The sequence below is a fragment of the Eoetvoesiella sp. genome (assembly GCF_035555955.1).
In the GTDB taxonomy this organism is placed as follows: Bacteria; Pseudomonadota; Gammaproteobacteria; order Burkholderiales; family Burkholderiaceae_B; genus Eoetvoesia.
Genome location: NZ_DATMGA010000014.1, coordinates 57672 through 114284, shown reverse-complemented (window position 1 = coordinate 114284; position 56613 = coordinate 57672). Strand labels below are relative to the sequence as shown.

The window sequence follows — 56613 nt, the reverse complement described above, 5'->3', positions numbered from 1 at the left end:
CGAACAGGACACCCTGACGCCTTCGGAAAGGCGCGCGCTGCAGAAACGGCTGACGGGCCTGGTCGCCATGCTGTGGCAGACGCGCATGCTGCGCCAGCAAAGGCTGACGGTCATCGACGAAATCGACAATGCGCTCACCTACTACACCAGCACCTTCCTGACAGCCATTCCCCGGCTCTACCAGGACTTGTCGAATCAGTTGCAAGGCCCGGCCCGCAACATTTTCGACGAGAGCGGCGAGCCGCTGCCGCCATTCCTGCGCATGGGCAACTGGATAGGCGGCGACCGGGACGGCAATCCCAACGTCAATGCGACGACACTGGAGCAAGCGCTGCTGCGCCAGTCCACACTGGTGCTGCGCCACTACCTGCACGAAGTCAAGCAACTGGGAACCGAGGTTTCCATCTCCCAGTCGCTGAGTCCGGTAAGCCCCGCGCTGCGGGAGCTTGCCCAGGAAAGCCAGGACCCCTCCCCCCACCGGCTGGACGAACCGTACCGCCGCGCCTTCATCCATATCTATGCCAGGCTGGCCGCCACGTCCATCGCGCTGACCGGCCATTCGCAGGCGCTTTGGCCGACCTACGAGGCCCCGCCCTACGCGGATCCCCAGGAGTTCGAGCACGACCTGCAAATCGTGCTCGACTCGCTCGGCAAGCACCACGGCTCGCTCATCGCGCCGCTGCGGCTCGACAGCCTGCGCCAGGCCGCCAGCGTATTCGGCTTCCACCTGGCCACGGTCGATCTGCGCCAGAGCTCGGACGTCCACGAACGCGTGTTGACCGAGCTGTTCAAGGCGGCCTGCGTCATGCGCAACAACAAGGTCGTCGACTACGCCGCCTTGTCCGAGGAAGAGCGCATCAGCCTGCTGCGCAGCGAAATCCGCCAGGCCAGGCCCCTGGTGTCGCCGTGGATATCCTATTCGGCCGAAACCGAAAAAGAACTGGCCATATTGCGCATGGCGGCGGCTTGCCGCAAGAAATATGGCGACATGGCCATCAAGCAGGCCATCGTTTCGCACACCGAAACGCTCAGCGACCTGCTCGAAGTGCTGGTGCTGCAGCAGGAAACCGGACTCATCGCGCCGGCCTGGAACCAGGCTTCCGACAACAGCGAAGGCGGACTGATGGTGGTGCCCTTGTTCGAAACCATACCCGACCTGGAGCGCAGCGCCGGCATCATGGCGCAATGGCTGGACCTGCCCGAAGTCAAGGCCCGTGTGCGCCACGCGCAAGACGGCGTGCAGGAAGTCATGCTGGGGTATTCCGACAGCAACAAGGACGGCGGCTATCTGACCTCGAACTGGTCCCTCTACCAGGCCGAGCGCCAACTGGTCCAGGTATTCCTGAAACGCAAGACGCGCCTGCGGCTGTTCCATGGCCGGGGCGGATCGGTGGGCCGCGGCGGCGGATCGAGCTTCGACGCCATCCTTGCCCAGCCGCCGGGCACCGTCAACGGCCAGATACGGCTGACCGAGCAAGGCGAAGTCATACAGGCCAAGTACAAGAACGCCGAAGTCGGGCGCTACCACCTGGAAATGTTCGTCGCGGCGACGCTCGAGGCCAGCCTGGCGCCCAAGCTGGCGGCGGCGCAAACCGAAGACGAGAACATGGCCCGGTTCGGTTCGGCGCTGGACTTCATGTCGGCCACGGCCCAGCAGGCCTATCGCGATCTGGTCTACGCCACGCCGGGCTTCAACGACTACTTCTTCGCCTCGACGCCCATACTTGAAATCGCCGGGCTGAACATCGGCTCACGGCCCTCGTCGCGCAAGGCCAGCCAGAAGATCGAAGACCTGCGCGCCATTCCATGGGGGTTCTCGTGGGCGCAGTGCCGCCTCTTGCTGACCGGCTGGTACGGTATGGGAACCGCCCTGTATCGCTACGTCGAACATGGCCACGAGAACGGGCCGGCGACAGCCGCGGCGCGCCTGGCCATGCTGAGGAAGATGGCGCGCGACTGGCCTTTCTTCAGGACGCTGCTGTCGAACATGGAACAGGTGCTGGCCAAGACCGACCTGGGCATCGCCCGGCAGTACGCCGGCCTGGTGGCGGACGCCGCCTTGCGCAACCATGTGTTCGGACGCATCGAGGCCGAATTCCTGCTGACCAGGGAAATGTTCACGCGGGTCGCCCAGCGCGAATTGCTGGCCGAAGACCCTCTGCTGGCCAATGCCCTGAGCGAACGTTTCGCCTACATCGACCCACTCAACCACCTGCAGGTCGAACTGCTGAAGCGCCATCGGCAGGAAGGAGAAAAGGCGCCGCGCCGCGACGACAAGGAAAGCCAGATCCAGCGGGCCATACACATGACGATCAACGGCATCGCCGCCGGACTGCGCAATTCGGGCTGAAGGCGGCAGTGGATCTTGCACCGGAAAGGCATGCGCCGGCAAGGGATCGGCAACCGATCTGCCGGCTGCGAGCTAGCTGCCGCCCCGGCCCCGCTGCTCGGCCCCGTACGGCGGCAACTCAGCTTCGAACCGCGATCAGCGGTCGCGGCTTGGCTGCGGCGCTCCGGCCTTGCCTGCTTCCCGCTGGGCCGAGTCGCTCAAACGGCGCGAGTCGTTTTGGCCATCGGGATCGCTTGAACGATGAGGATCGTTCTGGCGGCTTGGATCATCCGGCCGGCTAGGGTCGTTTTGGCGACTGGGGTCGCCAGGCTGTTGACCAGGCGCCTGGCGCGAAGGCTTCTGCCCCGGATCGTCCACCGGGCGATTGCCGGGATTCTGCACTTGCGGATTTTGATTTTGATCGGTGCTCATATAACACTCCTAGATTGAAATACCTTGGAAAACACTCAAGGCAGCTCAATCCTACAAATGCATCGTCGCCGCGCACAGATGGAAACTCTTCATTTTTGCTAGTGCTTTTACACCGGACTCAAAGCGGGCATTGCATTGGCCTCGCGCGCCCCTCCTGGGGCGTTTGTCAAAAGCATACAACGTGTAAATTTACTTTTTAAAAAGACCGGATCTTGGCGGGCAGGCTATTCTTAGCGAGCCTCAACATGTCATAAGCGCAATCCCTTACGGAGCCGTATATGAGTACCGAGCCCATCGCCCCAACCACAAATCGCCAGCATCTGCAGCAGATCATCAGCGGCCTGATCGAAGGCGTCATGCTGATCGAGCCCGACAAGTCCATCGCCTGGGCCAACCAGACGGCGCTTGACATGCACGGCGTACAAACGCTGGAGGAACTGGGTAAAACGGCCGACGGCTACGGCGAGAAATTCATGCTCAAGTATAGAAACAACCACCGGTTGTCCTGCGCGCAATATCCCATCGAGCGCGTACTTTCAGGAGATGAGTTCGCCGATGTAGTGGTGGAAGTCACGCGAGCGGACGATGCCGATTTTCGTCGAATACACCAGGTAAGCGGCCTGATATTGAACGACGAGGCAAAAAATCCGGAAGCGGCTGTGCTGGTCATGCACGACGTCACCGAACGCTACAACGCAGAAGAACGCTTCGAAAAAACGTTCAACGCCAATCCGGCCCCCGCCTTGATATGCTGTCTGGCCGATTTACGCTACGTCAGGGTCAACCAGGGGTTCCTGGACATGACAGGCTATCGCCGCGAGAAGGTCATAGGCAGATCCGTTTACGAAATCGATGTCCTGGCTTATGCCGACAAAAAGGATGAGGCTATCGCCAGCCTGAACGAAGGCAAGACCATTCCGCAAATGGAGGCCAAGCTCAAACTGCCGGGCGGAAAGGAAAAATCTGTCATCGTCGCCGGCCAGCCCATGGAAGAGGGAGACAGGGATTGCATGCTGTTCACCTTCATCGACCTGGATCCGAGAAAACAGGTGGAAAATGAATTGCGGGGAATGCAGGAACGTTTTTCAAAAGCCTTCCGGCTTGCTCCCGTTCCCATGTTCTTGAGTACGCTCGAAAAGTTTCACTTGCTGGAAGTGAATGACGCATTCCTGAACACCACCGGCTATTCGGCTGAAGAAACCTTGAACCATGACTCGGCCGACCTCTCGATATGGGCGGATGCCAGGGAATACCAAAAACTCGAAGCCTTGCTGATCAAGACCAACAGCGTCCGCAACCATGAAATCCAGTTGCAGACCAAGGAAGGCACGCTGCTGGACTGCCTGGCTTCAGCCGAGACCGTCAGCATCCAGGAAAAGCCGTGCGTGCTGTTCGTCATCCAGAACATCACCGAGCGCAGGCAGTCCGAAGTGGAACTTATCGCGGCAATCGAAACAGTCATGCAGGACACATCGTGGTTCAGCCGCACTGTCATCGAAAAGCTGGCGCAGATCCGGCGACCGCAAGGCAGGCAGGACAACGCGCTGGAGCTGGCCGACTTGACGCCGCGTGAGCATGATGTCCTGGGGCTGATGTGCCAGGGACAAAGCGACGAAGAAATCGGCGCGACACTCCATCTGGCGCGCAATACCGTGCGCAACCATGTGGCCACGATCTACAGCAAGATCGATGTGCACAGGCGCAGCGCAGCGATTGTATGGGCACGAGAGCGTGGCATTATCGGCTACGAGGAATTCTCTCACGGCAAGAAAAACCGTACGAAATAAAACGTCCAAAAATACTAGTGCTCCTAGTACTGGCTGGTCTTTCTGCAGGTGCGGTCCATGGATAAAGTGCAGATATCCGCAGCCGTTGGGGGCATCGGCATTCCGTCAAGCGCCTGTCACACGGCCTGTGGATTTCATCCGTACTCGATCAAGAAAGGAACGAACATGGACAACGACCGCATCAAGGGCGCAGGCAAGGAAGTCAAGGGCACGATCAAGGAAGCCGTGGGCAAGGTCACGGGGAATCGCGCAACGGAAACCGAAGGCAAAGTGGACAAGGCCGTGGGCAAAGTCCAGCGAAAGATCGGCGAAGCCAAAGACGACATACGCAACGCCCGCGACAAAACATAATCATTGCAACCATCCGGCGGGCGCCAAGGCCGCCGCCTCCATGCATACACGCTAAGTCGGTGCGTGAGACATGGATTGCCGGTCATCGGCCGGGCAGGTCTGCGCGCCCTCGCAGAGCCGGCGGTTCCTGGCCGCGCTCCGGGCGGGATCGATGATGAAGCAGCCCAGCAGGCCGAACACCACGAGCAGCGCGCCAGCGAACATATAGCTGTTTGCGTAGCCGGCGGCCACGTTCGCCTTGCCCGCCGCGCCGACCAGCCAGCCCGTCACCGTGGGCGCGATCAAGCCCGCCGTCGTGCCCACCGAACTGTTGATGGCCAGCAGGCCGGCGCGCTGCCGAAGCGGCGCGAACTCGCCGATAATGGCGGGCCCGATGCAGAACACGATATTGGGCAAGGCGCAGCCTATGGCCAGGAACACGATTTTTGCGACTGGCCCAAAGTCCAGCAGCATAGCGGCGAAAAGGCTGACACCGCCCAGCGCGATGAGGCCGCTCATGAGCACGGCACGGGACAAGCGCGAGGGCACGCCCTTCTTGACGAGCAGATGCTGCGACAACCACGAGCCGCCAAGCTGGAACGGAATATTGGCGCCCACGATCACGGCGATCAGCCATCCCATGTCCACCGTGACGTATCCCAGCCCTTGCTCGAGATAAGGCGGCAGCCAGGTCAGGCCCACGGTCAATATCCAGAACGCGGCGAACGTGGCAAGCACGGTGCCTATCAGCGACGGATCCAGCAGCAGGCGCGAATACGGAATACGCGGGCCGTCCTCGTCGAAGCCGGCAACCGCCGTGCCCGCCGGCCGGGAAGCCGGCTCGCCATGCCCGCCCTCTTTACCGATAAAGGCCCACAACACGCACCAGGCCAGGCCCAGCACGCCGCAGGCGATGAACGCCGCATGCCAGGAATAGCGGGCGATCAGATGGGCCAGCAGCGGCGCCGCAATGATCACCCCCACCGGCGCCCCCTGCGACAGCATGGCCGTCGGCAGCGTGCGCCGGTCGTCGGGAAACCACTTGTAGACGGCATGTACCGCGACGGGATAGGCGGGCCCTTCCGCCGCGCCAAGCAACATGCGCGACATGACGAGGATCGGCACCGTCGGCCAGAACACCACCGGAAACTGGGTCAACGCCCAGACGGCGGCCAGGCCCAGCAGGATGTATTTCGACTTGATGCGATTGGCCAGGAAGCCGAACGCAATGCCCGAAATTGAATACAGCAGGAAGAACGAGCTGGCGATGTAGCCGAACTCCTGCGGCGTAATGCCCACGTCCTTCATCAACGGCACCCCGACAATGCCCAGAACCGCCTTGTCGGCAAAGTTCACCACCATGAATACAAACAGCAGGGCCACTACTGCGTACTTTCTGAATTCGGATCTCACCTTGTCTACTCCAGGGTCTGTTTATTATTCACGACCGCTGCTTCCGTGGCGTCGCCATGCGCGCCGGCGGATACGGCCGGTGTTTTTATCTGTGCCAACACATCTTGACTGTGTCGGCACATTTTGAAGAACCTGAAAAAATACCTCCAATGACTTTTTACCGGCGGGACATAACCATCCACTTATGAGGGTTGCTGGAAGATTCCGGACATGACTGCGCGCAGCCAGCGGTTGCCGGGCTCGCGGGCATGGCGTTCGTGCCAGTGCTGCATGACCTGATAGCTGACCGCCTCGAACGGCAGGGGAAGCACCTTGATGTCCCAGCCTTTCTGCAGGAACAGCCCCAGGCGTTCCGGCACGATGACCAGATAGTCCGTGTTCTCGATATTGGCGGTGATGCCGGCGAAATTCGGCACGCGCACGGCCACGGTGCGCTGGACATTGTTCGTCTGGAGCATCCGGTCGATAAGCTCGTCGCTGGTTCCCGACGAACTCACCACCATATGCAGTTCTTCCTGGAACTGGCGCAGGCTGAGTGTCGGGCCGATGCGGGCATGCCCCGAACGCGCAATGCAGACAAAGCGCTCGTCCAGCAGCTTTTGCTGGTAGAAGCCGGCATCCAGCCTGGTCATGAAGCCCACGGCCAGATCCACCTCGCCGGATTCCAGCAATTTGGGCGTGTGTTCGGAAACCGTCGTGATTTCGATCCGGATGGATGGCGCATCGCGCTTGATGACTTCCAGCAAGGCGGGCAATGCCGTCACCTGGCCGATATCGCTCATGCAGACGCGGAACGTGCGCTCGGAAGTGGCCGGATCGAACCGCGCGCGGTAGTCCAGCGTGGTATGCAGCAGGGCCAATGTTTGCGTCACGTACGGCTTCAGGTCCTCGGCCAGGGAGGTGGGCGCCATGCCGCCGGAGGTGCGCACGAACAGCGGATCGTTGAAGTGCTCGCGCAGCCTGCGCAGGCTCATGCTGACCGCAGGCTGGCCTATGCCCAGCGATTCGGCGGCCTGCGAAATATTACCCGTCTTGTAGATGCCGTCGAAAACGGCCAGCAGCTTCAAGTCGATATTGTCCATATCCCACCAAGACGATAAAAATCAAAATAATTGATAACAATTATCATACATGATGTCTAGACTGATAGTTAAGCCCTTCCTATACTTGCTCCATCGTTCGCGCCTCGCCCAAGTCCCCTTCAGGTTCCGACACCATAGGAAGGCATGGGCCGGCGCGCATCATCATCCCAAAATCGCCGCTCAAAGACCGCGGCCCCGCATTCGGAGTCCCATCATGAAAATCTGTAGATTCGGCAACAATCAACTCGGTCTCGTCGAGGGCTCCCTCGTCCGCGACGTCAGCGCCGCCCTGGACGTCCTGCCGGCTCACCGCTATCCCCTGCCCGGCCACGATCCCCTCATCGCCGACCTGGACAAGGTTCGCGCCCGCATCGAGGCCATCAAGGATAAGGCCCCCACGCTGCCGCTGGATCAAGCCCATCTGCTCTCGCCGGTGGCCAATCCCGGCAAGATCATCGCCGCGCCGGTCAACTACGTAAAGCACCTGCAGGAAGTCCTGGACGACCGCAACCTGCATCACGACAACCAGATCAACCACATCCAGCGCGCCGGCCTGTTCCTCAAGGCCCCGAGCTCGCTGGTGGGCGAGCATGCCGGCGTGGCTCTGCGCAAGCTGGATCGGCGCAACGACCACGAAGTCGAACTGGCCGTGGTGATCGGCAAGCAGGGCAACAACATCCGCCGCGAAGACGCGCTGAACTACGTGGCCGGCTACTGCATAGGCCTGGACATCACCATCCGCGGCCCCGAAGAACGCAGCCTGCGCAAATCGCCAGACAGCTACACGGTGCTTGGCCCGTGGCTGGTCACGGCCGACGAACTGCCCGACGCCTCGAACCTGGAGCTTTCCCTGAAAGTCAACGACGAACAGCGCCAAAAATCCAATACCGCCGACCTGATCCTGGGCGTGCCCGAGCTCATTGAATTCGCATCGTCCTTCTATACTCTGCAGCCCGGCGACGTCATCATCACCGGTACGCCGGAAGGCGTGGGCCCGCTGGTTCCGGGCGACGTCATGCATGCCTCGATAGAACGCATCGGCTCGCTGGACGTCAAGGTTCGCGCCGCCGCCTGAATCCCGGCAACCAGTACGCGGAGAGCGCCATGAGTCACGCCACATCCCCCGAAACGCCAGAACTGGAAGCAGCCCGGCGCGAGTTTTACGAGCGCTTGGATCGCCACGATGTCGCGCCGCTGTGGGCCGCCATGGCCAGGCTGGTCACCGCCGAGCCGCGCCCGGAATATGTTCCGGCCTGCTGGAACTACCCCAGGATGCGCGCGCTGCTCATGGAGGCCGGCGGCCTCATCACGGCGCGCGAGGCCGAGCGCCGCGTCCTGGTTCTGGAAAATCCCAACCTGCGGGGCATTTCGCAGATCACGCAAAGCCTGTACGCCGGCCTGCAGCTCATCATGCCTGGCGAGATCGCTCCCAGCCACCGCCACGCGGCCGCGGCCCTGCGCCTCGTCATCGAAGGCCACGGCGCCTACACCGCCGTCGACGGAGAGCGCATCACCATGCACCCGGGCGATTTCATCATCACGCCATCGTGGACTTTCCACGACCACGGCAATCCCGGCGACGAGCCCGTGATCTGGCTGGACGGACTGGACGTGCCCATCGTGAACATGTTCACGACCAGCTTCTTCGAAAGCTACCCCCAGGAAACCCAGGCCATCGAGCGGCCGGAAGGCGATGCGCAGGCGCGCTACGGCGCCGCCCTGCTACCGCTGGAATACACGCCCTCCAGCCTTTCGTCGCCGCTGTTCGTCTACCCCTACAGCCGCAGCCGGGAAGTCCTGGATCGTCTGTATCGCAACGGCCCGCTCGACGCCCACCACGGCGTCAAGCTGCAATACACGAATCCCGCCACCGGGGGTTCGCCCATGCCCACCATTGCCGCCTACACGCAATTCCTGCCTTCGGGCTTCAAGAGCGAACCCTACCGGTCCACGGACGGCACCGTCTACTGCGTCGTGGAGGGCCACGGCAGCAGCCGCATCGGCGACCAGACCATTCCATGGGGGCCGCACGACGTCTTCGTCGTGCCGTCGTGGTGCCAGGTCCAGCACGAACCAGCCGAAGACTCGGTGCTGTTCAGCTTCTCCGACCGCCCCGCCCAAAAGGCGCTGGGTCTATGGCGGGAAAGCCGCGGCTAGCCGGCCACGCCGTATTCCACCCCGAAAAGAAACCGGCCGGATTTCGAGTTGCGCTTGAAGTCCGGCTCCAGTGACGGCCGGATGCATCCTCGCAACGGCAATCAGGAGACCCCGGAATGATCGACATAGATGTCAAGGACTTCCAGATTCTGGATGAAATCTATCGAACGAAAAGCGTGTCGATAGCCGTGGAAAAAATCGGCCTTGGGCAACCGTCGATCAGCATACGGCTGGGAAAATTGCGTGACCACTTCAACGACCCGCTATTCGTCCGCACCTCCAACGGCATGCAGCCCACTCCTCGTCTCGAAGCCATGATTCCCGCCATTCGGGATGCGCTGGCATTGTGCGCCGGCAACGCCGGAATGCCGCAACCCTTCGATCCTGCCACCGCCAACCATGTGTTCAGGATATGCATGACCGATGTCGGGCAAACCGTCATTCTGCCCAAGCTTCTCGCCTACTTGAGAAAGACGGCGCCCGGCGTGCGGATTGAAACGGTAAATCTGGACGAGAACGCCGCGCGCCTGCTGGAATCGGGAGACGTCGACATAGCGATGGGGTTCACCGTGGACATTCCCGCCCCGTTCTACCAGCAAAGGCTTTTCGAAGAAGGCTTCATCTGCATGGCCAGCCAGCACCATCCCCGACTGAACGACCAGATGCGTCTGGAAGACTTTCTGGACGAACGACACATAGAGGTAGTGCTGCCGCGCGGCACCGGCCACTGGATACTGAACAAGGCTTTAGAAGAACAAGGCATTACCCGCAATGTCGTCATCCGCGTTCCCTCGTTTCTTGGCGTCGCCGGCATCGTTGCGCACTCCGACCTCGTCGCCATTGTCCCGGCGCACCTGGGCAGCATCCTGGCCGGCGAAGGCCAGACAAAACTACTTACCGCGCCCATCAAGCTCCCCACCTACCCGGTCAAGCAATACTGGCACGAACGATACCACCGCGACCCGGCCAATCAATGGTTGCGCAATACCGTAGCGACCCTGTTCATCCAATGACTCCGACCTCCCGCATCCGCCAATCCTCCCAGGCTGCCGGGTCGCTTTCATTGTTTTATTGTTCAGCGCAATTCCCCATATTAACCGGGCTGCATTGTCACAATAAAACTCAAAATCTACCATTGCTCTCATGCAATACCCATCACCTTACATACGCCAGACAGACGCATTGCCCTTGCACATTCTTGTCGAGAGGCAAGGCCTGGTCACTGGCATTTCCTTACTTGTAAATCATTAAAGGACAGCAGCAACCATGAGCAACAACGAATACACCTTCTTGATCGTAGGCGGCGGCATAGGCGGTGTCGCCGCCGCGCTGTCACTGGCAAAGCAAGGGCATCGGATCCATCTGTTCGAGCAGGCCAGCGAATTCAAGGAAATCGGTGCCGGCATCCAGCTCGGCCCCAACGCCTTCTATCTGTTCGATCAACTGGGCCTGACCGAACGCATCAGCGCCCTCGCGGCCTTCCCGGAAGACCTGGTCGTCATGGACAGCATCTCGGGCGACGAGGTCACGGTCATTCCCGCCGCAACGCTCATCCGCAAGCGCTTCGGTCACCCCTATGGGCTGATCCATCGTGCCGATCTGCACGCCGTGCTGCTGGACGAATGCCAGCACTACCCGCAGATATCCATGCACTCCGGCTGCAAGATGACGGACTTCGAAGACCAGGGCGGCCGCGTCGTCGTGCACACGGAAGCGGGCGAGACCTATACCGGCGATGCCCTGATCGGCGCCGACGGCCTGTGGTCGACCGTGCGCGCGAAAATCGTGGGCGACGGCAAGCCCCGCGTTTCGGGGCACATCGCCTACCGCGCCGTCCTGCCCATCGAGGAAGTGCCCAAAGCCAACCAGCGCAATGCCATGACGCTATGGGCCGGCCCCAAAAACCACCTGGTGCACTACCCGCTGCGCGGCGGCAAGCTGTTCAATCTGGTCGCCGTCTTCCATAGCGACCGCTATGAGGAAGGCTGGGATTCGTACGGCGATACCGAAGAGCTCATGCTGCGGTTCCAGGGCGTCGTGCCCGAGGTCAAGCAGATGCTGGACAAGATCGAATCGTGGCGCATGTGGGTATTGTGCGACCGCGAACCTATCAAAGATTGGAGCAAGGGACGGGTTACCCTGCTGGGCGATGCGGCTCATCCCATGCTGCAATATCTTGCCCAAGGCGCCTGCATGGCCATGGAAGACGCCTTCTGCCTGGCCAGCAAAGTGCAGCACTCGGATGGGGACCTGGCTGCGGCATTCCTGGTCTACCAGGAAGCACGCTACCTGCGCACCGCTCGCGCACAGCTCACGGCGCGACTATACGGCAATGTCTATCACGCGGCCGGAGCCACCCGCGACCTGCGCAACGCCTTCCTGCGCAGCCGCACGGCGGAACAGTTCTGCGAAGGCAATGCCTGGCTTTACGACGAAAAGGAATTCGCGCAAAGCCTGAACTGACGCCAAAGCAGGAAGCGCTTCAATAGTAGACGCGGTCGCGGGCTCAGCTCCCGCTCTGCGCCTTCTGTTTACAAAAAAAAACGCCGACGTAAATCGGCGTGTTTTTTGTTGCCTTCGCTATCCGGGCGCCACAGGGTGACGCAAAGGGATAGCGTTTATCGGTTTTCCCGGGTCTTACACAAGAACGGAACCAGGAATCAGATCAATCGGCGAAACGACTGTTGCCGGATTCTCAGCCTCCGCCTTCACCCATCGATCCAATAATCGCCGGGCTCGCAAAGGGGCTTCGTCCAGTTTGATCGCCACATGGGGAACCGGGATCTTCAACATCTCGATTTGTCGTTGTTGCTGTTCCAGTACCCCCTTGTCCTCATCGAAAGTCGCCACGACCGCTTTGCGTATGGTTTCGGTAAGCTCATTGTCGTCGAGCCGGTAGTTCCGGGTATTGGCCCAGAAATAATGCGTCGACGTCTCCGTCTCCGGTGTCAACAGATGCAGCACATGGCTGATGGAGGCATTGGCCCGATCCACGCCTACCGGACACACGGCGGCAACGGTAATATTGATGCCCGACACAAAATTGATCGCCGTCTGCCAGCGGTCGATAAGTCCGCGGTAATCCAGAATCATGGCGAAGAAAGGTGGCGCCTCTATACCGGGCATTTCACGATGCGCACTCACAACGCAATCGCCTTCCGTCGTTACAGCAATAGGATAATTGGCGATGCTCTGCTCTTCGCCATTGCCTATGGTTTGGTGATGCACATAGGTTTCATGGCTGAGATCAAGCAAATTGTCGTTCATCAGCCTGAAATCCGCGCGAACATTATGGTAGCCTCGCGACGATACCCACTGCGGGTCGTCGTGCCAGTGCAGGTCGGGAATCAAGGCGGGATCCGCCAAATCAGCATTGCCAGGCCAGATCCAGACAAATCCATGTCGGGCAATCAGCGGGTATGTCTTGACGGCTGCCGCCGCCGGTATCTGCTTTTGCCCTGGGATATCCACGCATCGCCCGTCCCGCGCAAAGCTCATGCCATGATAGCCGCACTGAATGGCATCATCGATACGCTTGCCGCAAGACAAAGGCATCAAGCGATGGGGACAGACATCGTAAAGCGCCGTATAGTCGCCCGAGGAAGTCCGGAACATGACGACCGGCTCGTCGAGCAGGCGGCGTGCCACAAAAGGCTGTTCGAACTCATGCTCGAACGCTGCGATATACCAAACATTTTTAAGCCACATGTCTCCACTCCTTTTTACCACTGCCGCAACAACTGGTGTTGTCTTTAAATTATGAAGGCGCCGTCAGAAAATCGCCGTCAGCGTGTGTATTTTCAAGGCAGGAAATTCAATCTCACTTACGCAGCATACGTTTTACTTCCGGCCAACTCTGAGCGCCAAATTCCCTCAAATCATTGGTAAGATCCTCGGGACACCACTTGATAAGCGCCGAATGGAACGACGGCCGGCTCTTTACCGTTTCGAACCATTGCGTAACACGCGGCCTGGATTTTTCCCACATGTCCGACATGCTCATCATTGCAAGACGATTGACATAGGGAACCATCCCGATATCGGCCAAAGAAAACGTGTCGCCGGCCAACCATCTGCGCTCCGCGAGAGTTTCTTCCATTTTTTGCAAGTATCCGTCGTATATCCGAAACTTCACATCGATGCCGGGCGCGTCAAACCCTTTGTTCACCAATTCTTTCTTGCGATCATGCCATTCCGGCGTAACGGAAAGAGACGGTGTGCTGGCTAAAAACCGTTGCAAATCATCGGGAGGAAGGCGCCGCACAATATGGCGATGGCATGATGCAAATGTGATTTCACCGCAGATCGGATGTATCACCTCATCCACCGCTTTCGTCCATAACCGCATCTGAACTTTCTCGAACGCACTGACGGGCTTGAGCGGTATATCGGGAAAAACCTCGTCAAGATACTCGCATATCAAAGTCGATTCAGTAACTATCTTTCCATTGTGCTTAAGGGCGGGAACCAATGCCTTGGGATTGATTTTCAAATAATCCTTTGAAAACTGATCGCCCTTTAGAACATCGACATAATGCCCTTGCCATTCGAGGCCCTTCTCGTCCAATGCTAGACGCACCTTCGCGGCGCAAACCGAAGATCCATGATGATAAAGTTCAAGCATTCTCGTCCTTTCAGGTTCCGCAACCCATGCCGTTTCCCCGCACCACTTCAGTGCTAATAAAGTCAGCCCCCGAGAGCATGGCGTTGCTTGGTTGTCGCGACTACTCAAAATACTAGGCTGGCGCCAGGAAAGCCACAATATGGCCAATTCAATAGCAGTCATTGATGACTGCAATAATGGCCGGCCATGACCAACACCATCTTGCCCATCAAAAAACGCGCTATTGGCTGGAACAATGTTATGTATTGTCCGTATTGCATTGATACAGCCTTCCATCCACTTTAAATTGAATTGAAGGCAATGCAGTTCAACATAAGACCATGATGGAGACAAAATGAATAAAACACGCATTCTTGCCACATTGGGTGCCGTGCTGTTTTGCACGGCACCCTACGCGCAAAGCACCAAACCGACAGTGAAGATCGGCGTGATAGCGTCCATGTCGGGCATGTACGAAGTTGGCGGAAGACAGCTTCAGAACGGAATCAACACCTATCTGGCGCAGAACGGCGGAAAACTGGCCGGGCACGACACGAAAATCATCTATCGTGATACCGCCGGAGCAAACCCCGAAGTGGCCAAACGGGTAGCGCAGGAACTTATAACCCGGGACAAAGTGGATATCCTGACAGGGTTCGACTTTACCCCCGGAGCCATGGCGGTGGCTCCTCTTGCCACCCAGGCGAAGATCCCCATGGTGCTTATGAACGCGGCCACTTCAATCATTCCCACAAAATCGCCATACATCGTACGCACGTCGTTCACACCCGCGCAAACGGCCTATCCGTTGGGCGAATGGGCCGCCAAGCAGGGGATAAAAACGGTCTACATGGTTTTGGCCGACTTTGCGCCAGCCACAGAAGCAGCGACATGGTTCAAGAAATCGTTCGAGCATGCAGGCGGCAAAATAAGCGGTGAAGTAGCCGTTCCCCTGACTAATGTGGATTTCGCCCCATACCTGCAAAAAGCCAAGGACGAGAAGCCCGACGCGGTCTTCGCCTTCTTTCCTGTTGGCGAGCCGGTCATTCTTTTCTATAAAGCCTACAAAGAACGTGGCTTGGCCAAAGCAGGCATCAAACTGATTTCCCCGGAGGGCTGGGTGGATCAGGATGTTCTCGATGCTTCCGGTGATGCCGCACTGGGGGCGATATCCACGGGCTTTTATACGCTTTCGCACAACAGCCAGAAAAACAAAGACTTCCGCAACACTTATCAAACCGTATCCGGCGGAAAAATGGAGCCCAACTACCTGGCAGTGGGCGCTTATGACGGCATGGCCGTCATCGCGGCGGCAATAAAAAAGGTGGGCTTGCCGGCCGATCGTAGCCAACTCGTGGATGCCATGAAAGGACTGACCTTGGAAAGCCCCCGAGGGCCCATGACCATTGACCCGGAAACGCGGGATGTCATCAATACCGTCTATTTACGAAAGATCGAGAAAGTAGGCGACAAGGTCACCGCCGTCGAATTCGATAAATTCGACGCGGTCAAGGATCCAGCAAAAGCACATCCCTGAAGCGTTAACGCGCTCCTTCCTGCCACACAATAAAAAATGCACGCAAAGCGTGCATTTTTTAGCGGCGCCGATCTGGCTATACGGCGATAAGATGGATGCGCCGCGGGCCATTCGGGCCTTTGCGGCAATCGTCAGGATTCGCTCGAATCCTTGTCGTCTTCTTTTTCAGCGGCTTCACGGCGCGGCGCTTCTTTGTTCCGCCTTTCGGGAGCCACCCAATTCAGGGGCTCGACGACGAATGGCGTTTTCTTTTGAGTCGGTTTTTTCGACAAAGACATGCGTTCTCCTTAAAGCTTGCAGGCTGGCACCGCGCCCCCTGCTCATTCTTCTTTAGGGTAGCGCATTGTAGCCAAAAAGTCCAATTTTGGTGACATCTTCGCGCTAAATCGTGCATTACGTAACCAATTTTGATCTTTCAATGGTTGCATCCCGCTGATATCCGACCGCTTCCGGGTTGGCTGCCCGATCCAGGCCTTCACCAGGCCTGTCGCATGAGCGCGAAACACCCGGCGAGTTAAGATGCATAAGTTGCCAACTACTACTTTCACGACCATGGACGATCAAGTCGCGGCGGCGATGTCGCGCTGGCCGGATGTGCCCAGCGCCTACGGCTGGCTGTCGCTGAACCAGCAGGGACAATGGCGCCTGCACCCGCAAGGCGACGGCTGGGCCGTAACATGCGAAGGCGCGCCGCTGCCCGGCGCAAACACCAGCCTGCCGCCGGGCGAGGCCATTACCAGCTCGCGGATCCTCGCGTTCATCAATCGCAACTACACCCACGACGCGCAAGGCCGCTGGTATTTCCAGAACGGCCCGCAGCGCGTGTTCGTGCGGCTGGACGCCGCACCCCTCATCCTGAGCCTGGCCGGCCCCGGTCCCGTCCTGCAAACCCATACGGGGCTGGACGTGGAACAAATACACTCCTGGTGGGTCGATGACGAAGGCAGGCTGTACGCAGACACCGAGCATGGACCGGGCCTCGTCGCGGGGCGCGACTCCATGGCGGTTTTCGACGCGCTGCGCGCCACGGACGGCCGGGCGCTGCTGGAGCTTCTGGAGCAAGGCGAGCCCGACAGCCCGGTCATGATCACAGCCTACGGGACACAGGCCGCCCGCCCCGCCAAACCGGCGCCCCTGGCGTTTCGTCCCGCCCAGGACATCCCTCGGATTCTGGCCTTTTCACGCTTCCCCGTCGCTGGCGGCGAATAAAAGAATAAAACGTGCCAATTGCCTATAGAATAACGCCATGACCATGCCAGCCCCCTCCTTCTATTTCCCGGCACCACGAACGCAAAAATTCTGCAGCCAATGCGGCTCGTCACTGACCCAGCGCATTCCGGCCGACGACAGCCGCATACGCGATGTCTGCGACAACTGCGGCGCCATCCACTACCAGAATCCCCGCAACGTCGTGGGCGTGCTGCCGGTGCTGGGCGATAAAGTGCTGCTTTGCCGGCGGGCCATCCACCCGCGCTACGACAAATGGACGCTGCCCGCTGGCTTCATGGAGCTGGGCGAAACCACCGCCCAGGGCGCCGAGCGCGAAACCCAGGAAGAAGCCGGCGCGCAGATCGAGTTGGGGCCGTTGTATACCGTCATCGACGTGCCCTATGCCAATCAGGTGCACTTCTTCTTTCTGGCCAAGGTGCTCAGCACCGAGCTCAACCCCGGCCCCGAAAGCCTGGAAGCGGGATTTTTCTCGAAGTCGGAAATCCCCTGGGACGACCTGGCCTTCCGCACCGTCAGCACCACGCTCGAACACTATTTCAACGACCAGCCCAGCGGCCGGTTTCCCATGCGCCACTACGACATTCCCTGGCCCGTCGCGCACTAGGGCCTGATTGGAGCGACAGCGTGAAGACCCTGGCCTGGCTCGAAGGCGATGTTCCGCTTCCGCCTCCTGATCAGGCCTTCGACGACGGCCTGCTTGCCGCGGGCGGCGAGTTGACGCTGACGCGCCTGACCGAGGCTTATTCCAAAGGCATTTTCCCCTGGTACAACGAAGGCGATCCCGTGCTTTGGTGGAGCCCGCACCCGCGCATGGTGCTGCGCTGCGCCGACTTCAAGACCTCGCACTCCCTGCAAAAAAAACTGCGCCAGCTGGCCCGCCACGAACAGGAAGCCGGTGCCCGCATCCAGATCCGCCTGAACACCGCCTTTCCCCAGGTCATGCAGGCCTGCGCCGAACCCCGGCTGCATCAGAACGGCACCTGGATATCCCGGGAAATCCAGGAAGCCTATTTCCAGTGGCACAAGGCGGGGCGCGTCCACAGCATTGAAACCTGGATCGACGGCGAGCTGGCCGGAGGCCTGTATGGCGTGAGCCTGGGGCGATTCTTTTTCGGCGAATCCATGTTCAGCCGGGCCAGCGACGCCTCCAAGCTGGCGCTGGCCTATCTGGTGGCCTATCTGGCCAGGCACGGCGTCGCGCACATCGACTGCCAGCAGCAAACCCGGCATCTGGCCAGCCTGGGCGCGGCCCCCTTGCCCCGCGCCCAGTTCCTGGCCCTGCTGGAACAGGCGCTGCGCCACGCCGCGCCCCCATGGGGGCAGGGTCAGCTGCTGCAATCGGGCGAGCTTGCGCCGGCGAATGCAAAACCGTCATAATTGAAGCGCGATGCACAAGCGGGCAAGACCATGAGCCACCCAACCGACCTTAAATTCAAGACTCTGCAGTTTTATTCGACTGCGTCTTACCCGTGCAGCTACCTGGAAAACCACGAGGCCCGTTCGCAGGTCGCGGCCCCCTCGCATCTCATCGATACGCACACCTACTCGCAGCTTGTCGAACAGGGCTTCCGGCGCAGCGGGCTGTTTACCTACCGCCCCCATTGCGACACCTGCCAGGCCTGCAAACCCATCCGGGTCGAGGTCGACGCATTCGTCCCCACGCGCAGCCAGCGCAAGGCATGGAACCGGCATAAAAGCCTGACAGCGCAAAACCGTCCGCTCATCTTCAACCCCGAGCACTTCGAGCTGTACAGCCGCTACGTCACGGCGCGCCATCCGGGCGCCGGCATGGACGACGACTGCCAGAACCAGTACACGCAATTCCTGCTTTCCAGCCGCGTCAATTCCACCCTCATCGAATTCCGTACCCCCGAGGGGCAGTTGCAAATGGTGTCGCTCATCGACATCCTCGACTCGGGCCTGTCGGCGGTATATACCTTTTTCGACCCCGGCGTCGCGGGCAGCCTGGGCACCTACGGCATCCTGTGGCAAATAGACCGCTGCAAGGCCATGAACCTGCCCTGGCTGTACTTGGGGTACTGGATCCAGGAAAGCCGTAAAATGGCATATAAATCGCAATTCGAGCCGCATCAAATCCTGCTGAACGGCCAGTGGATCTCTTCTTAAAATAATGTCCCTGTTATTCCATTCCTATTCGCTGGCGCGTTCGGCGCTATTTTCCCTGGACGCCGAAACCGCTCACGAACTCACGCTATCGTCATTGCAAAAGGCCTACGACTGCCGCCTTACCCGCAAACTGCTGTCCGCCAGCCCGGCGCTGCCCACCACGCTGATGGGGCTGACGCTGCGCAACCCGGTGGGGCTTGCGGCCGGGCTGGACAAGAACGGCGCCCACGTCGACGCCCTGGGGCAACTGGGCTTCGGCTTCATCGAGGTGGGCACCGTAACACCCAAGCCCCAGACCGGCAATCCCAAGCCGCGCCTGTTCCGCCTGCCGCGGGCCAGCGCGCTGATCAACCGCATGGGATTCAACAATACTGGCCTGGATGCCTTCGTGCAGAACGTGCAGGCCAGCGAATGGCGCCAGCAAGGCGGCACGCTGGGGCTGAACATCGGCAAGAACGCCGCCACGCCCATCGAGCGCGCAGTGGACGATTACCTGTCCTGCCTGGACGGCGTGTACCCGCACGCCGACTACATCACCATCAATATTTCGTCGCCCAATACGCAAAACCTGCGTACCCTGCAGCGCAACCAAGAGCTCGCCAGCCTGCTGGGACCGCTGCAGGAACGACGCCGGGCCCTGGCCGACCAGCACGGCCGGCACGTGCCCATGGCGGTGAAGATCGCCCCCGACCTTACCCACGACCAGATCGACATCATCGCCAGCGCCCTGCATCATTTTGAAATCGACGGCGTCATCGCCACCAACACCACCCTGTCGCGCGAACGCGTCCAGGGCCTGCCCCATGCGGCGGAACCCGGCGGGCTTTCGGGGCCGCCGGTGCACGAACTGTCGCTGGCCGTCATCGAACGGCTGCGCCATCAACTGGGGGCCGACTACGCCATCATCGGCGTCGGCGGCATCTCGAACGGCCGGCAAGCCCAGGAAAAAATCGCCGCCGGCGCCAACGCCGTGCAGCTCTACACCGGGCTAATCTATCGCGGTCCCGTGCTCATCGGCGAATGCGTCCGGGCCATCGCCCAAAAACGCTGAGCTTTTCAGGCCTGCGCCGCCTCAACAGGCATAAAAAAATTCCCCGGGGAGCTTGTCCTTCGGGGAATTTTTTCGTCTTGACGGGCGACGGGCCCGTGCGGCATGTTTGCCCGCCTCGTAAAGATCGTGAGGCGGGCTCTGCGCCGCAGGCAAACCTTGCTTACGAAGCGCGGCGAGTGCGCGTGGCGGCCTTGTTCGACGCTTCGGCGACATCGGAAGCAGCCTTGAACGTGGCGTTCGTGGCGGCGGCGATGTTCGACTCGGCGGCTTCCTTGGCTTGCTTGGAAGCCTTGGCAACCGATTCGTAGGCGCTGGTGGCGGTGGCCAGCGACGACTTCAGCAGGGCCACGGCGCTTTCCGAACCGGTGGGCGCGTTCTTGGCGAACTGCTCGATGGCTTCCGAAACCTGCTGTTGACCGTTGGCGATCTGCTCTTCAGCCAGCTTGGACAGATCGGCTTGCACGCCCGACACGATGTCGTAGACATGCTTGCTGTAAGCCACGGCCTTTTCGGCATTGGGTTGGGTCAGGGCCGAAGCAAAGGCCAGGGCTTCCTGGGGATCCTTGACTTCGATGGCTTCCTGGGACTTCTGGGCAACTTCGTCAAGAGTGGCCTTGAGGACCTTCAGGTTCAGGTCGACCAGCTTTTCGAAGCCGCCGAAAAAAGTGCCTTGAACGGCGAGGAGCTTGTCCAGCGACGCTTTTTGGCTGGCAATAACTTGTTGGGGGATAGCGCTCATTTCATTTCCTTCATGTAGGGCAGGCTTGTGGCCGGCTGAAAAATCGAACCGAATCGGGCTCAAAGAATATCGACAGAAGGCTAAGCAAATTACAGCCATTGCGTGAAAACCTTCATTGCTGCATCGCAACAATTGAAATTGTACCCGAATCGATTTCGATGTCAACCTATTTTTATTGCAACGCAACAAAAATATTACCGAAAAGGAAATTTCAATCAAAACAAGAGGCTAGAAATCCTGAAATAGCAGGGAGATCGATTGCGGAAAGCAAAAATGCTGCGAGTTTCCATGGCGCCGGAGCGGACTCGGCTGGGCCGGTATTTCATGCCATGGGCGCCGCCACACCGGGGATGCATCGTGGCCCGGAGGAAAACGAATGGCGGATGAACAGCGCAACCGGTCAGGCCTTGCCCTCGTAGCCTAGGGTTTCGGAAATCTTCGCGGCAGTGTCCTGCAGCAGGGAAATCCATTCGTCACGCATGCGCTCGGCCGGCGCCGAAATGGACAGGCCCGCTTGCAATTTGCCGGTGTCGTCGTACACGCCAGCGGCTATGCAGCGCACGCCCAGCTCCAGTTCTTCGTTGTCGCGCGAATAGCCGTGGCGGCGCACGAGAGCCAGGTCGCGCTCGAGCTGATCGGCCTGTGTGATGCTGTTGCGCGTGGTGCCGGCCAGTCCGGTGCGCATGATGTAGGCCTTGACCTGGCGCGGGTCGCTGACCGACAGGAAGAGCTTGCCGGTGGAAGTCAGGTGCAAGGGCGCGCGGCCGCCGATGGCGCGCACCACCTGCATGCCCGACCGCTCGCTCCAGGAACGCTCCACATACACGATTTCGTCGCCCTGCTGGATGGCCAGGTTGATCGTCTGGCCCGTGATTTTGTGCAGCTCGCGCATATAGTCCTGCGCAGCCTCACGGACATTCAACCGCCCCTTCACCAGCGAACCCAGCTCCAGCAGGCGCATGCCCAATTGGTACAGGCCGCTGTCGACGCGCTCGACATAGCGCCCGACGACCAGGTCGTTGAGAATGCGGTGGGTGGTGGACGTATGCAGGCCGGTGGCCGCCGCCAGGTTCTTCAAGGCGACGGGTTCGCTTTGCCGGGCCAGCACGTCGAGCAGCAACATGGCGCGTTCGAGCACCTGGATGGTAATGGCGGAACCATTGAATGGCGTCGTGGCCGGCATTGCCGGCTGGAATGCGGTAGTTCGGGACATGGCAAAAAATGGCGCAATGCAACAATCCCATAATATGAAAAAACACTACCGCCGGCAAGTATTATTTTTGCGGCGGCGTCAGCCTGCCTCCCATTCTTTCGACCTCGCCGCGCAAATACGCCAAGGCCTGGGCCGCCGCTTCGGGCTCGCCCTTGACGCCCAGGTCGATATGGGGGGTGGGCACGTCGCCCATGCTGGGCAGACTGAAAGCCTTGACGCCGGGCCATTTGCGCTCGAGCTCTTCCATGGCGGGGGTAATGCGCGACTCGGGCAGGCTGAATACCAGGAACGAGTGCTCGACGCGGGTCGTGCGGTGATGCCACTGCTTGTAGCGGGTATCCAGCGTCCATTCCATCATGGGCCAGGCCATCACGGGAAAGCCAGGCATGAACGTATGGTTGCGGATGTAAAAACCCGGGATCTTGTTATAGGGGTTGGGCACGATCTCGGCCCCGACGGGGAAGACCCCCATGTTCAGTCGCTGCTGGTTTTCGGGCAACGACATGTCGGCACTGCCCTGCCCCCGGCGGGCGTTGTCCGCGCAGCGCTCGGCGATAAGACGTTCGGCCTCGGGGTGAAGCGCCAGGCCTACCCCCAGCGCCTGCGCCGCCGCCTGACGGGTGCGATCATCGGGCGTGGCGCCGATGCCGCCGCAGCTGAACACGATATCGTCGCTGGAGAAGCTGCGCGACAGGACCGAAGCGATTTCATCCTGGTCGTCGGAAACGAACTCGGCTCCGCCCAGTTGCATGCCGCGCTGGGAAAGCAGTTCGACCATCTTGGCGAAATGCTTGTCCTGGCGTCTTCCGGAAAGGATTTCGTCGCCGATGATGAGCAAGCGTACACGGGGAGGAACGAGTGAAGTCATGGAATCCTGTATTTCTAAGGGGTTTCGTGGCGCAACTGGCGTAGCGCCTCGAGGCTGAAGTGCGCAAAGACCAGCGCCGAAAATACCGGCAGGATCAGCCATGCCGGCGGGAACAGATTGATGAGCGAGAGAATCAGGCCCATGGCCCAGTACTTGCGGTTATGGCGGCGCCACAGGTATCGGCGTTCCTGGCCGGTGGCGTGCTCGACCAGCGCATCCACTCGCAGCATGCGCGAGAAGGCGAAAGCCCACCAGAAGACCGGCAGGACGACGGGCAAAGGAGGAATCAGCCACAAAGGCATGGTGACAAGCCAGCCCGCCACGAAAATGCAGGTCACCCACAGCGCGTTCCAGCCTCCCACCACCGTGGCGTGTTCGCCCCGGCGCGCCACCCCCTGGTATTCGCGGGCGTCGAGATGCCGCAAGACCAGGGGCATGACGAATATGGCCGCGATGACCAGCCCCAGGATGCCCGACAGCGGCAGCAATATGCCGGCGGCCAACAAGGGAATGAGGTACAGCTTGATGGAAAACAGGCCGATGCCCAGCATCCATTGATCGACGCTGTTGACGATGCCCCAATCCATGGCCTGGGTATTGAGCCAGTGCGTGAGCGGCGACCAGAAGGCCCACAGCAATATAATGGCTCCCATCAGCGCAATGAGAAAAGGCATGAACACCAGCAGCAGCATTTTGGGATGGCACTGCGAAACCAGGGCTCGCCTGAACGCCAGCCCCACGGCCGCCAGGCCTGTGACCGGAGCCGGCCCCGCCGGACGCACCGCAATGTCGAAATCGCTCATGGATCACGCCTGAAAATACACATGCAACTATGATAATCAAACCTCGCCTACTTTGCTTCGATGCCTACATTCAATCCCTTGCTTGATCTTCCGGCGCTGCGCTCGCGGCTTGCCGGGCACGAAGGCCTGCTGGTCGTCTGCTACTGCGCCGAATGGTGCGACACCTGCAGGCAATACCAACCCGGTTTCGAGGCGCTGGCCGGCCAGTTTCCCGGCCATACATTCATCTGGGTGGATATCGAAGAAAATCCCGAGCTCCTGGGCGACGACGACGTCGAGAACTTTCCGACGCTGCTCGTCCAAAGCGCAGGCGCGAACCTGTTCTACGGACCCATGCTGCCCTACCCCGGCCATCTGGAAAAACTGCTGACCCGCCTGGGCGAAGATTCGCCGGCGATAGTCGGCGGGCCGCCATTGCTGCGGCCTTTGCTGGAAGATATGTAGACTGCGCGGCGGCGGGTTCGGGGCAATGCCCCGGAGCCCGAACGGCCCGCAAGGCTTGTGCTGCCGCTGGCCGGTTCAGGCACCGAAGCCGGTAGCGAACCAGCCGCACCGCACACCGGGCAGCTTGCCGGCGCGGTCTGTCAGCGGCTGCCGCCCAGCAGAATGCCCACCGATTTGCGGCTGGCCTGCCCGGCCGGCTTGCGGCTGGACGGCTGAACCGCTGGCGTCGAGGACGAGGGCGACGGCACGTAGGGCTTCAGGAAGAACTCGTCGATGGGCTTTCGGCTGGAACCGTTGTCGCGGGAATACGCGTTGCCGCGCGCGCCGCGCTCGCGGCCATGGCCCACGTGGGAATGCACATTGGCGCGGGGCGGCAGCGACAGCGTGCCGCGCGGGATCTTGGCCTTGATGAGCTTTTCGATGTCGAGCAGGAAGCGCTCTTCTTCCAGCGTGAACAAGGCAATGGCTTCGCCGCTGGCGCCGGCCCGGCCGGTACGGCCGATGCGGTGCACATAGTCTTCGGCGTTGTAGGGAAGGTCGTAATTGATGACGCAAGGCACGCCGGCCACGTCCAGGCCCCGCGCCGCCACGTCGGTGGCGACCAGGACCTCGAGCTCGCCCGCCTTGAAGGCTTCCAGCGCCTTCATGCGGTCTTGCTGGCTTTTATCGCCATGGATCGACTCGGCCTTGACGCCGTCCTGCACCAACTGGCGGGCCAGGCGGCTGGTGCCGATCTTGGTGTTGGAAAAAACGATGACCTGGTTCAGCCCGCGCGACTTGACCAGTTGCACCACCGCCGCGCGCTTGTCGGCGCCGGACAACTGGTAGGCGATCTGGGTGACCGTGTCGGCCGTGGCATTGCGCGCCGCCACTTCGATTTCGACCGGAAGCTTGAGGCTGCTGCGTCCCAGCTTGCGGATCTCGTTGCTGAAGGTGGCGGAGAACAGCAGGGTCTGGCGGCTGGCCGGCAGCAGCCGCACGATGCGCTCGAGATCGGGCAGAAAGCCCATGTCGAGCATGCGGTCGGCTTCGTCCAGCACCAGCACGTCCACTTGGCCCAGATTGACGTTTTTCTGCTCGATATGGTCGAGCAAACGGCCTGGCGTGGCGATAAGCACCTCGCAGCCGCGGCGCAGGGCATCGCGTTGCGGGCTGATGTCGACCCCGCCGAACACCACGGCGGATCGCAGCGGCACGAACTGGCTGTACTGGATCACGCTGTCGGACACCTGGTCGGCCAACTCGCGCGTAGGAGTCAGGATAAGGGCGCGCACCGGATGGCGGGCGGGCGAAGCGCTGGTATTGGCATGCCGCATGAGGCGATGCAGGATGGGCAGCGTGAAAGCGGCGGTCTTGCCGGTTCCCGTTTGCGCGGCCCCCATGACATCACGCCCCTGGATGACGACAGGAATAGCCTGGGCCTGGATGGGTGTGGGGGTGGTATAGCCGGTGGCGGCAACGGCCTGCAAAAGACCAGGATGCAGGCCAAAGTCGGAAAAAGTGGCGGCGGGTGTGTCGGAAGTTGTGGTAGGTTCTGTCATTGAAAATGGATGGCGCCTGAGGCCAGGAAACCCCGGCCAGGCTTTGATAACCCTATTATTTTAGCGCAGCGGCACCCAAGTTTGATAATCGGCCATCCGGGCAAGCCCTTAGTGTCGTTAATTTTCCACGAATGCCGCGTCAGCGGCGCAGCGTGGGGGCATTCTTTTGCCGCCGGGCCGTCCCAAGGCAAAAGCGCCCCCATGGGGGGCAGCAAGCCGCGCTAGCGGCGCAGCGTGGGGGCCTTTCATCTCCCGCCCGCCTGTTCAGCCCAGGAGCCACGCCGCCGCGTTCAGTATCCAGTAGGCAATCATGCCGCCGACGATGACGAGAATGCTGTTGCGGGTACGCCAGAACATCATGACGGCCACTATGGCGGCCAGAACCGGAATGCCGACGAATGCGGCCAACCCGCCCTCCCAGGGCAACAATTCAGGCACCACGATGCCGGTCAGGGCCGCCGCCGGAGCGTAGCGCAGGGCGCGCCGCACGCCATCGGGCAAAGGCAGGTGGTCGCCGAACACGAAATAGCCGGCCCGCGTCAGAACGCTGACCAGCAGCAACAAGCCGGTGGCGGCCAGCACATACCAGTAGGAGTCCATGCCGCTACTCATCGCGCCGCCTTCTTCGAGTGAAAGTACTCGGCCGCCACGCCCGAGACGATGCCGCTCACGACCGCCGCGGCCAGCCCAAGGCGCAACGGCAGGGGCTGGCCCAGCCACGCCACGGCGCCGGCCACCAGCACGCACACGGCCATGGGCCGGGACGTCACCAGGGGCAGCGTGATGATCATGAGCGCCAGCGTGGCGGCGAAATCCAGCCCCCAGGTATCGGGCACGATCCCCCCCACGTAGATGCCCAGCAGTGACAGCGCCTGCCACGAGAACCAGCCGGGAACGATGACGCCCAGGTAATACCAGAGCTGCTCGGAAGTCCCCTTCTTGTGGGTATCGTCGCCATAGCGCGTCATGAACAGCACGAAGGAAATATCGCTGCACCAGAACCCCAGCGCCAGGCGCTTGCCCCAAGGATAGTGGCGGAAATACGGCTGCAGCGCGGCGCCGAAGATGACGAAGCGGATGTTCACCACCGCGCCGGCGGCGAAAATCAGCCACAAGGGCGCGCCGGCCACCATCAGGGGCAGGGCCGTAAGCTGGGCCGAGCCGGCATAGACCAGCAAGGTCATCAACGAGGCCATGCCCTCGGTCATGCCGGCCTTGACCATAGCGATGCCGGTCACGAAGGCCCAGATGCTCGTGGCAATGAGCGCCGGCGTCACCTCGCGCAGGCCGGTCATGAAGCTTTGCCTGGCTTTGGAGCCAGGCGCAGGCAGGAAGGAAGCGAACCGCGCCGGCAACGAAAACACCCCACGAATTGAGAAATGGAATCCAGCGCGTCCAATTACGGCCGGCAAAGGCATGCTGCACGGTGCCGCGGCGCAAAATCCGCCACGGCACGATCGGCTATTGCTATTGTATAGGCCCGCCGCTTGCTACAATGACGGCTTCTTTTTGGGAGAGCATTATGTCGATGTCCGATCGGGATGGTTTTATCTGGTATGACGGTGAACTGGTTCCCTGGCGCAATGCCACGACCCACGTTCTTACCCACTCCTTGCACTACGGCCTGGCCGTTTTCGAAGGGGTGCGCGCCTACAACACCGAACTGGGCACCGCCATATTCCGCCTCGAGGACCACACCAACCGGCTCTTCAATTCGGCGCACATCTACCAAATGCAAATCCCGTACGACCGCGAAACCATCATGCAGGCACAGTGCGAGGCCGTGCGCAAGAACGGCCTGGAATCCTGCTACATACGTCCCCTGGCCTTCTACGGCTCGGAAAAAATGGGGGTCTCCCCCAAGGGCGCCAAGGTGCACGTGGCCATCGCCGCCTGGTCGTGGGGCGCCTATTTGGGCGAAGAAGCCCTGAAACAGGGCATACGGGTAAAAATAGCCTCTTATGCGCGCCAGCACGTGAACGTCACCATGCCACGCGCCAAAGTGGCCAGCACCTATGCCAACTCCATCCTGGCCAACGCCGAGGCGCTCGACCACGGCTACGACGAAGCCATCCTGCTGGACACCGACGGCTTCGTTGCCGAAGGGTCGGGCGAAAACATCTTCATCGTCAAGGACGGCGTGCTGCATGAGCCCGAAATCGCCTCCGCGCTGACCGGCATCACGCGCAGTTCGCTGCACGCGATTGCCGCCGACCTGGGCATCAAGGTCATTACCCGGCGCCTTACCCGCGACGATCTGTACATCGCCGACGAAGCCTTCTTCACGGGCACCGCCGCCGAGGTCACGCCCATCCGCGAAATCGACCGGCGCGTCATCGGCCAGGGCAGCCGCGGCCCCGTTACCGAAAAACTGCAAAAAGCGTTTTTCGATGTGGTCAATGGCCGCAACGCCAAATACCATCACTGGCTGACCAAGGTCTGAGCCCCGGCTACAACATCTCTTTACCAGCAGGAACCGCCATGAGCCGTGCAGAACACACTCACTCCCCCCACGACGACGTCATCTTCGTCGAAGCCGCCGACCTGCCCGTCTATTGCCCGGGCCCCAAGGCGCCGCTCTGGTCCATGCACCCCAGGGTCTACATCGAGGTGGTCAAGACCGGCCGCGCGTCGTGCCCCTACTGCAGCGCCACCTACCAGCTCAAGGATGGCGAGCACGTGCATGGCCACTGAGCCGGGCTTCGGTTCGCCAGCAAGCATCAGACCCTGATCGCCGCCTCCGGCGGGCAAGCCACCCAATGCCCGCCCCTTTCCTTTCGCCGCCTTTTCCATAACATCGCCAACGGCCTGTGACCGCCCAGATAGACTCCTCCGCCTGCCCCCAGCCATTCTGGCTGCCCGGACGCCATATGCAGACCATCTACGGCGCATTGGCGGCACGCTATCACCGGATCTCATTCGTTCGCGAGCGCGTCAACACCCCCGACGGCGATTTCATCGATTTCGACTGGGCCGCGCCCGGACTGTTTTCCGACAAGACGGCGGGCAACACGCCGGCAAGCCCCGACCCCGGGCTTGCCCCCACGGCCGCGCGGCGCTGGATGCAGGACTCCGACTGGGCCGGCATTCCGGACACGCCGAACACCCCCGCCCTCATCCTGTTCCACGGGCTCGAGGGCAGCAGCAAAAGCCATTACGCGCAAGCCATCGCCCAGTATTTCCGGGCGCGCGGCTGGATCGTGGTGGTGGCGCATTTTCGCAGTTGCTCGGGCTTCATGAACCGGATGGCGCGGGCATACTATTCGGGCGACTCGGAAGACATCGGCTTCATGTTCAGTACGGCCATGGCACGCGTCCCGCACGCCAAATGGCACGCGGCGGGAGTCTCCATGGGCGGCAACGCCATGCTCAAGTACCTGGGCGAACGCCCCGAAATGGCCGGCAGGCTGGCTTCGTGCGCCGCCATATCGGTGCCGTTGGATCTGGCCGCCTCGGGAAGCAGCCTGTCCGACACCTTCGCGGGCCGCTATTTTTACACCCGCTACTTTCTTAAAAGCATGAAGCACAAGGTGTACGAAAAAGCCAGACGTTTTCCCGGCACGGTGGACATCTACAAGCTGGGCCATGTCCGCACCCTGCGCGACTTCGACGACATGTATACCGCACCCATGCACGGCTACAAGAACGCGCTGGACTACTGGACACGCGCCTCCAGCAAGCCCTGGCTCAAAGAGTTGATGATTCCCGCCCTGGTGCTCAACGCGCGCAACGACCCGTTCGTGCCCGAACCCTCGCTGCCCGGCACCGCCGACTGCTCCGATCATGTGCTGCTGCACCAGCCCGCCGAGGGGGGACACGCCGGCTTCGTGACCGGCTCGTTCCCGGGCTATCTGGGCTGGCTGCCCGCCCGCCTGGCCCGTTACTTCGAAACGCGGCTTTGACGGCCCCGAGCGGGCGCAGGCCTTGCTGCATTCCACCTTCCGGACTGCACGCCTGTTGCCTCGCGGCACGCTCCGGCAAAAAGCCGGAAGCCTTTACTTGAATCGTTCAAGCAGCTCGCGGTCGGACTTCAATTTTTGCTTGAGAGTGCGTATTTGCACGTCCAGCTCGGACTGCGTGTAGAAGTCCTTGCTCATCGACCTGGCCTGCGTCAGCAGTTCGACGGCGGTGGGCAGCGCGCCGACCTTGACGTAGTAGTCGGCCATGGCGCGGCGCGCCTCGACCTGCTGGCCCAGATTTTCGTAGCTTTGCGCCAGCAATTGATTGAAGCGGGGCTGGTCGGGCCATTGCGCGGCGCGCGCCTTGATGAACGGCACGGCCTCTTTGTCATGACCGGTCTTGTGCATGGCCTCGACCATGGCAAGCGCCACGCCCTGGTTTCCGGGCCAGCGCGCCCAGGCCTTGCGGGCTTCGTCGTAGGCCGAGTCCGCCTGGCCCCGGTCGATCTGCAGCAATACATCGAGACTGGAGATTTCAGGGGAATTGACGCCGTCCTTGCGGGCATTGTTCAAGGCCGATTGGGCCGTCGCCCAATCCTTCTCGGTCCAGGCGGCATAGGCCTGGCCGTACCAGGCCGCCGATCGGGCGACGGCCGAGCCGTCGCGGATCTCTTGCTTGAAGAAACCGGCCATGCTGCGCTGCAGGCCCGGATCGCGCGACTGCAGCGCGCGCAGCTTGGCGCGCACATACCAGTAGGAATCGCTGTCATGATGATGGACGGCGGGGATTTCGCGGATCCGGTTCTGGATATCCGACAAGCGCTGGATGGACAAAGGGTGGGTGCTGGCGAAAGAGCCTCCGCCCGCCCCTTCATTGAGCCGCGAGGCATTCATCAACTGGCTGAACATTTCGGCCATGCCGTTGGGGTCGAAGCCCGCCTTGCGCAGCATGTCGAACCCCACACGATCGGCTTCCTGCTCGGCCTGCCTGGAAAAGCCCAGTTGCCGGTCGACGGCGGCCGCCTGGCCGAAGGCCGCCACGCCCATGGCCAGGTCGCCGCTGCCGGCCAGCGCGGCCAGCAGGGCCGCCGCCACCGAGGCGATCATGATGTGACCTGTTTGCGACTGCTGCGTCATGCCGCGCGCAATATGGCGCTGCAGGATATGCCCAATTTCGTGCGCCACCACCGAAGCCAGTTCGGACTCGTCCTTGGAGGACACCACCAGGCCGCTATTGACGCCGATATAGCCGCCCGGCAGGGCGAAGGCGTTGATCTGGGGATCGCGCACGGCAAAGACGGTAATGGGCTGCGACGGCCCCGGCGCGGGCGCGGCCGCCGCCAGCTTGCGGCCCAGCGCGGTCAGGTATTGGTTGACGTCGGGATCGTTGATGTAGGTGGGGTCGCGCCGGCCCTGTTCCATGATGGCCTCGCCCAGCGTGTGCTCGAGCGACGGGGAAAGCTCGGCGCCCGACGCCGCCCCCATGCTGGGAATGCCCATGGGCTGGGCATGGGCCGCGCCCAGCCCGAACGCCATCGCCGCCAGCGTAGCGCGCAGCGCAGCCGCCGGCATCCATGCGATACGACGCCGCATGCCGGCCACGGCTATGCTCCCGCTGCCGCGGCCTGACCCTTGGCCTGGGCGTGCAAGGTTTTTTGGGGCAAGCGCCCCTTGCCCGACAGGCGCATCAGGGTAGCCAGCGCGAACAGCAAGCCGAACACTTCGATGAAGCCGGCCAGTACCCACATGGTAAGGCCGCCTATGGACTGGTCGGTGACCGCGGACATGCCGGGTATGGCCCGGCCGCACAAATCGAAGACGGGGTAGATGTCGTGCTCGGTGAACGTGATGATGGCTCCAACCACCATTTGCGGCACCATCGTGATGACCGGCGAGATGATCCGCGCCCCCGGCGCCATGACCGCGGGCGGACTGGGACGACGGTCGAGGATGAGGTTCCAGTACATGAAGCCGCTGATCACCACAGACCAGTTCATCAAACGGTACAGGCGCCAGTCGAGCATGGAATAGAACTGCACGCTGGGAACCAGCCACACCAGCACCAGGAACACGAACAGGAAAGGCACCAGGAACTTGTTGGTCAACACCCCGGTTGCCAAACGGCCGGCGGGGCTGGCGCAAAACCGGCGCAGCCAGCGCCTTGCCTCGACCGGCAGCCCGGCGCGCAGCACCTGCCCCGAGTAAGCGCCCATGATAAGCAACGGCCCAAGATGGTGCAGCACCAGATGCTGGATGCGATGAGCGAAGAACAGGCGCTCGGCATAATAGTCGACGCGGGTGTGCAGGGACAGGTATAAAAAGATAAACCCCGTCCAGAACAGCGCCTGGCGCGCAACGCCGACGCGATGCACCCGGGTGCCGCGCAGGAACAACGCGCCGGCCACGACGAACATCAACACCAAGGATGGAGAAAATTCCCAGGGTGTTAGCCAGCCGATCAAATCCATTGGTACGAATCCAGAAAAAGCAGATTAGGCAGATTGCAGCTAGTTTAAAACAATACCCCGAACACCGCCGCCCGCGCGCCGGGTGCTTGCCTCTCGAGGGGAAATTGCCCCGCCGCCCCGGCGGTTTGACGCCATGCAGGTCTTAAAGGACGAAGCCATCCAGCCAGCCCATGGCTATGTAGATATGCATGATCGCCAGCGAAATGCCGAAGATGACGACCGCCGACCCCACCAGCGTCACCAGGATGGCGACCAGGATCGGCCCCCAACGCGTCGCCGTGCGCCGCCCCGATCCAGGGTTGTAGCGGGCATCGAACTTCTCGTCCGGCTTGAGGGAGAAGATCAGCGACTCGATGAAGCCCTCGGTAAGAGGAATGAAAAGCAGCAGGAACGGCGGGTTGTCCCACCACACCGGAGAACGTGCCGCCAGGACGATGAGCACGCAGGACACCGCCGTGAACAGCCAGGCCCAGCGGCGCCGCAAATACCACCAATGGCCACCCACCACACCCAGCAATGCCGCCAGCACGGCCACGGCGAGCTTGCCCCGATGCGGGACAGGCCCGCCCTGCGTGGCCGCCTCGGCACCCAGGGCCGTCGCGCCCGCCGAAATATCCGTAGAGTTCATGAGGAATGCTTCTATGAAGAAATACCGCAATCGTGAAAAAACCGGGCCGCAGTGCGGCGGCGGAGCCGTTCGCGCTTGCCGCGAGGCGCGCGGTGCCGCGCCAAAAAACCTACAATTGCAAGCATTGTAGTTGAGCGGGCCAATCCATGGATAATCCAGAATTCGATATTGCCATAACCGGGGCCGGCCCCGTGGGGAGCGCCCTGGCCCTGTTGCTGGCGCGCCATGCCCCCGACCCGGGGCGAATAGCGCTTATCGGCAAGCATTTCCAGGACGATACCGAGGCCGGCGGCCTCCCCGTGCCCGACAACTCGCCCGACCCGCGTTCCCTGGCGATGAATCATGGCAGCCGCATGCTGCTGGAACAATTGAACGCCTGGCCGAACAAGGCGGCCAGCATCGAAACCGTGCACGTCTCGCAGCGCGGCCGCCTGGGCCGCACGCTGATCCGCCACGACGAGATGGGCGTACCGCGCCTGGGCAGCGTCGTCGCCTACCCCGATCTTGTCGCCGTGTTGCATGAAGCGCTCGCCGCCAGCGGCGTCACACTTATCGAAGCGCCGTATGTGCGCACCCTGGCCGCCAGGCAGGCTCACCTGAACGCCGCGGGGCGGGACATCGTCAGCGCGCTGGCGGTGCAGGCCGACGGCCACCAGCCCGACGGACTGCAGCGAGAATACAACCAGCATGCCGTCCTTGCCACGGTGCGCGCCAGCCAGCCCATGGCGCGCTGGGCCTACGAGCGCTTTACCGACCAGGGGCCCCTGGCCCTGCTGCCGCACCCCCAGGGCGGCGATCTGTACGGCGTGGTCTGGTGCTGCGCGCCGGATCATGCCGAAGCGCTGCGCCGCCTGGACGATGCCGCATTCAGCGCGGCGCTTACCGCCACGTTCGGCGATCGGCTGGGCGCCCTTTCCAGCCTGGGCCTGCGCCATATTTTTCCGCTTTCGCTGCATGCCGGGCCGCTGCTGGTCAACGCCTGCACCATCGCCATCGGCAATGCCGCGCAAACCCTGCACCCCGTTGCCGGACAGGGGCTGAACCTCGGGCTGCGCGACGCCGTCCAATTGTCGCAAGCCCTGGCGCCATGGCTATGCCGGCCCCGGCAGGACCCCCGGCCGGTACTGGAGGACTTCGCCCGGCGCCGGCGGCACGACCGCTGGCTGACCGCCGGGGTCACCGATTTCCTTCCGCGTGTCTTTTCCACCCGCAACCTCCTGGTCGAGCATGCCAGCGGAGCCAGCCTGCTGGCCCTGGACCTGCTGCCGGCGCTGCGCAAGCCCTTGGCCCGCCACCTTCTGCAAGGACTACGCACGTAGGTTTGCCCCCACGCTGCGCCGCTCGCGCGGCTCGCTGCCCCCCAAGGGGGCCCTTTCGCCTTGGGACGGCCCGGCGGCGAAAGAGAATACCGCGTGGCCGGCACAACTTGTCGGGGGCGGTTAAAATCGCCGGATGCGCATCGGTTCCTGGCAACTCCCCAATCCCGTCTTCGTCGCCCCCATGGCCGGGGTGACCGACCGCCCGTACCGGCAGTTATGCAAGCGCCTGGGCGCGGGCTACGCGGTTTCGGAAATGGCCGCCAGCAACCCCCAGCTATGGAATAGCGTCAAGACCTCGCGCCGGCTCGACCACTCCGGCGAAATCGACCCCATCGCCGTGCAGATCGCCGGAGCCGACCCGGACATGATGGCCGAGGCCGCGGTCTTCAACATCGAGAAGGGCGCCCGCATCATCGACATCAACATGGGCTGCCCGGTAAAAAAGGTGTGCAATGTCGCATCGGGCTCGGCGCTGCTGCGCGACGAGGACAAGATCGCAAGAATCCTGGCCCGCGTGGTGCAGGCCTGCCGCCCCTACGAGGTTCCCGTCACCCTCAAGACCCGCACGGGCTGGGATGCGCAATCGCGCAACGCCGTCCGCATCGCCACCCTGGCCGAAAGCCTGGGCATCGCCGCCCTGACCCTGCACGGCCGCACGCGCGCCGACCTGTACCAGGGCAAAGCCGAATACAATACGATCAAAGAGGTCAAGCAAGCCGTCGGCATACCCGTAATCGCCAATGGGGATATCGATAGTCCCGCAAAAGCTCAATACGTATTAAAGTACACGGGGGCCGACGCCGTCATGATCGGCCGGGCCGCGCAGGGCCGCCCCTGGATATTCCGCGAGATCGCCCATTTCCTCGAAACAGGCACATACCTGGCTCCGCCCACCTACGGCGAGCTGCGTGTGCACCTGCTCGAGCACCTGGAAGATCACTACCGTTTCTACGGCGAATTCACCGGCGTACGATCGGCGCGCAAGCATATTGGCTGGTACCTGGGCGGCCTGCCCGACAACAAAACGCTTATGGACTGCATCAACACGACAACCAGCACGGCGGACCAGACACGCGCCCTCGAGCAGTGGTTCGACCGCCACGCACCTTCGACGCCGGCCGGGCCGCAGGCTGCGCAAGCACTGGCTGCCTGAACATCCGTGCATTAAAGCTTAAAGCATTAGAAAAACCATCGAACACCCACTATGAGCAATACCAACCTTCTGGAACAGTCCGTACGCGACAACCTTGAGCGCTACTTCAACGACCTGGGCGACTCGCAGCCGCACGACATCCTTTCCATGGTCGTCCACTGCGTCGAGCGCCCCGTGCTGGAGGTCGCACTGGAAAAAGCCAAGGGCAACCAGTCCAAGGCCGCCGAAATGCTGGGCATCACCCGCAGCACCCTGCGCAAGAAGCTCCAGGCCCACAATATTCAACCCTGATTCCTTCCCTATCTTCCCACCACAACATGAAAACCCACACCGCTTTGCTTTCGGTTTCGGATAAAACCGGTATTGTCGAATTTGCCCAGGCGCTCGCCCAGCGCGGCGTACGCCTGCTGTCCACCGGAGGCACAGCCAAGCTGCTGGCCCAAGCCGGCCTGTCCGTCACCGAAGTCGCCGAGCACACCGGCTCGCCCGAAATCCTGGACGGCCGCGTCAAGACCCTGCACCCGCGCATCCACGGCGGCCTGCTGGCCCGCCGCGACAGCGCCGAACACCTGGCCACGCTGAAAGAACAAGCCATCGAACCCATCGACCTGCTGGTGGTCAACCTGTACCCCTTCCGCGAAACCGTCGCCAAGCCCGGCTGCACATTTGCCGATGCCGTCGAAAACATCGACATCGGCGGGCCGGCCATGCTGCGCGCCGCCGCCAAGAACCACGGCACGCCGGAAGGCGGCGTCACCTGCGTCATCGACCCGGCCGACTACCCGCGCGTGCTGGCCGATATGGACGGGCCCCTGGGCCAGCCCTCGTACGCCCTGCGCCTGGAACTGGCCACCAAGGTTTATGCGCACACGGCCGCCTACGACGGTGCCATTGCCGCCTACCTCAGCAGCCTGGCCACGGCCGAACCCCAGCAGGATGCTGTCCCGGAACGCTCGCCCTGGCCGCGCACCCTCACGGTGCAGGTGCAGCAGCACCAGGCTTTGCGCTACGGCGAAAACCCGCACCAGGCCGCCGCCTTCTATGTCGACCAGCCTCTGGGCGCCGGCCAACTGGGCAGCTACCGGCAACTGCAGGGCAAAGAGCTTTCCTACAACAACATCGCCGACGCCGATGCCGCCTGGGAATGCGCGCGCAGCTTCGACGTCTGCGCCTGCGTCATCGTCAAGCACGCCAACCCCTGCGGCGTGGCCGTGGGCGACACCCCGCTGCTGGCCTACCAGCAAGCCTTCAAGACCGACCCGACCTCGGCCTTCGGCGGCATCATCGCCTTCAACCGTCCGGTCGACGCCGCAACCGCCCAGGCCATCACATCGCAACAGTTCGTCGAGGTCTTGCTGGCTCCCGCCTATTCGCCCGAAGCCCTGGCCATTTTCACTGCCAAGAAAAACGTGCGCGTGCTCGAAATCCCTCCGGGCGAAGCCCACAACGCCTTCGACATCAAGCGCGTCGGCGGCGGGTGGCTGGTGCAGAATCCGGACGACCACCAGGTCGCGCCGGCCGACTTCAAGGTCGTCACCAAAAAAGCCCCCACCGAACAGCAAATGCGCGACCTCATGTTCGCCTGGAAGGTCGCCAAGTACGTCAAGTCCAATGCCATCATCTTCGTGGCCGACGGCATGACCGTCGGCGTGGGCGCGGGGCAAATGAGCCGCATCGACTCGGCGCGCATCGCCTCCATCAAGGCGGAGAACGCCGGGCTGAGCCTGGCCGGCTCGGCGGTGGCCTCCGACGCCTTCTTCCCCTTCCGCGACGGCCTGGACGTGGTTGCCGAAGCGGGCGCCGCCTGCGTCATCCAGCCGGGCGGCAGCATCCGCGACGACGAAGTCATAGCGGCCGCCAACGAGCGCGGCATCGCCATGGTCTTCACCGGCGCCCGGCACTTCAGGCACTAGGCGCCAATGCGTATCCTGGGAGTGGATCCGGGCTTGCGGCGCACTGGCTTCGGCGTCGTGGACGCCCAGGGCATGCGCCTGCAGTATGTCACCAGCGGCACCATCGTCGTGCCGTCCGACCTTCCCCTGGCCGAGCGCCTGAAAGTCATACTGGACAATATCCGCGAGGTCGTGGAAACGACTTCGCCCACGGTGTCCGCGCTGGAAAAAGTCTTCGTCAACGCCAACCCCAGCTCCACCCTGCTGCTGGGCCAGGCGCGCGGCGCCGCCATGTGCGCGCTGGCCGACAGCCGGCTGCAGGTTCACGAATACACAGCGCTGCAGATCAAGAAATCGGTGGTCGGCAACGGCCATGCGGCCAAAGAGCAGGTGCAGCGCATGGTGCAGCATTTGCTGAGCCTGGACGGCCTGCCCGCCGCCGACTCGGCCGACGCGCTGGCCTGCGCCATATGCCACGCGCACGTGGGCCCCATGGTCGACCGCCTGGCCCAACGCGGCCAATTGCCAGGCACCAAGAGCGTGCGCCTGCGCGGCGGACGCCTGACTCGTTAGGCCCTGTTAACACATATTAAGGACGTTCCGATGATAGGACGCATTACCGGCACCCTGCTGGAAAAAACGCCCCCGACCGTATGCATCGACGTCGGCGGCGTGGGCTATGAAATCGACGTGCCCATGAGCACGCTTTACAATCTGCCCGAAGCCGGCGCCAAGGCCACTCTGTTCACCCATCTTGCGGTGCGCGAAGACGCCCACATCCTGTACGGTTTTTCCACCGCCCAGGAACGCGCCACCTTCCGCGCCCTGATCAAGGTTACGGGCATCGGCGCGCGCACGGCGCTGGCCGTGCTGTCGGGCATGACGACCGAAGAGCTGGCCAGCGCGGTCACCCAGCAAGAAACCGGCCGCCTTACCCGCGTGCCCGGCATCGGCAAGAAGACGGCCGAACGGCTGCTGCTGGAACTGCGCGGCAAGCTCGGCGCCGACCTGGGCACGGCAAGCGGCGGCCCGCCCTCGGGCCGGGACGACATCCTGAACGCCCTGCTGTCGCTGGGCTATTCGCAAAGCGAGTCGCAGGCGGCTCTGAAAGGCCTGCCGGAAGGCGTCGAGGTGTCGGAAGGCATACGCCTGGCGCTGAAGTCCCTGTCGCGGGGTTGATGGTGTACGATTGCCCTAACGTTTCCTGCCGCAGCCGATAGCCATGGCCATACACTCCGACCCCCTGTCCAGCGTCGCCGCTGGCGCTTCCCGCCTTGTCGCCCCGCAAAGCATTTCGCCCAACGAGGACTCGGTGGAACGCGCCCTGCGTCCGCGCATGCTCGACGACTACGTCGGCCAGAACCGGGTGCGCGAGCAACTGGAAATCTTCATCGCCGCGGCGAAGATGCGCCAGGAATCGCTCGATCACGTTTTGCTGTTCGGCCCGCCGGGCCTGGGCAAGACCACGCTGGCCCATATCGTGGCGCACGAAATGGGCGTGCAATTGCGCCAGACCTCGGGCCCCGTCCTGGAGCGTCCGGGCGATCTGGCCGCCTTGCTGACCAATCTGGAAAAAAACGACGTCCTGTTCATCGATGAAATCCACCGCCTGTCGCCCGTGGTCGAGGAAATCCTCTACCCGGCGCTCGAGGACTTTCAAATCGACATCCTCATCGGTGAAGGCCCCGCCGCGCGCAGCGTCAAGATCGACCTGCAGCCGTTCACCCTGGTGGGCGCCACCACGCGCGCCGGCATGCTTACCAATCCGCTGCGCGACCGCTTCGGCATCGTGTCGCGGCTGGAGTTCTACAACACCGGCGACCTTACCCGCATCGTGACGCGCAGCGCGCATCTGCTCAATGTCGACATCACGCAGGACGGCGCCGCCGAAATCGCGCGCCGGGCTCGCGGCACGCCGCGCATCGCCAACCGCCTGCTGCGCCGCGTGCGCGACTATGCCGACGTCAAGAACAGCGGGGTCATCAACGTCGAGACCGCAAACGCCGCCCTGTCCATGCTGGAAGTCGACCCGCAGGGCCTGGACCTCATGGATCGCAAGCTGCTCGAAGCCATCGTCCACAAGTTCGACGGCGGCCCGGTTGGCGTGGACAGCCTGGCGGCCGCCATCGGCGAAGAGCGCGACACCATCGAAGACGTCATCGAGCCCTATCTCATCCAGCACGGCTATTTGCAGCGTACCCCGCGCGGACGCATGGCCACGCAAACCACCTGGCGCCACCTGGGCCTGTCCGCCCCCAAGGCCAGCGGCACAGGCGACCTTTTCGAATGACGCCCGATCCGCTTCGCCCCGTCCGGGGCTGTTCATTGCACGCTTTCGATCCGCAAAAACGCTAGCCCGCCAGCGCCATGCGCACGCAGCGCAGCAGATCCTCGCCGTAGGCTTCCAGCTTGCGCACGCCCACCCCGCTGATCATGCCCAGATCCTCGATGGATTGCGGGCAACGCTCGGCGACGTCGCGCAGCGTGGCGTCGTGGAAAATGACGTAGGCGGGAACGCCATGGCTTCGCGCCACCTCGGCCCGCCAGGCGCGCAAGGCTTCGAAACGCAGCTGGGCTTCGGGCGAGAGCACGACGTCGGCGGCCTTGCCGCGCGGCGAGCGGGACGCCGCGCGCGCCTTCTTTTCCGGCTCGCGGCGAAACATCAAGGTGGTTTCACCCCGCAGCACCGCGCGGCTGCCGTCGGTAAGGGCCAAAGTGCCATAGCCCTCGTGATCCACCGCCAACAGGCTTTGCGCCAGCAATTGCCGCAATACGCCCCGCCAGGCCTGCTCGGAAAGGTCGGCTCCGACGCCAAAGACGGTCAGGCTTTCGTGCCCGTACTGCTTGACGCGGTCGGTGAGCTTGCCGCGCAGGATGTCGATGAGATGGCCCGCGCCGTAGCGCTGCCCGCGTTCGCGCCACAAGCGATACACGGCGGAAAGAATCTTCTGCGCGGCCACCGTGCCGTCCCAGGCTTCGGGCGGCTCCAGGCAGGTGTCGCAATTGCCGCAAGGCTCGATGCTCTGGTCGAAATAGGCCAGCAGCCGCTGGCGCCGGCAGTTCACGGTTTCGCACAAGCCCAGCATGGCATCCAACTGCGTGCCCAGGCGCCGGCGGAACACGTCGTCGCCGGGGGACTCGTCGATCATGCGCCGCTGCTGCACGACATCCTGCAGCCCATAGGCCAGCCAGGCCGTCGCGGGTTCGCCGTCGCGGCCGGCTCGGCCGGTTTCCTGGTAATAGCCCTCGACCGATTTGGGCAGGTCGATATGCGCCACGAATCGCACGTCGGGCTTGTCGATGCCCATGCCGAAGGCAATCGTCGCCACCATGACCAGGCCGTCCTCACGTAGAAAGCGGGACTGGTTGGCCGCGCGCACGCTTGCGCTGAGCCCCGCGTGGTAAGGCAGAGCCTTGATGCCATGGCTGCACAGGAATGCCGCCGTGTCCTCGACCCGCGAACGCGACAGGCAATACACAATGCCGCAATCGCCCGTGTGTTCGGCCTGGACGAACTGCAACAATTGACGCTTGACGTCGTTTTTCTCGACGATGCGGTAGCAGATATTGGGACGGTCGAAGCTGGCCACGAAATGCCGGGCGTCCGTCAGGTTCAGGCGCTGCGCGATCTCGCGCCGCGTGACCGTGGTGGCCGTCGCGGTCAGCGCAATGCGCGGCACCTGCGGCCAGCGTTCGGAAAGTATGGAAAGCTCCAGGTATTCCGGGCGAAAATCGTGGCCCCACTGCGATACGCAGTGCGCCTCGTCGATGGCGAAGAGGGCGATATTGCCTTGCGAAAGCATGTCCAGGCAGCGGTCGGCAAGCAGGCGCTCGGGCGCCACGTACAGCAAATCCAGTTGGCCGGCCAGAAAGGCTTGCTCCACCTCGCGCGCCGTGCGCCAGTCCTGGGTGGAGTTGAGGAAGGCGGCGCGCACGCCAAGCTCGAGCAAGGCGTCGACCTGATCCTGCATCAGGGCGATGAGCGGCGAAACCACCACGCCGCAGCCTTTTCGGGCCAGAGCGGGTATCTGGTAGCACAAAGACTTGCCGCCGCCCGTGGGCATCAGCACCAGGGCATCCCCCCCGTGCACCAGATGTTCGATGATGGCATGCTGATCGCCGCGAAACGAATCGTAGCCAAAAACCTGCTGCAGAATATCAAGAGGGGAAGTCGAGGATGAGGGCATTCGGCAAACGTAAATAAACGGGCCACCACGGCAAAGCCCGCGCATACCCTGAAAACTCAAAGGGCCATTTTAGCCCCTTGGCTGCCCGTATCAAGCCGGCGCGCCCATAACGTTCGAAGCCGGCGCCAACCCAGCAAAAGGCGTCCGTACGCCCCTGGCTACGAACTCAACTAGAACACCGGGACGGCGAAGTTCACGCCCACGTCGTAGTCGCCGGTGATCAATTCGCGGTCGGCCTTCAGCGAGACCCGCAGATTGGGGCTGTACCAGAACTGCTGGGTCAGGCCGAACTGGCGCTTGAGGTAGCCCGTCGCCGAGGACACCTGCTCGAACGAGCCGTTCAAATCGCCCCAGCGTCCCAGCTTCAGGGTGGCCGACCAGCGATGGCGGTTGCGTCCCGCATCGAGCGACGCATCGCGATAGCTGGCCAGGTCGGAAAAGCCGTTGCTGCTTTCATCGTGAACCCAGCCCAGGCTCAGCGAGTCCAGCACGTCGGCCCGATAGCCGACACGATAGCGCCAGCCGTCGTTCAGGTCGCGCGACGCCTTGGCCACCGCCAGTTGCCAGGCGCCCCAGCCCCGCGTCGCATACTTGCCGCCGATGCCGCTTACGGCCAGGCCCTGCGTCCATTGGGTTTGCGTCTCCAGCGACAACCGTTGGCTCACGCCGTATTGCAGCACGCCCTCGCCGGCCCGGGGCCCGTATGTGAGCCCTCCCGGCTTGCCGGGGTCGCCCGAGTAATCCAGGGCGCCTATGCGGACGGAATATTGCCAACTGCCCTCCTTGGCGCTGCCCAGGCTGGACTGAGTGAGCGCGACGCCGCCCAGGCGGGCCTTGTCGTCCAGCACCGAGCCGTTTGACCAGTCGTTGCCCAGCACCAGGTTGGTGCCGTCGGAACGCGAGTAGCGCCAGTTGTCGGCGCCCAGCGTCCAGGTGTCCGTCTTGCCCGCCCCCATGATCGATACCTGCCTGGAGGCGCCAGACGCGCCCTGAGGCTGGATACCGGTCTTGCCGGCGCCGGCCCGCAGCAAGGACGACGACAAGTTGCGCGAGTAAGCGGGATCGATCTGCAGGATCGCCTCGGGCGGCGGCAACAAGGACTTGCCGGTTCCCGGGGCATCGACTTCGTCCGAAACCTCGACAGGCAAAAGCGCAGGCAGGGGCTCCGGCGGATCGAGACTGATCTGGGTGACGGCGTGCGGCTGGGCGGGCGCGAGCTCCTGCAAGGCGGAGCTGAAGGAAGCGTCCTGATCCGGCGCGGCATAGCGCTGCGCCTGCGCAACGCCGCCGGCCAGGACAGCGGCCACGCAAAAACACATGGAACGAAAAGGCAAAGACATAGACACGACTAACTTTTGAAGCAATCGGCCTTCGGCGCGGGCTGCGCCGGAAAGCCAAAGACCAATCCTAGGATTTTCTGGAAGAAGTATCAAGCAGGGCTTCGCCGCTTTGGTCCAGCGACTTCTTGAGCGCCGAATACTTTTCCAGCAACGACGATTTGTAGACCACGCCCAGCAGCACCGCTTCGTCGCCGCGGCTGACGACCGGCAGGCGCTCGCCCTGGAACTTGACGAACTGATCCTGGGCCTCGTCCAGGCCCATGTCCGGATGCAAGGGCTTTACGAAGTCCAGCCGCAGGACGTCGCCGGCCTTGGTTTCCTGCACGTCGCCCTGCACCAGCAGCATGCTTGTCAGATCCTGCTGGGCTATCACGCCCTGAAAGACATTGCCCTCGTTCACCACATAGAGGTACTTGACGGGGTACTCCAGGAACATCTGCGCCGCATCCTTGAGCGGCGCCGTGGTTGGTATGACGGTCTGGGCCGGCCGCACCAGTTCGGCCAACTGCGTATTGCGCAGGCGCCGGCGCAGGACGATATCCCGTTCGCGGGCCAGCGTCACGTTGTACATGGCCACTTCGGCAATGGTGCGCGACATGAAATAGGCCAGCACGCAGGCCAGCATCAGCGGGACGACGACCTGGTAGCTGAGCGTCATCTCGAAAATCATGAGTATGGCCATGAGCGGCGCGCCAGTCGCCGCTCCCAGGAAGGCCCCCATGCCCACCAGGGTGAACAGGTGGGGGGAAATCGCCAGCCCCGGCCAGACCAGCAGCACCGCCTGGCCGAACAAGGAGCCGAATGCCGCGCCCACGAAAATGGTGGGCGTGAACACGCCGCCCACCGCGCCGGAACCCACGGTGAACATGGTGGCGGCCACCTTGCACACCAGCACCAATGCAACGGCCTGCCAGGCCCAGGGATCGTGCAGCAGCGACACGATGACGCTGTAGCCATTGCCGGCCATCTTCGGCATGAACACCAGCAGGCCGCCCAGGAACAATCCGCCCAGGCCTAGCCGCAGCGACAGCGGCAGCTTCAAGCTGCGAAACCCCTTGCGGGCCAGGTCGAGCAGCCGGAGGAACTGCGGCGCCGCGGCGCCCGACACCAGGCCAAGCGCCACGAACGGCAGGATGTGATCGACGCTCAGCGCCGCGCCACTGTCGGCGACCGGATAGGTAAGATGGTAGTGCCCCGTCCAGCGCATGGTGATGTGCGATGCGGCGGCGGCGATAAGCAAGGGCCCGACGCTTTGTATGGCCATGGTGCCCAGCACGATCTCGGCGATGAACAGCGCACCGGCAATGGGTGAGCCGTACGCGGCGGCCACGCCGGCCGCCGCGCCGCAGGCAACCAGCAGGCGCAGGCGGGCCGTGTCGAAATACGCGAAGCGGCCGATGGCCGACGCGCATAGCGACGCCAGGTGCACCATGGCGCCCTCGCGCCCGATGGAGCCGCCCGAAGCCACCGACGACAGCGAGGACAACGACCGAAGCAGGCCTTGCCGTATGGAAAGACGGCCATCGCCGATGGCGACGGCCTCCATGTAGTCGGAATTGCTGCCCGCTTTTATTTTGGCGGCCCACTGCAAAAGCAGGCCGGCGACGACGCCGCCCAGCACCGGGAATACGATCCGGCCATACCAGGGCAAACTGCCGATGACCCCCGAAATGGAGCCCGACCCGCCGGTGCACAAGCGCTGCACCAGAAAAATACCTTGGTGGAACAGGACAGTGGCCAGCGCCCCCAGCACACCCACGACGGCGGCCCACAGCAGCATGGCGGGCGATGCCGACAGCCACTCCCAGCGCTTGAGTCGGTCGCGCGTTGCGCTCAGCACATCATTCATTCACGCTCCATATGCCGTGGATGACGGGAATCCGTAAAAATGGCAAGGCCGCATGGCCGGCCGGACGCCGAACCGGAGTATTCGAATCAACCAAGCAGTCCATAGGTATTTCAGTTTATTTCGCACGGCTTGCAAGCCGAAGCATCGATAGGCACACTTGCATCATGGACGACATTCTGATCAAAGTGCTGGTTGTCGACGACGACCCCGCCCTGCGGCAATTATTGGCCGATTATCTTAACCGACACGGCTATGATACGCTTTTGGCGCCCGACGCCCGCGACCTCGAATCCCGCATCCAGCGCTTCAGCCCCGACCTCGTCGTCCTCGACCGCATGTTGCCCGAAGGCGATGGCGCCGATGCCTGCCGGCGACTGCGCCAGCTTGGCGAAGACATTCCCATCATCCTGCTGACCGGGCGGGACGAAACCGTGGACCGGGTCATCGGTCTGGAAGCGGGCGCCGACGACTACCTGGGCAAGCCCTTCGACCCACGCGAACTGCTGGCGCGCATTACGTCGGTCCTGCGCCGCAAAAAGGGCGCTTCCGCCCTCGTCAAGGAAAAACCCGTGGCTTTCGGGCCGTTCATCTTCGACCCGGCCACCCGCCAGTTGTCCAAAAACGGCGAACTCATCAAGCTCACCGGCGGCGAGGTCAATCTGCTGGAGGCGCTGGTCAACAACGCCGGCAAGCCGCTTTCACGCGACCGCCTGCTGGCGCTGGCGCGCGACGACGACGAAGGCGAACGCAACGACCGCGCCATCGACATCGCCATCCTGCGCCTGCGGCGGGCCATCGAAGACGACCCCAAGCAGCCGCGCTGGATACAAACCGTCTGGGGCGTCGGCTACCGATTTTCCCCATAACGGCCGGCCATGCGGTTTCTTAATTTCCTGCGCTCCCTCCACGCCCGGCTGATCCTGCTGACACTGGGCACGATACTGCTGGTGCAGGCGGCCACGCTGGCCACCGTCAACTACTATCGCCAAAAGGTCACCCAGGGCGTCACCGTCGATGTCGTGGCCACCACCATACGCACCGTGCGCGCCGCCCTGGCCCAGATTCCTCCCGACGAGCGCGCGGGGTTCGTGCGCCAGGCTTCCCATAACGAATGGCATCTATGGTCGCGCGAAATCGGCCTGCGCCGCCAGGAAATGCGCCCGCCACCGCCCCATGGCGAACCGCCCGATTCGCCCGAGCCCCCCAGGCTGGGCGAATTCCGCGAGTTCCGCAGGGGTAGACCCGACCGGCCGCCTCCTCCGCCGCCCATGCCGTCCAATATGCGGCAGGACCTCAAGCAGTTTGTGGATGCACTGAACGAAAAGCTCGACGACGGCACCCGCGTCGGCCTGTCGCGCGGGCGCGTGCCGCGGCTGTACATTTCATTGATCCCCGACGACCCGCCCTTCGCCGGCGCCGCCGCGGCCGGCGACGACGATGCGCGGGACAACCGCGAGTGGCTGGTGATTCCGCTCGATCGCATCGCCCCCCCGGACCCCATGCCGATCACTCTGGTCTGGCTGGCGGGCATGGGCCTGCTGCTGCTGATCTCCGCCGCATTCTCCTGGCACATCACCCGGCCGATTACACGCCTGGTGGCCGCGGCCGACCAGCTCGCGGCCGGCCAGCCGCAGCGCGTCGTGCCATCGGGCCCATCCGAAACCCGCATCCTGGGCGAACGCTTCAATGCCATGCTCGATGCCCTGGCCGAATCGAACGCCGTGCGGCACACCCTGCTGGCGGGACTGCCGCACGACCTGAAAGGACCGCTGTCGCGCATGTGGCTGCGCATCGAGATGATCGACGACTCGGCCTTCAAGGACGGTATACGACACGACATCCAGGACATGCAGCGCATGGTCGACCAATTCATCGGCTTCGTGCGCGGCACCGACCCCAACACCTACCGCTTCGCCGCCATGGACATGGCGGCGTGGCTGGACGAGCAAGTGGAAGCCTGGAAAAGCGCCGGCAGCCAGGTCGAGCTGCGGGAAACGGTGAGCGCCCCGCTCATGGTCAAGGCCGATCGCCTGGCGCTGGGCCGGCTGCTGGACAACCTCGTCACCAATGCCATGAACTATGCCGCGCCGCCCGTCGAAATCACCCTGGGCGCCGACAGCGGCAACGCCGTCCTGACCATCTCGGATCATGGCAAAGGCATTCCCGAGGCGCGCCGCGCCGAAGCGCTGCGGCCGTTTTCGCGCCTGGACGACGCGCGAACGCGCACCGGTTCGGTCGGCCTGGGCCTGGCGCTGGCCAATGCCATCGCCCGGGCTCATGGCGGCGCCCTGACCCTGGGCGAAGCCCCCTGGGGCGGCCTGAAGATCACCATCACGCTGCCGCTGGAGGAAGGCCCGGAATCCGCAACCTAGTGTGTGCTGTTTGGCTGGTTCGCCAGCCCCCACGGACTGTTTGTGCCTGGCGCGGCACAGGCTAACCTTTGAACTTGGGCGGGGAAGGCGGCTTGGACAAGCCGAACATGCGCCAGTAGACCCAAAGGTTGAAGATCAGCACGACCGGCAGGGCCACGACCGCCGCCGCCAGAATTAGCCGCAGCGAGCCCACCGAGGCGGCGGCGTCCCAGATGGTGATGTCGTCCAGCACCAGGTAGGGGAAAAAGCTGTAGCCCATCCCCCCCAGTGTTATCAGGAAGATCAGCAAGGTCATGGCAAAAGGCAGCGCGGTATTGCGGTAGCTGCTGTTGATCATGCGCTGCAGGCACATCTCGATGGTAACGAAGCAGGCCAGCAACAGCCCCCACAAGCCCACGACCAGCGGCCATTGCGGGCCGTCGCTCCATTTCAGGAACACCCCGCTGTTGGCGAACGCCAGCACCACGGAAACCCCGACCGAGCCCGCGGCGGTCCAGCGCACGACATGCCGGCCCCACATGACGGCGCGCACGCGCAGTTCGCCGCGCACGCGCATGATGAGCCACGACGCCCCCAGCAGGCAGTAGGCCAGCAGCGCGCACACGCCCAGAAACGCCGAGAACCACATATAGCCGAGATCGGTCTGGTAGGACACCACCAATTGGCCCAATAGCACACCGTGCGCCACGGCGGTGATGAGCGACCCCACGGCAAAACCCTTCAGCCAGCGCCCCTGCATTTCGATGGGAGAGCGCAAGCGCAGCTCGAACGACACCGAACGCAGCAACACGCCCAGGGCCAGCAACGCCAGGGGCAGATACAGCTGCCCCATGATGCTGCCCCAGGCGTGCGGAAACGCGGCCACGAACAGGCCCATGCCCAGGAACAGCCAGAACTCGTTGGCGTCGCGCCATGGACTCAGCAGCGACAGCATGCGCGGACGCAGCTCGCGCGGCGCGAACAGCACCAGGCAGCCCACGCCGATATCGAAGCCGTCCAGCACCGTGCCGGCCACGATGGTGGCGAACAGCAGGCCCATGAAGACCAGGGGCATCCAGAAGGAAGGATCCTGGGCGTTGATTCCCAACAGACTGACCAGGGTATCTATCATGCCCGCCCCCTGCGCCGCGCGATCGGCACCACGCCGTAGCGCACGATGTGCGTCAGCAATTGGAAAAAGCCGTACAGCAGCACGGCATAGACCAGCACATACGCCGCCAGGCCCGCCATCAGCACATTGGGGCTGGTATCGCCGACGATCTCGGCCAGCGTGATGGCGCCGTTGACCGCGTACGGCGCCAGGCCGAACAGCATATGGCACATGATGGCCAGACCCAGCACCCAGCCCGAAAACGTCATGCCCGCGACAATCCGGCGCCATGTTTCCGACAGCACGCCCGGATCGTACTGCCTTTTGCGCAGGCGCCAGAACGTGCCCCAGGCCAGAACGGCCATGGCCAGCCAGGCCGCAAGCACCAGGCGGAACGACCAGAAAGTCAGCGCCACGGGGGGAGCCATGCCTGAAATCCGGTCCAGCCCGATGGGCACGCCCTTGTCGTCATGCGACAGCCAGCGGCCTCCGGCGTGATGCCACAGCAGGGCGGCGCGGTTGACGCCGCGGGCCTGGTCGGGCCATGCCGCCAACACCAGATCGGGCTGCACGCCGCTATGCCAATAGGCGGCCGTGGCCGCCGCCTTGCCCGGCTGGTGCAGCGCGACTTGCTGCCCGTAGCCGGCCACGGCGACCGCCAGCGCCACTACGCCCGCCATGGCCGCGAACAGCCCGGTGCGGAACGCCAGATGCTCGCCTTCCACCAGGGGATGGCGAAAGGCCTGGCGCACGCTGACCCCCATGAGCAGAAAAGCCGCGGTCAGCGCCGCAACGACCAGCAGCAGGCCGAACATCCACCCCGCGAAGGGATTGAGGACAATATCGCCCCACTCCACCGCCGCATACTGCCCATCCACCAGCAAGGCGCCGGCGGGAGCCTGCATCCAGGCCAGCAGCACCGTGAGCCAGCCGGCGGCGGCGGTTACGCCCACGGCAACCATCAGGACGAGAACCGTATGGATGCGTTCGGACACATAGCGCTGCCCGAACAGCATGGCCCCCAGGAAGCAGGACTTGAAGATGAAGGTGGTGAGGATGGCGCCGGCCAGCAAAGGCCCCGCGACGTCGCCGATCTTGTCCATGAGGGCCGGCCACAGGCTGCCGACCTGAATCAGGACGGGCATGCTGGATGCCAGCGTGAGGATGACCGCCAGGGCGAACACCCGCACCCAGAATCGATACGCATCCGTCCATCCCGCGCGCGCGCTGAATGAAGCGCCGATCTTGAAGAACAGCAGAACCCAGGCCAACCCGATTTCGATCGCCAAGAAGATCGAAAAGAAGCCGAGGCTCAAGAAGAACTGCGTCTGGGATAGCCAGAGGTTCAAGTTTGTCATAATGAACGCTAGTGTCCTGTTTGACTAATTCGAATACTTATCTTCGGCGCCTGAACTCGCCATGCGGTGTTGCAAATCCGCGCGATAGCTACGGCTATCGCTGTGGTTTGCGCCTTGCCTGACGAGCCCATGCATCCGAATATAAATACACGAACCAATCAAACAGGACACAGTTTAGCCAGTTTGGAGGCCGGCCTGGAATCCCGCACAGGGCAAATGGCGCCGAACGTGGCAAAATGCTTATTTCACTGGATACTTCCGTCTTTTTCCAACCCCCGTATGACTTCCTCTTCTTCGACAGCCCCGGCGTCCAATTTTCTGCGCACCATAATTGAACAGGATCTGGCCAACGGCGCCTATGCCGGCAAACGCTGGTCGGGCAGGCCCGGCCCGGCTTCGGTGCAACAGCAGGGCGGCCTGGACGCCGCCAGAATCCGCACGCGCTTTCCACCGGAACCCAATGGCTACCTGCATATCGGCCACGCCAAAAGCATTTGCCTGAATTTCGGGCTGGCCCGCGACTTCCAGGGCGCCTGCCATCTGCGCTTCGACGACACCAACCCGGAAAAAGAAGACGACGAATACGTCAACGCCATTATCGACACGGTCAAGTGGCTGGGTTTTACCTGGGAAAGCCAGGACGAGAGCAATCTTTACTACGCCAGCGACTACTTCGACTATATGTACGGCTTCGCGCAGGCGCTCATCCGATCGGGCAACGCCTACGTCGACGAACAAACCGCCGACCAGATGCGCGCCACCCGCGGCACGCTCACGGAGAAAGGCACGAACTCGCCCTGGCGCGACCGCCCCGCCGAGGAATCCCTGGCTCTGCTGCAGGAAATGCGCGACGGCAAGCACCCGGACGGCAGCCTGGTCCTGCGCGCCAAGATCGACATGGCATCGCCCAACATGAACCTGCGCGACCCCGCGCTGTACCGCATCCGGCATGCGCACCACCACCGCACCGGCAACAAGTGGTGCATCTACCCCATGTACACCTGGGCCCATCCCGTCGAGGACGCGCTGGAGGGCATCACCCACAGCGTCTGCACGCTGGAGTTCGAAGACCAGCGCCCCTTCTACGACTGGATACTCAACAAGCTGGCCGACCTGGGCGAGCTGGCACGCCCCCTGCCGCATCAATACGAATTCGCCCGTCTCAACCTCAGCTATGTCGTCACCAGCAAGCGCAAGCTGCTGGAGCTGGTGCGCGAAGGCTACGTCAACGGCTGGGACGACCCCCGCCTGCCCACATTGGCCGGACTGCGCCGGCGCGGCTACACGCCGGAATCCATCCGCCTGTTCTGCGAGCGGCTGGGCGTGTCCAAGGCCGATTCGCGCATCGACTACAGCGTGCTCGAACAAGCCCTGCGCGACGACCTCGACCCCAAGGCGGACCGCCGCGTGGCCGTGCTCGACCCGCTCAAGCTGGTCGTCACCAACTACCCCGAAGGCCAGTCCGAGCTTTGCCACGCGCCCCGCAACCCGCACAACCCCGAAGCCGGCCAGCGCGAGTTTCCCTTTTCGCGCGAGCTATGGATAGAACGCGACGATTTCCGCGAAGATCCGCCCAAGAAATACTTCCGGCTGTTCCCTGGCAACATGGTGCGCCTCAAGTACGGCTACGTCGTCAAATGCACCGGCTGCGTCAAGAACGACGATGGTGAAATCACCGAAGTGCATGTCGAATACCTGCCCGACACAAAAAGCGGAACCCCGGGCGCCGACGCCGTCAAGGTCAAGGGCGCCATTACCTGGGTCAGCGCGGCGCACGCCGTCCAGGCCGAGATCCGCCTGTACGACCGGCTGTTCGCCGACCCGCACCCGGACGCCGGCGACAAGAACTTCCTGGACGCCCTGAACCCCGACTCCTTCCAGGCCGTGCAAGGCTGGATCGAGCCCGGCACCCACGCCGACCCCGACTCCTGCTGGCAATTCGAGCGGCTGGGCTATTTCGTCGCCGACCGCATCGACTCCACCCGGGAAAAGCCCGTCATCAATCGCGCGGTCACCCTCAAAGACTCCTGGATTTGAAGCCCGAACGCCTTTCGTCCCACGCCGCAACGCAAAACACTCGGCTTTGCCCCGACTTTCTGGTATTTTGTCGAGGCAAAGCTCCCTGATAAAGACATATCGTGAGTAATTCCTCTTCGCCCAAAGAACAACCCGCGCTCGACTTCAAAAGCGCCACGCTGTATGCCGTGCGCATTGTCCTGCACGACCACGACCTGGAAGCGCTGATCGCCACGCTGGACCAGCGCATGCGCGACGCCGGCTCGTTCTTTGAAAACGAGCCCGTGGTCGTCGATGCCTCGGGCCTCGAAGAAACCGTCGACTGGAAAGCCCTGCTGCAAGCGCTGCGCGGGCACGCCCTGCACCCCATCGGGGTCGTGGCCTCCGGCGCGAACCTCGAGGCCGCACGGGCCAGCGGGCTGGCGCTGGTCGACCTGTCGGCGGCTCCAGTGCGGCCGGCCAGCACTCCCGCTCCCGACAAAGAAGTGCCTGTCGTCGCGCCGTCGGCGCCTCCCGCGCAGGGGGCCCAAGATGCCGCCCCCGCCGTGGCGCCCGCCGCCATGATCATCAACCGCCAGCTGCGCTCGGGCCAGCGCATCTATGCCCGCAATACCGACCTCATCGTCATCGGCGTGGTCGGCCAGGGGGCGGAAGTCATCGCGGACGGCAACATCCATGTGTACGGCCCCTTGCGCGGCAAGGCCATGGCGGGCGCGCGCGGCGACACCAGCGCCCGCATCTTCACCACGCAGTTGAACCCCGAACTGCTGGCCATCGCCGGCGTTTATCGCGTCATCGAGACCCAACTGGACAAAAACCTGCACAACCAGCCCGCCATCGTCCAGCTCGACGGCGACACGCTGCGCATCGCCAGCCTTGCCAAGGACACCCATTGAACGACGAAGCCACAGGCCGGCGGCAAAACACGCGCGCTGCATGGCGCAACCGCCGGCCCGGGGTCGGCAGGATAAGTTTTGTTGCCAACCCAATAACTGTTTAACGGCCGTTCACGGCCAATTCCATGCATTTTTGCATTACGATTACGTGATTTAATAAAACCAAAGACTAAAGGGATTCAATCGACATGGCGCGAATTGTTGTAGTGACTTCCGGTAAAGGCGGGGTGGGCAAGACAACCACCAGCGCCAGCTTTTCCTCGGGACTGGCAATGCGTGGATTCAAGACGGTGGTCATCGACTTCGACGTCGGACTGCGCAATCTGGACTTGATCATGGGCTGCGAGCGCCGGGTCGTCTACGATTTCGTCAATGTCATCCAGGGCGAAGCCACCCTGAACCAGGCCCTGATCCGCGACAAGCAGCTCGAGAACCTGTACGTGCTGCCCGCCTCGCAAACCCGCGACAAGGACGCCCTTACCAAAGAGGGGGTCGAAAAAACCCTCAACGACCTCAAGGAAATGGGCTTCGAATACATTGTCTGCGACTCGCCCGCCGGCATCGAGACCGGGGCGCTCATGGCCTCGTACTTTGCCGACGACGCCATCGTCGTCACCAACCCCGAGGTCTCATCGGTGCGCGACTCCGACCGCATCCTGGGCATACTTTCGGCCAAGTCCCACCGCGCGGTCAACAACGACGAGCCCATCAAGGAATACTTGCTGCTTACCCGCTACAACGCCAAGCGCGTCGCCGACGGCGAAATGCTTTCGCTGCAAGACATCGAAGACATCCTGCGCATCAAGCTGATCGGCGTCATCCCCGAGTCCGAAGACGTGCTGCAGGCTTCCAACCAGGGCATTCCCGCCATCCATCTGCGCGACAGCGACGTCTCGGCGGCGTACCAGGACGTCGTGGCCCGCTACCTGGGCGAGGAGAAACCGCTGCGTTTCGTCGATTACGAAAAGCCCGGCCTGTTCAAACGCCTGTTCGGAGGGAAATGACATGTCCTTCCTCTCTTTTCTTCTCGGCGAGAAAAAAACCTCGGCCAGCGTCGCCAAAGACCGCCTGCAGCTCATCCTCATCAATGAACGCGGCGACGGCGTCGCTCCCGACTATCTTCCCCGCCTGCAAAAAGAGCTGGTCGAGGTCATATCCCGCTACGTCAAAATCAACCCCAACGACATCAAGGTCAACCTCGAACGCCAGGATTCCCTGGAAATCCTCGAGGTCAAGATCGAAATGCCGCAGGCCGAAGCCCGCTCTTCATAAAAAAAGCCTGAGTCCCGATCTGCACCGGTAAACTCAGGCCTTGGTTTTTGCGGACCAGGGGGCGGCACGAAGCGCCCCGCCGGTCGGCGCAAGCCGGGGCGGCTTATTTATTCTTGCCGACCTGGTCGCCGATTACGCCGCCGATGGCCGCGCCGCCTACCGTACCCAGCACACCGCCGCCGGTCACTACCGCGCCCGCGACACCGCCTATCCCCGCACCGGTCACGGCGCTTTTCTGGCGATGACTCATGTTGTCCCACGAGGAACACCCCGCCGCGGAAACCGCCAACAAGCCTACCGCCGCCAATTTGCCTAGATCGATGATTTTCATAGTTGAACTCCTATAGGACTATTCTTGTAACCACGATACCCGATTCGGGAATTGAGCACCAGCGGATTGCGTAGCTGGTTGTTAATTTTGTAACAAACGCGGGAAGCAGGGGCGGGACACAAGGCCCGACGACACTGGCATGTTTTGCCGTTCGCACGGCCTCTTTCCACCTTATGTTACGTTTATTTGAGCGCTTTGTAGCGTAATCGCCGGGGTTTGGCGCCTTCGTCGCCCAGGCGGCGCTTTTTATCCGCCTCATATTCCTGGTAGTTGCCGTCGAAGAACACGACCTGGGAATCCCCCTCGAAAGCCAGGATATGGGTGGCGATGCGATCCAGGAACCAGCGGTCGTGGCTGATGACCAGCACGCTGCCGGCGAATTCCAACAAGGCGTCTTCCAGCGCGCGGAGCGTTTCCACATCGAGGTCGTTGGAGGGTTCGTCGAGCAGCAGCACGTTGCCGCCGGCGATCAGGGTTTTGGCCAAGTGGAAGCGGCCGCGCTCGCCGCCCGACAGCTTGCCCACCAGCTTGTTCTGGTCGCCACCCTTGAAATTGAAGCGGCCCAGATAGGCCCTGGACGACATTTCGAACTTTCCGACCGTGATAAGGTCGGCCCCGTCGGACAGCGCATCGAACACGGTCTTTTCATCGGGCAGGGCCTCGCGCGACTGGTCGACATACGCCAGCTTGACGGTCTTGCCGATGTTTACCGCGCCCGCATCGGGCTTGTCCTGCCCCGCGATCATGCGGAACAGCGTGGATTTGCCCGCGCCGTTGGCGCCGATGATGCCCACGATGGCGCCGGCCGGTATCTTGAAGCTGAGGTTGTCGATAAGCAGGCGGTCGCCGAAGCCCTTGCTGACGTTCTCGAACTCGATGACCTCGTTGCCCAGCCTTTCGGCGACCGGCACGAAGATTTCCTGGGTCTCGTTGCGCTTCTGGTATTCGTGCGACGACAGCTCTTCGAACCGGGCCAGGCGTGCCTTGGCCTTGGCCTGGCGGCCCTTGGGATTCTGCCGCACCCATTCGAGCTCTTTCGTGATGGTGCGCTGGCGCGCCGACTCGGCGGCCTCTTCCTGTTTGAGGCGATCGTCTTTTTGCTCGAGCCAGGAACTGTAATTGCCTTTCCAGGGAATGCCGTGGCCCCGATCCAGCTCCAGTATCCACTCCGCGGCATTGTCCAGAAAATAGCGGTCGTGCGTCACCGCCACCACCGTGCCGGGGAAGCGGCGTAGGAACAATTCGAGCCATTCGACGCTTTCGGCATCCAGATGGTTGGTGGGCTCGTCCAGCAGCAGCATGTCGGGCTTGGAAAGCAGCAGCCGGCACAGCGCCACCCGGCGCTTTTCGCCGCCCGACAACTTGCCGACGACGGCATCCCAGGGCGGCAGGCGCAAGGCGTCGGCGGCAATTTCCATTTGATGCTCGATGTCGTCCGAGCCGCTGGACGCCGCCGCCGCAATGACGGCCTCGAGTTCGGCCTGTTCCGTGGCCAGTGCGTCGAAATCGGCATCGGGCTCGGAATAGGCCGCATACACCTCGTCCAGCCGCTTGCGCGCCGAGAACAGCTCTCCCAGGCCTTCCTCGACCGAGGCGCGCACCGTGTGTTCTGGGTCGAGCTGGGGTTCTTGCGGCAAATAGCCTACCTTGATACCGGGCATAGGAACGGCTTCGCCTTCGATTTCCGTGTCCACACCCGCCATGATCTTGAGCAGGGTGGATTTGCCGGCGCCGTTCAGGCCCAGCACCCCGATTTTGGCGCCCGGAAAAAACGATAGGGAGATGTCGCGCAGGATCTGCCGCTTGGGCGGCACGATCTTGCCGACCCGATTCATCGTATAAACGTATTGAGCCATAACAACCAGATAGACGAAATTAAGAATTGCAAAGGTTCCCATTGTAGGCCGGCCCGCGAAATAAAACCTCGCTCCGGGCGCGCCCCGCGGGACATGCATTAAAATCAGGCTGCAACGCCACAGTCCGACCGCGGCATCGCCGCGGCGGCCAAGGCCCCACCCTCCGCCTGAACCACCGACATGCCATCCGCCGACCCAGACCTGAATTTCACCGCCGAAGAACTCGACCTGCTCGGGCGTACCGCCGACGCGCTAAGCGCCTTCATGGGCAAGCCTGTGCTGGCCGAGGTCGTCGATGCCAGCGAAACCGGATTCGAATGGGTGATTTTCGCCATTCCCCTGGACGTCGAAGACGGCGGCGAAGACAAGGTCATCGTGCAGATCGGCGGACCCGGCGCCCGCATCGTCGGCAACAAGGGCGGGCTGGAGCCCGGCGACGACGTCTACGACTGCGAATACCTTTGGGCGGTGCAACTGTCGGACATCGAGGGAGTTCGATTCATCAAGGTGGACCAGGACGGCGATGAGGTCGCCTGGAGCGACGATTTGCGCAGCGTCCTGCCGTTCGAACTCACCGACGCGCCCCTGCCGGACGACGATGACGACGACCTGGGCGAAGACGACGATGAGGGCGACGACGACCTGAAAGATCTATTCGACGAACCACCCCATCGTACTCTGCACTGACGAAAGCCCCGGCGCCTCGAATGCCTGCCTGTGAATGGGCTGCGGCCCTTATCAGGCTCCGCGCCGATCAGGCCCTGCGCCGGTCGCGCCAGTAAAGCATGGCGCCCACGGGCCACATGAGTCCAACCAGAACACGGGCGCCAAGGCCCTTCAGGCGGCGCCCCGCCAATGGAAGCTTCGCGCCGTCGTGCTTCAGGTGCATGGCGAACCGGGTGTAACGCGCCGCCGCCTTGAAAAACTCGGCCGGCTGATAGCGAAACCATGGCAAACACTCCACCACAGTGTCCTGGGCCAGCAGCCACAGCCCCGCCGCA

Annotated in this window: 56 protein-coding genes (2 of these 56 running past the window's edge); 32 read left to right on the top strand and 24 right to left on the bottom strand. The window is 62.7% G+C overall.

Features of this window, described 5'->3' with window-relative positions; all coding sequences use genetic code 11:
• Positions 1-2350, top strand: partial view of a phosphoenolpyruvate carboxylase gene (gene ppc / locus VNT00_RS03905; RefSeq protein WP_325584723.1) — the 3' portion only. The gene continues 512 nt to the left of window position 1, outside the view; 2350 of the gene's 2862 nt are visible here — the last part of the coding sequence; its start codon lies beyond the left edge, outside the window; the stop codon is at positions 2348-2350.
• 135 nt (positions 2351-2485) lie between these two features.
• Here the strand turns inward: ppc and VNT00_RS03900 are convergent, their stop codons facing one another.
• Positions 2486-2761: a hypothetical protein gene (locus VNT00_RS03900; protein ID WP_325584721.1), complete on the bottom strand. Its 276-nt coding sequence runs from the start codon at positions 2759-2761 to the stop codon at positions 2486-2488.
• Positions 2762-3039: 278 nt separating this feature from the next.
• Between VNT00_RS03900 and VNT00_RS03895 the strand changes: the two genes are divergently transcribed.
• Both VNT00_RS03895 and VNT00_RS03890 read left to right on the top strand, forming a co-directional pair.
• Positions 3040-4548, top strand: a complete 1509-nt coding sequence (locus tag VNT00_RS03895; protein ID WP_325584719.1) for a helix-turn-helix transcriptional regulator — start codon at positions 3040-3042, stop codon at positions 4546-4548.
• Positions 4549-4713: 165 nt separating this feature from the next.
• Entirely contained in the window at positions 4714-4899 is a 186-nt protein-coding gene (locus VNT00_RS03890) for a CsbD family protein (protein ID WP_325584718.1), read from the top strand.
• Positions 4900-4950: 51 nt separating this feature from the next.
• Here VNT00_RS03890 and VNT00_RS03885 read toward each other — a convergent pair whose 3' ends face one another.
• Positions 4951-6291: an MFS transporter gene (locus VNT00_RS03885; protein ID WP_325584716.1), complete on the bottom strand. Its 1341-nt coding sequence runs from the start codon at positions 6289-6291 to the stop codon at positions 4951-4953.
• Positions 6292-6473: 182 nt separating this feature from the next.
• Positions 6474-7373, bottom strand: a complete 900-nt coding sequence (locus tag VNT00_RS03880) for a LysR family transcriptional regulator (RefSeq protein ID WP_325584714.1) — start codon at positions 7371-7373, stop codon at positions 6474-6476.
• A gap of 214 nt (positions 7374-7587) precedes the next feature.
• Here VNT00_RS03880 and VNT00_RS03875 point away from each other — a divergent pair, with 214 nt between their 5' ends.
• The 4 genes from VNT00_RS03875 (at position 7588) to VNT00_RS03860 (ending at position 11993) form a co-directional block, all read left to right on the top strand.
• Positions 7588-8448 carry a fumarylacetoacetate hydrolase family protein gene (locus VNT00_RS03875; RefSeq protein ID WP_325584712.1) on the top strand — a complete coding sequence of 287 codons (861 nt, stop codon included), beginning with the start codon at positions 7588-7590 and terminating at the stop codon, positions 8446-8448.
• Between the two features lie 29 nt (positions 8449-8477).
• Positions 8478-9530, top strand: a complete 1053-nt coding sequence (gtdA, locus tag VNT00_RS03870; protein ID WP_325584710.1) for a gentisate 1,2-dioxygenase — start codon at positions 8478-8480, stop codon at positions 9528-9530.
• A gap of 116 nt (positions 9531-9646) precedes the next feature.
• A complete protein-coding gene (locus VNT00_RS03865; protein ID WP_325584708.1) occupies positions 9647-10543 on the top strand; it encodes a LysR family transcriptional regulator in 897 nt (298 codons plus the stop codon).
• A gap of 253 nt (positions 10544-10796) precedes the next feature.
• A complete protein-coding gene (locus VNT00_RS03860; RefSeq protein ID WP_325584706.1) occupies positions 10797-11993 on the top strand; it encodes a 3-hydroxybenzoate 6-monooxygenase in 1197 nt (398 codons plus the stop codon).
• A gap of 174 nt (positions 11994-12167) precedes the next feature.
• Here VNT00_RS03860 and VNT00_RS03855 read toward each other — a convergent pair whose 3' ends face one another.
• Both VNT00_RS03855 and VNT00_RS03850 read right to left on the bottom strand, forming a co-directional pair.
• Complete coding sequence (locus VNT00_RS03855; protein ID WP_325584704.1) at positions 12168-13238, bottom strand: aromatic ring-hydroxylating dioxygenase subunit alpha; 1071 nt, start codon at positions 13236-13238, stop codon at positions 12168-12170.
• Between the two features lie 112 nt (positions 13239-13350).
• The gene (locus VNT00_RS03850) at positions 13351-14316 is read right to left on the bottom strand and encodes a glutathione S-transferase family protein (protein ID WP_325584702.1); all 966 of its coding nucleotides are present in this window, start codon (positions 14314-14316) and stop codon (positions 13351-13353) included.
• 172 nt (positions 14317-14488) lie between these two features.
• Here VNT00_RS03850 and VNT00_RS03845 point away from each other — a divergent pair, with 172 nt between their 5' ends.
• Complete coding sequence (locus tag VNT00_RS03845) at positions 14489-15670, top strand: ABC transporter substrate-binding protein (protein ID WP_325584700.1); 1182 nt, start codon at positions 14489-14491, stop codon at positions 15668-15670.
• 131 nt (positions 15671-15801) lie between these two features.
• Here the strand turns inward: VNT00_RS03845 and VNT00_RS03840 are convergent, their stop codons facing one another.
• The gene (locus VNT00_RS03840; protein ID WP_325584698.1) at positions 15802-15948 is read right to left on the bottom strand and encodes a hypothetical protein; all 147 of its coding nucleotides are present in this window, start codon (positions 15946-15948) and stop codon (positions 15802-15804) included.
• Between the two features lie 274 nt (positions 15949-16222).
• Between VNT00_RS03840 and VNT00_RS03835 the strand changes: the two genes are divergently transcribed.
• The 5 genes from VNT00_RS03835 to VNT00_RS03815 are packed head-to-tail and all read left to right on the top strand — an operon-like array spanning position 16223 to position 20078.
• Positions 16223-16879, top strand: a complete 657-nt coding sequence (locus tag VNT00_RS03835) for a DUF2946 family protein (protein WP_414650880.1) — start codon at positions 16223-16225, stop codon at positions 16877-16879.
• Between the two features lie 37 nt (positions 16880-16916).
• Positions 16917-17504 carry an NUDIX hydrolase gene (locus VNT00_RS03830; protein WP_325584694.1) on the top strand — a complete coding sequence of 196 codons (588 nt, stop codon included), beginning with the start codon at positions 16917-16919 and terminating at the stop codon, positions 17502-17504.
• Between the two features lie 20 nt (positions 17505-17524).
• Entirely contained in the window at positions 17525-18277 is a 753-nt protein-coding gene (gene aat, locus VNT00_RS03825) for a leucyl/phenylalanyl-tRNA--protein transferase (protein WP_325584692.1), read from the top strand.
• Between the two features lie 30 nt (positions 18278-18307).
• Complete coding sequence (locus VNT00_RS03820) at positions 18308-19027, top strand: arginyltransferase (protein ID WP_325584690.1); 720 nt, start codon at positions 18308-18310, stop codon at positions 19025-19027.
• A 4-nt stretch (positions 19028-19031) separates the two neighbouring features.
• The gene (locus VNT00_RS03815) at positions 19032-20078 is read left to right on the top strand and encodes a quinone-dependent dihydroorotate dehydrogenase (RefSeq protein ID WP_325584688.1); all 1047 of its coding nucleotides are present in this window, start codon (positions 19032-19034) and stop codon (positions 20076-20078) included.
• A gap of 160 nt (positions 20079-20238) precedes the next feature.
• Here VNT00_RS03815 and phaP read toward each other — a convergent pair whose 3' ends face one another.
• The gene (gene phaP / locus VNT00_RS03810) at positions 20239-20817 is read right to left on the bottom strand and encodes a TIGR01841 family phasin (RefSeq protein ID WP_325584686.1); all 579 of its coding nucleotides are present in this window, start codon (positions 20815-20817) and stop codon (positions 20239-20241) included.
• A gap of 98 nt (positions 20818-20915) precedes the next feature.
• On the opposite strand from phaP, the gene VNT00_RS03805 reads away from it, so the two are divergent.
• Complete coding sequence (locus tag VNT00_RS03805; protein WP_325584684.1) at positions 20916-21236, top strand: hypothetical protein; 321 nt, start codon at positions 20916-20918, stop codon at positions 21234-21236.
• On the opposite strand, the gene VNT00_RS03800 is transcribed toward VNT00_RS03805, so the two are convergent.
• The 3 genes from VNT00_RS03800 to VNT00_RS03790 form a co-directional block, all read right to left on the bottom strand.
• Positions 21218-22000, bottom strand: a complete 783-nt coding sequence (locus VNT00_RS03800) for an IclR family transcriptional regulator (protein ID WP_325584832.1) — start codon at positions 21998-22000, stop codon at positions 21218-21220. The genes VNT00_RS03805 and VNT00_RS03800 overlap by 19 nt on opposite strands.
• A gap of 91 nt (positions 22001-22091) precedes the next feature.
• Positions 22092-22898 (bottom strand): competence/damage-inducible protein A, encoded by an 807-nt coding sequence (locus VNT00_RS03795; protein ID WP_325584682.1) that lies wholly within the window; start codon positions 22896-22898, stop codon positions 22092-22094.
• Positions 22899-22912: 14 nt separating this feature from the next.
• Positions 22913-23701, bottom strand: coding sequence for an EI24 domain-containing protein (locus tag VNT00_RS03790; RefSeq protein ID WP_325584680.1), 789 nt, complete (start codon positions 23699-23701; stop codon positions 22913-22915).
• 60 nt (positions 23702-23761) lie between these two features.
• On the opposite strand from VNT00_RS03790, the gene VNT00_RS03785 reads away from it, so the two are divergent.
• Positions 23762-24145, top strand: coding sequence for a thioredoxin family protein (locus VNT00_RS03785; RefSeq protein WP_325584678.1), 384 nt, complete (start codon positions 23762-23764; stop codon positions 24143-24145).
• 140 nt (positions 24146-24285) lie between these two features.
• Here VNT00_RS03785 and VNT00_RS03780 read toward each other — a convergent pair whose 3' ends face one another.
• The 3 genes from VNT00_RS03780 to VNT00_RS03770 all read right to left on the bottom strand — a co-directional run bounded on the left by VNT00_RS03780 (position 24286) and on the right by VNT00_RS03770 (position 26981).
• Entirely contained in the window at positions 24286-25686 is a 1401-nt protein-coding gene (locus tag VNT00_RS03780) for a DEAD/DEAH box helicase (RefSeq protein WP_325584676.1), read from the bottom strand.
• Between the two features lie 264 nt (positions 25687-25950).
• On the bottom strand, positions 25951-26298 hold the full coding sequence (locus tag VNT00_RS03775; RefSeq protein ID WP_325584674.1) for an AzlD domain-containing protein: 348 nt from the start codon (positions 26296-26298) through the stop codon (positions 25951-25953).
• Positions 26295-26981, bottom strand: a complete 687-nt coding sequence (locus VNT00_RS03770; protein ID WP_325584672.1) for an AzlC family ABC transporter permease — start codon at positions 26979-26981, stop codon at positions 26295-26297. Before VNT00_RS03770 ends, VNT00_RS03775 begins: the two co-directional genes overlap by 4 nt.
• Before the next feature lie 227 nt (positions 26982-27208).
• Here VNT00_RS03770 and VNT00_RS03765 point away from each other — a divergent pair, with 227 nt between their 5' ends.
• From VNT00_RS03765 to VNT00_RS03755, 3 genes are all read left to right on the top strand, one after another.
• Positions 27209-28129, top strand: a complete 921-nt coding sequence (locus VNT00_RS03765) for a branched-chain amino acid transaminase (RefSeq protein WP_325584670.1) — start codon at positions 27209-27211, stop codon at positions 28127-28129.
• Between the two features lie 38 nt (positions 28130-28167).
• Positions 28168-28380 carry a zinc-finger domain-containing protein gene (locus VNT00_RS03760; protein ID WP_325584668.1) on the top strand — a complete coding sequence of 71 codons (213 nt, stop codon included), beginning with the start codon at positions 28168-28170 and terminating at the stop codon, positions 28378-28380.
• Positions 28381-28556: 176 nt separating this feature from the next.
• Positions 28557-29588 carry a YheT family hydrolase gene (locus VNT00_RS03755; protein WP_325584666.1) on the top strand — a complete coding sequence of 344 codons (1032 nt, stop codon included), beginning with the start codon at positions 28557-28559 and terminating at the stop codon, positions 29586-29588.
• Between the two features lie 93 nt (positions 29589-29681).
• On the opposite strand, the gene VNT00_RS03750 is transcribed toward VNT00_RS03755, so the two are convergent.
• The 3 genes from VNT00_RS03750 to VNT00_RS03740 form a co-directional block, all read right to left on the bottom strand.
• On the bottom strand, positions 29682-31178 hold the full coding sequence (locus tag VNT00_RS03750) for a M48 family metalloprotease (RefSeq protein ID WP_325584664.1): 1497 nt from the start codon (positions 31176-31178) through the stop codon (positions 29682-29684).
• An 11-nt stretch (positions 31179-31189) separates the two neighbouring features.
• Positions 31190-32053: a cytochrome c oxidase assembly protein gene (locus VNT00_RS03745; protein ID WP_325584662.1), complete on the bottom strand. Its 864-nt coding sequence runs from the start codon at positions 32051-32053 to the stop codon at positions 31190-31192.
• Positions 32054-32195: 142 nt separating this feature from the next.
• A complete protein-coding gene (locus VNT00_RS03740) occupies positions 32196-32681 on the bottom strand; it encodes a hypothetical protein (protein WP_325584660.1) in 486 nt (161 codons plus the stop codon).
• Positions 32682-32827: 146 nt separating this feature from the next.
• Between VNT00_RS03740 and VNT00_RS03735 the strand changes: the two genes are divergently transcribed.
• The 7 genes from VNT00_RS03735 to ruvB all read left to right on the top strand — a co-directional run bounded on the left by VNT00_RS03735 (position 32828) and on the right by ruvB (position 39335).
• Positions 32828-34000: an FAD-dependent monooxygenase gene (locus VNT00_RS03735; protein ID WP_325584658.1), complete on the top strand. Its 1173-nt coding sequence runs from the start codon at positions 32828-32830 to the stop codon at positions 33998-34000.
• A gap of 133 nt (positions 34001-34133) precedes the next feature.
• Entirely contained in the window at positions 34134-35153 is a 1020-nt protein-coding gene (dusB, locus tag VNT00_RS03730; protein ID WP_325584656.1) for a tRNA dihydrouridine synthase DusB, read from the top strand.
• A gap of 51 nt (positions 35154-35204) precedes the next feature.
• Positions 35205-35444 carry a helix-turn-helix domain-containing protein gene (locus VNT00_RS03725; RefSeq protein ID WP_325584654.1) on the top strand — a complete coding sequence of 80 codons (240 nt, stop codon included), beginning with the start codon at positions 35205-35207 and terminating at the stop codon, positions 35442-35444.
• Between the two features lie 26 nt (positions 35445-35470).
• Positions 35471-37066, top strand: a complete 1596-nt coding sequence (gene purH / locus VNT00_RS03720) for a bifunctional phosphoribosylaminoimidazolecarboxamide formyltransferase/IMP cyclohydrolase (protein WP_325584652.1) — start codon at positions 35471-35473, stop codon at positions 37064-37066.
• A 6-nt stretch (positions 37067-37072) separates the two neighbouring features.
• Positions 37073-37618 carry a crossover junction endodeoxyribonuclease RuvC gene (gene ruvC, locus VNT00_RS03715; protein WP_325584650.1) on the top strand — a complete coding sequence of 182 codons (546 nt, stop codon included), beginning with the start codon at positions 37073-37075 and terminating at the stop codon, positions 37616-37618.
• A 30-nt stretch (positions 37619-37648) separates the two neighbouring features.
• Positions 37649-38224: a Holliday junction branch migration protein RuvA gene (ruvA, locus tag VNT00_RS03710; protein ID WP_325584648.1), complete on the top strand. Its 576-nt coding sequence runs from the start codon at positions 37649-37651 to the stop codon at positions 38222-38224.
• Between the two features lie 43 nt (positions 38225-38267).
• Positions 38268-39335 carry a Holliday junction branch migration DNA helicase RuvB gene (gene ruvB, locus VNT00_RS03705; protein ID WP_325584646.1) on the top strand — a complete coding sequence of 356 codons (1068 nt, stop codon included), beginning with the start codon at positions 38268-38270 and terminating at the stop codon, positions 39333-39335.
• Positions 39336-39396: 61 nt separating this feature from the next.
• Here ruvB and recQ read toward each other — a convergent pair whose 3' ends face one another.
• The 3 genes from recQ to VNT00_RS03690 all read right to left on the bottom strand — a co-directional run bounded on the left by recQ (position 39397) and on the right by VNT00_RS03690 (position 44421).
• Positions 39397-41232, bottom strand: a complete 1836-nt coding sequence (recQ, locus tag VNT00_RS03700; protein ID WP_325584644.1) for a DNA helicase RecQ — start codon at positions 41230-41232, stop codon at positions 39397-39399.
• Positions 41233-41402: 170 nt separating this feature from the next.
• Positions 41403-42572: a fimbria/pilus outer membrane usher protein gene (locus tag VNT00_RS03695; RefSeq protein WP_325584642.1), complete on the bottom strand. Its 1170-nt coding sequence runs from the start codon at positions 42570-42572 to the stop codon at positions 41403-41405.
• 67 nt (positions 42573-42639) lie between these two features.
• Complete coding sequence (locus tag VNT00_RS03690; protein WP_325584640.1) at positions 42640-44421, bottom strand: ClcB-like voltage-gated chloride channel protein; 1782 nt, start codon at positions 44419-44421, stop codon at positions 42640-42642.
• Between the two features lie 164 nt (positions 44422-44585).
• Between VNT00_RS03690 and VNT00_RS03685 the strand changes: the two genes are divergently transcribed.
• Both VNT00_RS03685 and VNT00_RS03680 read left to right on the top strand, forming a co-directional pair.
• Positions 44586-45287, top strand: a complete 702-nt coding sequence (locus VNT00_RS03685) for a response regulator (protein WP_325584638.1) — start codon at positions 44586-44588, stop codon at positions 45285-45287.
• 9 nt (positions 45288-45296) lie between these two features.
• The gene (locus VNT00_RS03680; RefSeq protein ID WP_325584636.1) at positions 45297-46793 is read left to right on the top strand and encodes an ATP-binding protein; all 1497 of its coding nucleotides are present in this window, start codon (positions 45297-45299) and stop codon (positions 46791-46793) included.
• A gap of 61 nt (positions 46794-46854) precedes the next feature.
• Here VNT00_RS03680 and VNT00_RS03675 read toward each other — a convergent pair whose 3' ends face one another.
• Both VNT00_RS03675 and VNT00_RS03670 read right to left on the bottom strand, forming a co-directional pair.
• A complete protein-coding gene (locus VNT00_RS03675; protein ID WP_325584634.1) occupies positions 46855-47904 on the bottom strand; it encodes a cytochrome d ubiquinol oxidase subunit II in 1050 nt (349 codons plus the stop codon).
• Positions 47901-49241: a cytochrome ubiquinol oxidase subunit I gene (locus VNT00_RS03670; protein WP_325584632.1), complete on the bottom strand. Its 1341-nt coding sequence runs from the start codon at positions 49239-49241 to the stop codon at positions 47901-47903. The genes VNT00_RS03675 and VNT00_RS03670 overlap by 4 nt, the downstream gene beginning before the upstream one ends.
• Positions 49242-49520: 279 nt before the next feature.
• On the opposite strand from VNT00_RS03670, the gene VNT00_RS03665 reads away from it, so the two are divergent.
• The 4 genes from VNT00_RS03665 to minE all read left to right on the top strand — a co-directional run bounded on the left by VNT00_RS03665 (position 49521) and on the right by minE (position 53425).
• Positions 49521-51278 (top strand): glutamine--tRNA ligase/YqeY domain fusion protein, encoded by a 1758-nt coding sequence (locus tag VNT00_RS03665; RefSeq protein ID WP_325584630.1) that lies wholly within the window; start codon positions 49521-49523, stop codon positions 51276-51278.
• 101 nt (positions 51279-51379) lie between these two features.
• Positions 51380-52153, top strand: coding sequence for a septum site-determining protein MinC (gene minC, locus VNT00_RS03660; RefSeq protein WP_325584629.1), 774 nt, complete (start codon positions 51380-51382; stop codon positions 52151-52153).
• Positions 52154-52341: 188 nt separating this feature from the next.
• Positions 52342-53157: a septum site-determining protein MinD gene (gene minD / locus VNT00_RS03655; RefSeq protein ID WP_325584627.1), complete on the top strand. Its 816-nt coding sequence runs from the start codon at positions 52342-52344 to the stop codon at positions 53155-53157.
• A gap of 1 nt (position 53158) precedes the next feature.
• Positions 53159-53425, top strand: a complete 267-nt coding sequence (gene minE, locus VNT00_RS03650; RefSeq protein WP_325584624.1) for a cell division topological specificity factor MinE — start codon at positions 53159-53161, stop codon at positions 53423-53425.
• Between the two features lie 103 nt (positions 53426-53528).
• Here minE and VNT00_RS03645 read toward each other — a convergent pair whose 3' ends face one another.
• The gene (locus tag VNT00_RS03645; RefSeq protein ID WP_325584622.1) at positions 53529-53756 is read right to left on the bottom strand and encodes a YMGG-like glycine zipper-containing protein; all 228 of its coding nucleotides are present in this window, start codon (positions 53754-53756) and stop codon (positions 53529-53531) included.
• A gap of 182 nt (positions 53757-53938) precedes the next feature.
• Positions 53939-55612 (bottom strand): energy-dependent translational throttle protein EttA, encoded by a 1674-nt coding sequence (gene ettA, locus VNT00_RS03640; RefSeq protein ID WP_325584620.1) that lies wholly within the window; start codon positions 55610-55612, stop codon positions 53939-53941.
• A gap of 180 nt (positions 55613-55792) precedes the next feature.
• On the opposite strand from ettA, the gene VNT00_RS03635 reads away from it, so the two are divergent.
• Positions 55793-56299, top strand: a complete 507-nt coding sequence (locus VNT00_RS03635) for a hypothetical protein (protein ID WP_325584618.1) — start codon at positions 55793-55795, stop codon at positions 56297-56299.
• Between the two features lie 67 nt (positions 56300-56366).
• Here the strand turns inward: VNT00_RS03635 and VNT00_RS03630 are convergent, their stop codons facing one another.
• Positions 56367-56613: the 3' portion of a glycosyltransferase family 2 protein gene (locus VNT00_RS03630; RefSeq protein WP_325584616.1), read on the bottom strand. Its footprint extends 698 nt past the window's final position; 247 of the gene's 945 nt are visible here — the last part of the coding sequence; its start codon lies beyond the right edge, outside the window; its stop codon occupies positions 56367-56369.

Coding starts and splice junctions, on each gene's coding strand:
- VNT00_RS03780 (WP_325584676.1), bottom strand. CDS start 25,686: ATGACAGAACCTACCACAACTTCCGACACACCCGCCGCCACTTTTTCC.
- VNT00_RS03685 (WP_325584638.1), top strand. CDS start 44,586: ATGGACGACATTCTGATCAAAGTGCTGGTTGTCGACGACGACCCCGCC.
- VNT00_RS03735 (WP_325584658.1), top strand. CDS start 32,828: ATGGATAATCCAGAATTCGATATTGCCATAACCGGGGCCGGCCCCGTG.
- VNT00_RS03815 (WP_325584688.1), top strand. CDS start 19,032: ATGTCCCTGTTATTCCATTCCTATTCGCTGGCGCGTTCGGCGCTATTT.
- ruvA (WP_325584648.1), top strand. CDS start 37,649: ATGATAGGACGCATTACCGGCACCCTGCTGGAAAAAACGCCCCCGACC.
- minD (WP_325584627.1), top strand. CDS start 52,342: ATGGCGCGAATTGTTGTAGTGACTTCCGGTAAAGGCGGGGTGGGCAAG.
- VNT00_RS03770 (WP_325584672.1), bottom strand. CDS start 26,981: ATGACCGGCCTGCGCGAGGTGACGCCGGCGCTCATTGCCACGAGCATC.
- VNT00_RS03785 (WP_325584678.1), top strand. CDS start 23,762: ATGCCTACATTCAATCCCTTGCTTGATCTTCCGGCGCTGCGCTCGCGG.
- VNT00_RS03750 (WP_325584664.1), bottom strand. CDS start 31,178: ATGCGGCGTCGTATCGCATGGATGCCGGCGGCTGCGCTGCGCGCTACG.
- purH (WP_325584652.1), top strand. CDS start 35,471: ATGAAAACCCACACCGCTTTGCTTTCGGTTTCGGATAAAACCGGTATT.
- minE (WP_325584624.1), top strand. CDS start 53,159: ATGTCCTTCCTCTCTTTTCTTCTCGGCGAGAAAAAAACCTCGGCCAGC.
- VNT00_RS03775 (WP_325584674.1), bottom strand. CDS start 26,298: ATGAGTAGCGGCATGGACTCCTACTGGTATGTGCTGGCCGCCACCGGC.
- VNT00_RS03875 (WP_325584712.1), top strand. CDS start 7,588: ATGAAAATCTGTAGATTCGGCAACAATCAACTCGGTCTCGTCGAGGGC.
- VNT00_RS03820 (WP_325584690.1), top strand. CDS start 18,308: ATGAGCCACCCAACCGACCTTAAATTCAAGACTCTGCAGTTTTATTCG.
- VNT00_RS03635 (WP_325584618.1), top strand. CDS start 55,793: ATGCCATCCGCCGACCCAGACCTGAATTTCACCGCCGAAGAACTCGAC.
- VNT00_RS03845 (WP_325584700.1), top strand. CDS start 14,489: ATGAATAAAACACGCATTCTTGCCACATTGGGTGCCGTGCTGTTTTGC.
- VNT00_RS03695 (WP_325584642.1), bottom strand. CDS start 42,572: ATGTCTTTGCCTTTTCGTTCCATGTGTTTTTGCGTGGCCGCTGTCCTG.
- ettA (WP_325584620.1), bottom strand. CDS start 55,612: ATGGCTCAATACGTTTATACGATGAATCGGGTCGGCAAGATCGTGCCG.
- ruvB (WP_325584646.1), top strand. CDS start 38,268: ATGGCCATACACTCCGACCCCCTGTCCAGCGTCGCCGCTGGCGCTTCC.
- VNT00_RS03675 (WP_325584634.1), bottom strand. CDS start 47,904: ATGATAGATACCCTGGTCAGTCTGTTGGGAATCAACGCCCAGGATCCT.
- VNT00_RS03795 (WP_325584682.1), bottom strand. CDS start 22,898: ATGACTTCACTCGTTCCTCCCCGTGTACGCTTGCTCATCATCGGCGAC.
- VNT00_RS03765 (WP_325584670.1), top strand. CDS start 27,209: ATGTCGATGTCCGATCGGGATGGTTTTATCTGGTATGACGGTGAACTG.
- VNT00_RS03840 (WP_325584698.1), bottom strand. CDS start 15,948: ATGTCTTTGTCGAAAAAACCGACTCAAAAGAAAACGCCATTCGTCGTC.
- VNT00_RS03690 (WP_325584640.1), bottom strand. CDS start 44,421: ATGAATGATGTGCTGAGCGCAACGCGCGACCGACTCAAGCGCTGGGAG.
- VNT00_RS03740 (WP_325584660.1), bottom strand. CDS start 32,681: ATGAACTCTACGGATATTTCGGCGGGCGCGACGGCCCTGGGTGCCGAG.
- VNT00_RS03900 (WP_325584721.1), bottom strand. CDS start 2,761: ATGAGCACCGATCAAAATCAAAATCCGCAAGTGCAGAATCCCGGCAAT.
- VNT00_RS03860 (WP_325584706.1), top strand. CDS start 10,797: ATGAGCAACAACGAATACACCTTCTTGATCGTAGGCGGCGGCATAGGC.
- dusB (WP_325584656.1), top strand. CDS start 34,134: ATGCGCATCGGTTCCTGGCAACTCCCCAATCCCGTCTTCGTCGCCCCC.
- gtdA (WP_325584710.1), top strand. CDS start 8,478: ATGAGTCACGCCACATCCCCCGAAACGCCAGAACTGGAAGCAGCCCGG.
- VNT00_RS03865 (WP_325584708.1), top strand. CDS start 9,647: ATGATCGACATAGATGTCAAGGACTTCCAGATTCTGGATGAAATCTAT.
- VNT00_RS03880 (WP_325584714.1), bottom strand. CDS start 7,373: ATGGACAATATCGACTTGAAGCTGCTGGCCGTTTTCGACGGCATCTAC.
- recQ (WP_325584644.1), bottom strand. CDS start 41,232: ATGCCCTCATCCTCGACTTCCCCTCTTGATATTCTGCAGCAGGTTTTT.
- VNT00_RS03670 (WP_325584632.1), bottom strand. CDS start 49,241: ATGACAAACTTGAACCTCTGGCTATCCCAGACGCAGTTCTTCTTGAGC.
- ruvC (WP_325584650.1), top strand. CDS start 37,073: ATGCGTATCCTGGGAGTGGATCCGGGCTTGCGGCGCACTGGCTTCGGC.
- VNT00_RS03755 (WP_325584666.1), top strand. CDS start 28,557: ATGCAGACCATCTACGGCGCATTGGCGGCACGCTATCACCGGATCTCA.
- VNT00_RS03850 (WP_325584702.1), bottom strand. CDS start 14,316: ATGACTGCTATTGAATTGGCCATATTGTGGCTTTCCTGGCGCCAGCCT.
- VNT00_RS03835 (WP_414650880.1), top strand. CDS start 16,223: ATGGACGATCAAGTCGCGGCGGCGATGTCGCGCTGGCCGGATGTGCCC.
- VNT00_RS03760 (WP_325584668.1), top strand. CDS start 28,168: ATGAGCCGTGCAGAACACACTCACTCCCCCCACGACGACGTCATCTTC.
- VNT00_RS03790 (WP_325584680.1), bottom strand. CDS start 23,701: ATGAGCGATTTCGACATTGCGGTGCGTCCGGCGGGGCCGGCTCCGGTC.
- VNT00_RS03645 (WP_325584622.1), bottom strand. CDS start 53,756: ATGAAAATCATCGATCTAGGCAAATTGGCGGCGGTAGGCTTGTTGGCG.
- phaP (WP_325584686.1), bottom strand. CDS start 20,817: ATGAGCGCTATCCCCCAACAAGTTATTGCCAGCCAAAAAGCGTCGCTG.
- VNT00_RS03800 (WP_325584832.1), bottom strand. CDS start 22,000: ATGCCGGCCACGACGCCATTCAATGGTTCCGCCATTACCATCCAGGTG.
- VNT00_RS03680 (WP_325584636.1), top strand. CDS start 45,297: ATGCGGTTTCTTAATTTCCTGCGCTCCCTCCACGCCCGGCTGATCCTG.
- VNT00_RS03745 (WP_325584662.1), bottom strand. CDS start 32,053: ATGGATTTGATCGGCTGGCTAACACCCTGGGAATTTTCTCCATCCTTG.
- VNT00_RS03895 (WP_325584719.1), top strand. CDS start 3,040: ATGAGTACCGAGCCCATCGCCCCAACCACAAATCGCCAGCATCTGCAG.
- VNT00_RS03855 (WP_325584704.1), bottom strand. CDS start 13,238: ATGTGGCTTAAAAATGTTTGGTATATCGCAGCGTTCGAGCATGAGTTC.
- VNT00_RS03890 (WP_325584718.1), top strand. CDS start 4,714: ATGGACAACGACCGCATCAAGGGCGCAGGCAAGGAAGTCAAGGGCACG.
- VNT00_RS03830 (WP_325584694.1), top strand. CDS start 16,917: ATGACCATGCCAGCCCCCTCCTTCTATTTCCCGGCACCACGAACGCAA.
- VNT00_RS03725 (WP_325584654.1), top strand. CDS start 35,205: ATGAGCAATACCAACCTTCTGGAACAGTCCGTACGCGACAACCTTGAG.
- VNT00_RS03665 (WP_325584630.1), top strand. CDS start 49,521: ATGACTTCCTCTTCTTCGACAGCCCCGGCGTCCAATTTTCTGCGCACC.